Origin of the sequence: Brevibacillus sp. HB2.2 (genome assembly GCF_013284275.1) — a bacterium.
GTDB lineage: Bacteria > Bacillota > Bacilli > Brevibacillales > Brevibacillaceae > Brevibacillus > Brevibacillus brevis_D.
The window spans coordinates 57,672-115,342 of the sequence record NZ_JABSUV010000012.1 but is presented as its reverse complement, the minus strand read 5'-3'; the positions used below and the strand labels follow the sequence as shown (position 1 = coordinate 115,342).

52 protein-coding genes (2 of these 52 cut by a window edge) are annotated in these 57,671 nt (G+C 47.1%); 1 reads left to right on the top strand and 51 read right to left on the bottom strand.

Going from position 1 to position 57,671, the window contains the following annotated elements:
* A protein-coding gene (locus HP401_RS11215) for a YkvI family membrane protein (RefSeq protein WP_015891672.1) crosses the window boundary here: on the top strand, positions 1–975 show its 3' portion. It extends 60 nt beyond the left edge of the window; 975 of the gene's 1,035 nt are visible here — the last part of the coding sequence; its start codon lies beyond the left edge, outside the window; it ends in the stop codon at positions 973–975.
* Between the two features lie 46 nt (positions 976–1,021).
* Here the strand turns inward: HP401_RS11215 and HP401_RS11210 are convergent, their stop codons facing one another.
* From HP401_RS11210 to HP401_RS10960, 51 genes are all read right to left on the bottom strand, one after another.
* On the bottom strand, positions 1,022–1,888 hold the full coding sequence (locus tag HP401_RS11210; RefSeq protein ID WP_015891673.1) for a 2-oxoacid:ferredoxin oxidoreductase subunit beta: 867 nt from the start codon (positions 1,886–1,888) through the stop codon (positions 1,022–1,024).
* Positions 1,860–3,638: a 2-oxoacid:acceptor oxidoreductase subunit alpha gene (locus HP401_RS11205; protein WP_015891674.1), complete on the bottom strand. Its 1,779-nt coding sequence runs from the start codon at positions 3,636–3,638 to the stop codon at positions 1,860–1,862. Before HP401_RS11205 ends, HP401_RS11210 begins: the two co-directional genes overlap by 29 nt.
* Before the next feature lie 192 nt (positions 3,639–3,830).
* A complete protein-coding gene (locus tag HP401_RS11200) occupies positions 3,831–4,769 on the bottom strand; it encodes a dipeptidase (protein WP_173605031.1) in 939 nt (312 codons plus the stop codon).
* 108 nt (positions 4,770–4,877) lie between these two features.
* Entirely contained in the window at positions 4,878–5,138 is a 261-nt protein-coding gene (gene spoVS, locus HP401_RS11195) for a stage V sporulation protein SpoVS (protein ID WP_003385776.1), read from the bottom strand.
* Between the two features lie 118 nt (positions 5,139–5,256).
* Positions 5,257–6,051 (bottom strand): TIGR00282 family metallophosphoesterase, encoded by a 795-nt coding sequence (locus HP401_RS11190; RefSeq protein ID WP_173605030.1) that lies wholly within the window; start codon positions 6,049–6,051, stop codon positions 5,257–5,259.
* Positions 6,052–6,160: 109 nt separating this feature from the next.
* The gene (rny, locus tag HP401_RS11185) at positions 6,161–7,702 is read right to left on the bottom strand and encodes a ribonuclease Y (RefSeq protein ID WP_007719154.1); all 1,542 of its coding nucleotides are present in this window, start codon (positions 7,700–7,702) and stop codon (positions 6,161–6,163) included.
* Between the two features lie 271 nt (positions 7,703–7,973).
* On the bottom strand, positions 7,974–8,615 hold the full coding sequence (locus tag HP401_RS11180) for a RecX family transcriptional regulator (RefSeq protein ID WP_173605029.1): 642 nt from the start codon (positions 8,613–8,615) through the stop codon (positions 7,974–7,976).
* A gap of 69 nt (positions 8,616–8,684) precedes the next feature.
* Positions 8,685–9,743, bottom strand: coding sequence for a recombinase RecA (gene recA / locus HP401_RS11175; RefSeq protein ID WP_015891678.1), 1,059 nt, complete (start codon positions 9,741–9,743; stop codon positions 8,685–8,687).
* 166 nt (positions 9,744–9,909) lie between these two features.
* On the bottom strand, positions 9,910–11,499 hold the full coding sequence (locus tag HP401_RS11170; protein ID WP_015891679.1) for a DEAD/DEAH box helicase: 1,590 nt from the start codon (positions 11,497–11,499) through the stop codon (positions 9,910–9,912).
* An 8-nt stretch (positions 11,500–11,507) separates the two neighbouring features.
* Positions 11,508–12,752, bottom strand: coding sequence for a competence/damage-inducible protein A (locus HP401_RS11165; protein ID WP_173605028.1), 1,245 nt, complete (start codon positions 12,750–12,752; stop codon positions 11,508–11,510).
* 107 nt (positions 12,753–12,859) lie between these two features.
* Entirely contained in the window at positions 12,860–13,435 is a 576-nt protein-coding gene (gene pgsA, locus HP401_RS11160) for a CDP-diacylglycerol--glycerol-3-phosphate 3-phosphatidyltransferase (RefSeq protein ID WP_015891681.1), read from the bottom strand.
* A complete protein-coding gene (gene rimO, locus HP401_RS11155) occupies positions 13,436–14,782 on the bottom strand; it encodes a 30S ribosomal protein S12 methylthiotransferase RimO (protein ID WP_064202400.1) in 1,347 nt (448 codons plus the stop codon).
* 111 nt (positions 14,783–14,893) lie between these two features.
* Positions 14,894–15,793, bottom strand: a complete 900-nt coding sequence (locus tag HP401_RS11150; protein ID WP_173605027.1) for a helix-turn-helix domain-containing protein — start codon at positions 15,791–15,793, stop codon at positions 14,894–14,896.
* A 12-nt stretch (positions 15,794–15,805) separates the two neighbouring features.
* Entirely contained in the window at positions 15,806–16,585 is a 780-nt protein-coding gene (locus HP401_RS11145; protein ID WP_015891684.1) for a YmfK family protein, read from the bottom strand.
* 108 nt (positions 16,586–16,693) lie between these two features.
* Complete coding sequence (locus tag HP401_RS11140) at positions 16,694–16,963, bottom strand: DUF3243 domain-containing protein (protein ID WP_015891685.1); 270 nt, start codon at positions 16,961–16,963, stop codon at positions 16,694–16,696.
* Positions 16,964–17,063: 100 nt separating this feature from the next.
* Positions 17,064–17,801: an elongation factor P 5-aminopentanone reductase gene (ymfI, locus tag HP401_RS11135; protein ID WP_064202402.1), complete on the bottom strand. Its 738-nt coding sequence runs from the start codon at positions 17,799–17,801 to the stop codon at positions 17,064–17,066.
* Positions 17,802–17,808: 7 nt separating this feature from the next.
* Entirely contained in the window at positions 17,809–19,101 is a 1,293-nt protein-coding gene (gene yfmH, locus HP401_RS11130) for an EF-P 5-aminopentanol modification-associated protein YfmH (protein WP_172140566.1), read from the bottom strand.
* Between the two features lies 1 nt (position 19,102).
* Positions 19,103–20,398, bottom strand: a complete 1,296-nt coding sequence (gene yfmF / locus HP401_RS11125) for an EF-P 5-aminopentanol modification-associated protein YfmF (protein WP_173605026.1) — start codon at positions 20,396–20,398, stop codon at positions 19,103–19,105.
* Between the two features lie 211 nt (positions 20,399–20,609).
* Positions 20,610–20,765: a CpXC domain-containing protein gene (locus HP401_RS11120; protein ID WP_173605025.1), complete on the bottom strand. Its 156-nt coding sequence runs from the start codon at positions 20,763–20,765 to the stop codon at positions 20,610–20,612.
* Positions 20,766–20,818: 53 nt separating this feature from the next.
* On the bottom strand, positions 20,819–21,997 hold the full coding sequence (locus HP401_RS11115; protein WP_173605024.1) for a stalk domain-containing protein: 1,179 nt from the start codon (positions 21,995–21,997) through the stop codon (positions 20,819–20,821).
* Between the two features lie 125 nt (positions 21,998–22,122).
* Entirely contained in the window at positions 22,123–23,082 is a 960-nt protein-coding gene (locus HP401_RS11110; RefSeq protein WP_142496649.1) for an ABC transporter permease, read from the bottom strand.
* Positions 23,082–24,155, bottom strand: coding sequence for an ABC transporter permease (locus HP401_RS11105; protein ID WP_015891691.1), 1,074 nt, complete (start codon positions 24,153–24,155; stop codon positions 23,082–23,084). The genes HP401_RS11110 and HP401_RS11105 overlap by 1 nt, the downstream gene beginning before the upstream one ends.
* Positions 24,148–25,689 carry an ABC transporter ATP-binding protein gene (locus tag HP401_RS11100; RefSeq protein WP_015891692.1) on the bottom strand — a complete coding sequence of 514 codons (1,542 nt, stop codon included), beginning with the start codon at positions 25,687–25,689 and terminating at the stop codon, positions 24,148–24,150. The genes HP401_RS11105 and HP401_RS11100 overlap by 8 nt, the downstream gene beginning before the upstream one ends.
* Before the next feature lie 93 nt (positions 25,690–25,782).
* Positions 25,783–26,829, bottom strand: a complete 1,047-nt coding sequence (locus HP401_RS11095; protein WP_173605023.1) for a BMP family lipoprotein — start codon at positions 26,827–26,829, stop codon at positions 25,783–25,785.
* Positions 26,830–26,886: 57 nt separating this feature from the next.
* On the bottom strand, positions 26,887–27,612 hold the full coding sequence (locus HP401_RS11090) for a GntR family transcriptional regulator (protein ID WP_173605022.1): 726 nt from the start codon (positions 27,610–27,612) through the stop codon (positions 26,887–26,889).
* A gap of 239 nt (positions 27,613–27,851) precedes the next feature.
* Positions 27,852–30,230 (bottom strand): DNA translocase FtsK, encoded by a 2,379-nt coding sequence (locus HP401_RS11085; RefSeq protein ID WP_173605021.1) that lies wholly within the window; start codon positions 30,228–30,230, stop codon positions 27,852–27,854.
* 109 nt (positions 30,231–30,339) lie between these two features.
* Positions 30,340–30,570: a YlzJ-like family protein gene (locus tag HP401_RS11080; RefSeq protein ID WP_173605020.1), complete on the bottom strand. Its 231-nt coding sequence runs from the start codon at positions 30,568–30,570 to the stop codon at positions 30,340–30,342.
* Positions 30,567–31,391 (bottom strand): ClpP family protease, encoded by an 825-nt coding sequence (locus HP401_RS11075; RefSeq protein ID WP_064202409.1) that lies wholly within the window; start codon positions 31,389–31,391, stop codon positions 30,567–30,569. The genes HP401_RS11080 and HP401_RS11075 overlap by 4 nt, the downstream gene beginning before the upstream one ends.
* Positions 31,392–31,512: 121 nt before the next feature.
* Positions 31,513–33,219 carry a ribonuclease J gene (locus tag HP401_RS11070; RefSeq protein ID WP_217366041.1) on the bottom strand — a complete coding sequence of 569 codons (1,707 nt, stop codon included), beginning with the start codon at positions 33,217–33,219 and terminating at the stop codon, positions 31,513–31,515.
* A gap of 115 nt (positions 33,220–33,334) precedes the next feature.
* Positions 33,335–34,201 (bottom strand): 4-hydroxy-tetrahydrodipicolinate synthase, encoded by an 867-nt coding sequence (dapA, locus tag HP401_RS11065; RefSeq protein ID WP_142496647.1) that lies wholly within the window; start codon positions 34,199–34,201, stop codon positions 33,335–33,337.
* Positions 34,202–34,258: 57 nt separating this feature from the next.
* The gene (gene dapG, locus HP401_RS11060) at positions 34,259–35,485 is read right to left on the bottom strand and encodes an aspartate kinase (RefSeq protein ID WP_015891700.1); all 1,227 of its coding nucleotides are present in this window, start codon (positions 35,483–35,485) and stop codon (positions 34,259–34,261) included.
* An 11-nt stretch (positions 35,486–35,496) separates the two neighbouring features.
* The gene (locus HP401_RS11055; protein WP_173605018.1) at positions 35,497–36,537 is read right to left on the bottom strand and encodes an aspartate-semialdehyde dehydrogenase; all 1,041 of its coding nucleotides are present in this window, start codon (positions 36,535–36,537) and stop codon (positions 35,497–35,499) included.
* Positions 36,538–36,594: 57 nt separating this feature from the next.
* Positions 36,595–37,191 (bottom strand): dipicolinate synthase subunit B, encoded by a 597-nt coding sequence (locus HP401_RS11050; protein ID WP_007719213.1) that lies wholly within the window; start codon positions 37,189–37,191, stop codon positions 36,595–36,597.
* Positions 37,188–38,090 carry a dipicolinate synthase subunit DpsA gene (gene dpsA / locus HP401_RS11045; protein WP_015891702.1) on the bottom strand — a complete coding sequence of 301 codons (903 nt, stop codon included), beginning with the start codon at positions 38,088–38,090 and terminating at the stop codon, positions 37,188–37,190. Before dpsA ends, HP401_RS11050 begins: the two co-directional genes overlap by 4 nt.
* A gap of 137 nt (positions 38,091–38,227) precedes the next feature.
* A complete protein-coding gene (locus HP401_RS11040; RefSeq protein ID WP_015891703.1) occupies positions 38,228–38,488 on the bottom strand; it encodes a YlmC/YmxH family sporulation protein in 261 nt (86 codons plus the stop codon).
* A 72-nt stretch (positions 38,489–38,560) separates the two neighbouring features.
* Positions 38,561–39,814, bottom strand: coding sequence for a M16 family metallopeptidase (locus HP401_RS11035; protein ID WP_173605017.1), 1,254 nt, complete (start codon positions 39,812–39,814; stop codon positions 38,561–38,563).
* A 112-nt stretch (positions 39,815–39,926) separates the two neighbouring features.
* Positions 39,927–40,904 carry a polysaccharide deacetylase family protein gene (locus tag HP401_RS11030; protein ID WP_173605016.1) on the bottom strand — a complete coding sequence of 326 codons (978 nt, stop codon included), beginning with the start codon at positions 40,902–40,904 and terminating at the stop codon, positions 39,927–39,929.
* Positions 40,905–41,062: 158 nt separating this feature from the next.
* Complete coding sequence (pnp, locus tag HP401_RS11025; RefSeq protein WP_015891706.1) at positions 41,063–43,210, bottom strand: polyribonucleotide nucleotidyltransferase; 2,148 nt, start codon at positions 43,208–43,210, stop codon at positions 41,063–41,065.
* Positions 43,211–43,476: 266 nt separating this feature from the next.
* A complete protein-coding gene (gene rpsO / locus HP401_RS11020; protein WP_015891708.1) occupies positions 43,477–43,746 on the bottom strand; it encodes a 30S ribosomal protein S15 in 270 nt (89 codons plus the stop codon).
* A 133-nt stretch (positions 43,747–43,879) separates the two neighbouring features.
* Positions 43,880–44,821 (bottom strand): bifunctional riboflavin kinase/FAD synthetase, encoded by a 942-nt coding sequence (locus tag HP401_RS11015; protein WP_173605015.1) that lies wholly within the window; start codon positions 44,819–44,821, stop codon positions 43,880–43,882.
* Positions 44,822–44,824: 3 nt separating this feature from the next.
* Positions 44,825–45,751: a tRNA pseudouridine(55) synthase TruB gene (truB, locus tag HP401_RS11010; protein ID WP_087346763.1), complete on the bottom strand. Its 927-nt coding sequence runs from the start codon at positions 45,749–45,751 to the stop codon at positions 44,825–44,827.
* The gene (locus HP401_RS11005; RefSeq protein ID WP_173605014.1) at positions 45,744–46,739 is read right to left on the bottom strand and encodes a DHH family phosphoesterase; all 996 of its coding nucleotides are present in this window, start codon (positions 46,737–46,739) and stop codon (positions 45,744–45,746) included. Before HP401_RS11005 ends, truB begins: the two co-directional genes overlap by 8 nt.
* Positions 46,729–47,094 carry a 30S ribosome-binding factor RbfA gene (gene rbfA, locus HP401_RS11000; protein WP_007719226.1) on the bottom strand — a complete coding sequence of 122 codons (366 nt, stop codon included), beginning with the start codon at positions 47,092–47,094 and terminating at the stop codon, positions 46,729–46,731. Before rbfA ends, HP401_RS11005 begins: the two co-directional genes overlap by 11 nt.
* 27 nt (positions 47,095–47,121) lie before the next feature.
* The gene (locus HP401_RS10995; RefSeq protein WP_007719228.1) at positions 47,122–47,403 is read right to left on the bottom strand and encodes a DUF503 domain-containing protein; all 282 of its coding nucleotides are present in this window, start codon (positions 47,401–47,403) and stop codon (positions 47,122–47,124) included.
* On the bottom strand, positions 47,403–50,033 hold the full coding sequence (gene infB / locus HP401_RS10990; protein ID WP_173605013.1) for a translation initiation factor IF-2: 2,631 nt from the start codon (positions 50,031–50,033) through the stop codon (positions 47,403–47,405). Before infB ends, HP401_RS10995 begins: the two co-directional genes overlap by 1 nt.
* Before the next feature lie 21 nt (positions 50,034–50,054).
* Complete coding sequence (locus HP401_RS10985; RefSeq protein ID WP_015891713.1) at positions 50,055–50,354, bottom strand: YlxQ family RNA-binding protein; 300 nt, start codon at positions 50,352–50,354, stop codon at positions 50,055–50,057.
* Positions 50,351–50,641 (bottom strand): RNase P modulator RnpM, encoded by a 291-nt coding sequence (gene rnpM, locus HP401_RS10980; RefSeq protein ID WP_015891714.1) that lies wholly within the window; start codon positions 50,639–50,641, stop codon positions 50,351–50,353. Before rnpM ends, HP401_RS10985 begins: the two co-directional genes overlap by 4 nt.
* Before the next feature lie 2 nt (positions 50,642–50,643).
* The gene (gene nusA, locus HP401_RS10975) at positions 50,644–51,735 is read right to left on the bottom strand and encodes a transcription termination factor NusA (protein WP_015891715.1); all 1,092 of its coding nucleotides are present in this window, start codon (positions 51,733–51,735) and stop codon (positions 50,644–50,646) included.
* Positions 51,736–51,788: 53 nt separating this feature from the next.
* Positions 51,789–52,247, bottom strand: coding sequence for a ribosome maturation factor RimP (gene rimP / locus HP401_RS10970; protein WP_015891716.1), 459 nt, complete (start codon positions 52,245–52,247; stop codon positions 51,789–51,791).
* A gap of 167 nt (positions 52,248–52,414) precedes the next feature.
* Positions 52,415–56,719, bottom strand: a complete 4,305-nt coding sequence (locus HP401_RS10965) for a PolC-type DNA polymerase III (RefSeq protein WP_173605012.1) — start codon at positions 56,717–56,719, stop codon at positions 52,415–52,417.
* A 116-nt stretch (positions 56,720–56,835) separates the two neighbouring features.
* Positions 56,836–57,671: the end of a proline--tRNA ligase gene (locus tag HP401_RS10960; RefSeq protein ID WP_173605058.1), read on the bottom strand. It continues 910 nt past the right edge of the window; 836 of the gene's 1,746 nt are visible here — the last part of the coding sequence; its start codon lies off the right edge, out of view; the stop codon is at positions 56,836–56,838.

Sequence of the window (57,671 nt, the reverse complement as noted above, 5' to 3'; positions counted from 1 at the left end):
GGAGCTGGTTTTGCCTCAGGCAAAGAAATTGTAGAGTTCTTTGTTCAATATGGAACACAAGGCTTAGTTGGCATCATTCTGGCGACGATGCTGTTTATTTGGGCAGGTATCCGCGTCATGCTGATTGCCTATCGGATTCAGGCCGATTCCTATCAAGAAGTCAGCACCTATTTATTTGGGCATCCGTTTGGCACTGTATTTAATACCTTGCTTCTAACCGTATTGCTAGGCACTACCTCCGTCATGCTCGCTGCTACCGGTGCGATTTTTTGGGAGTCATTTCGATTATCTCCCCAAATCGGTATTTGGTTTAGCATGATCTTGATTTTTTTCGTGACGAAAAAAGGGCTATTTGCCATCCATCACGTGAACAGTATTTTTGTTCCGATGCTCATTGGTTTTACTGTACTTGTCTTTTTTTATACGAAGCCATGGTTAGATACGAGTGTCGTCGTTGAATCGTTACGGCCTTGGGCGTGGCTTAGCTCTCCCTTTTATTATGTTGCCTTAAATGTCACACTTACACAAGCAGTTTTGATTCCGATGGGCAGACAGAGTCCCAGCGAGAAACCTCTTCTCCTAGGGGGAATCATAGGAGGGCTGGGAATAGGCCTTCTGCTCTTGCTCGCTTACGCTTCCCTATCTGTAAAAATGCCGGGAATCCATCACGCGGAAATGCCCATGATCGCTGTGCTGCAAGGCTTGGGACCAACGATTCCCTTTTTGTTCTCCCTATTGGTATATGCCGAAATTTTCTCCACTCTTGTGGCAAATGTATTTGGTCTAGCCCAACAGATTAGACAAGTTATCCCCCTTCGAGGTCCGACAATTTTACTCGGGATTTTGCTCATTTGCTATTTGATCAGTTTTATCGGGTTTAGCTCACTTCTCCGTTACCTGTATCCACTCTTTGGTCAACTGGTCGTCTTTTTCCTTGTCATGCTCGTGTACAGGCAGTGGCGCGATCGCGTGTAATAAAAAAACCTCTCCCGTTAAGGAGAGGTTTTTCACTCTATCAAACTTAAGCAAATTCTTTAACCAATTTTTCGAAGTCTTCTTCAGACAAACGAATGTCTTGGTTAACCAAACCTTCTTCTTTGAAGCCATTTACGAGAGCTTCATAAGGTTTTTGCTCAGTGTTTTGGTAGATCAGACCTGTAATCAGGCCTTTGTATTGCATGGAAGTAGACATTGCTTTGATACGGTCATGTGCATCGTATCCTTCGATCGTTTCTACTGGTACGATGTTCTCTTTGAACCAGTCGTACGTATTTACCTTGTTGTACGTTACACAAGGGCTGAATACGTTGATCAAGGAGAAGCCTTCGTGTTGGATACCCTTTTCGATCAGTTCAGTCAAGCCTTTCAGATCGCTGGAGAAGGATTGAGCAACAAAAGTCGCACCTACAGACAGCGCCAGTTCCACTGGGGAAATGGAGGACTCGATGGAACCTGCCGGTGTAGACTTGGTCACGAAACCAGTCGCGGAACGCGGAGAGGTTTGACCTTTTGTCAGACCGTAGATTTGGTTATCCATTACGATGTACGTAACGTTCATGTTACGACGGATAGCGTGTACAGTATGACCCATACCGATCGCGAAACCATCTCCGTCACCACCAGCTGCGATAACTGTCAGCTCGCGGTTTGCCATTTTCACACCTTGTGCGATTGGCAGGGAACGTCCATGAATACCGTGGAAACCATAGCAGTTGATGTAGCCGGAAATACGACCAGAGCAACCGATACCGGAAACAACCGCCAGATTTTCAGGTTCCAGGCCTACGTTTGCTGCGGCGCGTTGAATAGCCGCTTGGATGGAGAAGTCTCCACAGCCTGGGCACCAGTTTGGCTTAACGTTATTTCGAAACTCTTTCATAGTCGCCATGTTTTACCAGCTCCTTCACTTCAGCATAGATTTCCTTCGGCAGGAATGGGTTACCGTCATATTTAAGCACGGATTCGATTTTTTCAGCGTTTCCAACGTGTTGTTTGAGCAAGCTTGTTACTTGCGCTTGAGCGTTGTGCTCAACAACAACAACTTTCTTCGCTTTATCTACGAGTGCTTTGATTTCTTCAGTTGGGAACGGATGCAGCAAACGGATTTGTGCATGGTTTACTTTGATTCCCTCTTGTTCCAGACGGCCTTTTGCTTCTTGAATCGTACCAATTGTAGAGTTGATACCCACAACCAGAACATCCGCATCAGCGTGAGGAGCATCTGCTGTTACAGCGCCTTTGAAGTTTTTCAGGACGCCTTCCATTTTGCGCATACGTTTATCCATTTGTTGAATACGGTTTGCAGCATTCTCAGATGGACGACCAGTTTGATCATGCTCAACACCAGTTACGTGGTGCAGACCGTATTTTTGACCAGGAATAACACGAGGAGAAACGCCGTCTTCTGTTACTTCATAACGTTTGAACAGGTCGTTTTGCTCTTTTTCTGGCAATTCTTGTCCAGCAAGCAGTTTTCCGCGACGGATTTCTACTTTGTTGTAGTCAAATGGAACAACGGTTTGTTTACCCAAGGACAGCGTCAAGTCAGTCATCAGGATTACAGGCAGTTGGTATTCTTCCGCAATGTTAAACGCTTCAACTGCATCGTAGAAGCACTCTTCTACTGTGCTTGGCGCGATAACTACTTTTGGAATATCACCATGTGTACCATAGATCATAGCATTCACATCGGATTGCTCGATTTTGGTAGGCATACCGGTAGATGGGCCACCACGCTGCGTGTTCACGATTACAACTGGTTGTTCCGTGATACCCGCCAGACCAATTGCTTCCATCATCAAGGACAGACCAGGACCTGCAGAAGCAGTCAAGGAACGAGCACCCGCGAAGTTAGCACCGATTGCCATCGTAATAGCAGCAATCTCGTCTTCTGTTTGGATAACCGTACCGCCCAATTTAGGCAGCTTTTTGATCAAGTATTCCATTACTTCGGAAGCAGGTGTGATCGGGTAAGCTGGCATGAAACGGCAGCCTGCTGCTACAGCACCCAGAGCGATCGCATCGTTACCGATGAGGAACAGTTGTTTTTGTGGATCAGCCTTTTCCATTTGGAACTCAGGCAGTTGACCACCAGTCAATTCATTTACAAAATCAAAACCGCGGCGAATGGCATCCATGTTCTTTTCAACCACTTTTTCGCCCTTGCGGAGGAACATATCTTCAACGATGGGACGGAAGCTTTCCACTGCAATGCCGAGGATGGCACTGGACGCACCAATCGACACCATGTTTTTCATCAGGGAAGTTCCCAGCTCATCAGCGATTTCAGTCAGTGGTACAGTGAAGAAGCGAACTGGCTTCAAGCCGTCCGGCAACTTTGGATTAAATTTCGCATCCGCGATAATGATACCGCCTTCACGGAGCTCATGCGCATTGAAATCGATCGTTTCTTGGTCAAACGCTACGAGAATGTCCAGATCGTCAGAGATCGCACGCATAGGCGTTGTGCTCACGCGAATTTTATTGTTCGTGTGTCCACCCTTAATACGGGAAGAGAAGTGACGGTAGCTATACAGATGGTACCCCATCCGGTTCATCGCCATCGAGAAAATCTCACCAGTACTCTCGATGCCCTCCCCTTGCTGTCCTCCAACTTTCCAGGAAAGTTGACTAATCATTCAGATTCCACCCTTTCAGTGACTGTGAGAAAAGCTGCTATCACACCTTGAAAAGACTGATAAGATGTGACATTTCTGTGCATAGACAGTAACAATTGTAGTCCTGTCCATGTCAAATTGCAAGTGCTTTTACTCAACTTACTTTTGACCTGAATTTTAATGTTGAACTTGGTACATTAATATCCTCATGCTTTATTGTAGCACGTTTCCGAAAACACGCAACCAATTTCCTTGCACAAATTTCAATACTTCCGCCTCTTTATAACGTTTTAACAAAGCTTCTAGTAACTGGGAGTAATCTGCCGCGGATACCATATCTCCAAACGTCTCGGTAATCCCATCGAAATCGGAACCAAAACCTACGTGGTCTACACCACCCAATGCGCAGATGTGATCCAAGTGGCGCAGCAAGTCATCGATCCAAACTGTGCGCTTCTCCGATACGGTAAAGAAGTCTACAAACGTCAAGCCGATCGCTCCATCTTTGGCGATTAACGCTCGAATTTGCTCGTCCGTCAAATTGCGAGAGTGATGGCATAGGCTTCTCACGTTCGAGTGCGAAGCGATCATTGGTGTTTTCGAGCATTCTAGTACATCCCAGAATCCTGGGTCGGCCAGATGCGAAACATCAATGATCATCCCCAGCCGATTCATTTCTTCTATGACTTCTCGTCCAAATGAAGTAAGTCCACCTGGATTCGGCTCCCCGTTTCCACTTGCTAGGGCATTGCCATGATTCCAGGTCAGTGTCATTCCTCGTACACCAAGTCGGAACCACGTACGTAGCTGAACGAGGCTCTCTTCTAATGCATGCGCGCCTTCTACAAACAGAATAGCCCCTTTCTGTCCCTTTAATACGCATTCAGCCAAATCTGCCTTTGTGAAAATGGGACGGAATAGTTCACTCGCCACCTTTTGATAAAAAATATCGATCATTTCTAGTACCGTATGAAAACGTCGTCCAAACGGCACCTGAGAAGGAACGAAGCAGGCAAGCACTTGTATGTCTACATTCCCTTTTTCAAGGGCGGTAAAACCAGCTTGCAGGAGCTTGTCTTCATTATAAAAGTCCAGCTCGGGATTCTGCCACAGCTTGCATAATACATCGCTATGCGCATCAAAGATTTTCATATGGAAACGCTCCTTCTCTTCGATAACGTCGAAGTTCATACTTCTGGACAAACGAAAAAACCTGTTCATTCTTCGAACAAACAGGCAGGTGAAGCATTTGCAGTTGTATCATCTGGGTTCTACGATTAATTTGATTGCAGTTCGCTCTTCTCCATCAATCACGATGTCGGTAAAGGCTGGAATACAAATGAGGTCAACTCCACTCGGCGCTACGAACCCTCGTGCGATTGCTACTGCTTTCACAGCTTGATTAAGCGCCCCAGCGCCAATGGCTTGGATCTCAGCCGCACCTCGTTCACGAAGAACTCCGGCAAGGGCACCAGCAACGGAATTGGGGTTAGACTTTGCTGAAACTTTTAATACTTCCATCCTTTTTGAACCTCCCGTCTGATAGGAATCCTGTCATCATTAGAATGATATTCGCATAACCCCTAAAAATTCCTGCTAACTTGCATGAAAGATTCAAAAAATTCTAATCTTATTCCCATTATTCCATAAACGGATGGTCAGAGTCAATTCTGATTCGCTCCATTTTTTTCGCATGCCCATTCGTTTTATCTAGGGTAATCAACACCGCATTCAACTGCGCAGGATCTGGTGCTACCTCAAATCGAACAGGGAGCTGCGTTAAAAACTTCTTAATGACAGCTTCGCGTTCCATCCCCAAAATGCCGTTACTTGGGCCACACATGCCTACATCACACAAAAAACCGGTTCCTTGAGGCAAAATACGTTCATCAGCGGTTTGCACATGGGTATGTGTCCCCACGACCGCCGTTACCTTTCCATCGAGGTACCATGACATTGCTTGCTTCTCCGATGTGGCTTCGGCATGAAAGTCTACAAAAATGAGCTTCGTGCGCTTCCGAGCTTGCTCTACTAGCTTGTCAGCCATTTGGAATGGACAGTCCAGCGGTGGCAAGAACGTACGCCCCATCAAATTAATGACGGCTAGTTCCCCTTCACGTTGTTTGATATATGTAATCCCTTTTCCAGGTGCCCCTTCTGGGAAGTTCGCGGGTCTAATCATCCGCGGCTCATCATCAATAAAATCGAAAATTTCTCTTTGATCCCACGTATGATTCCCGAGCGTAATCGCGTGAACCCCCCACTCGAAAAGCTCCTTGGTAATTTTCTCTGTGATCCCGCGACCATGCGCAGCGTTCTCTCCATTCGCTACGATAAAGGTAGGGTTGTATTTTCGTTTCAGTAACGGCAGATATGTTTTCACGATCTCTCTGCCAGGCAAGCCCATAATATCTCCAATGAATAACAACTTCATTACCAAATCACCTCATTGCTAGTATACACAATTCCTCTGCTCATTAGAAAACTTGACTTCGTCACGCATTTGGTGTGCGATAAAAAAAGTAAAGTGGCACGCAGCCACTTTACTTTGCATACTCAACTGCCCGTGTTTCACGGATAACCGTTACTTTAATATGACCTGGGTAGTCAAGTTCATTTTCAATTCGTTTCGTGATATCCCGTGCCAGACGGGTAGCTTCCGCATCGTCAATCTTATCAGGTTGAACCATCACGCGAATTTCGCGTCCTGCTTGAATCGCATAAGACTTTTCTACGCCATCGAACGACTCAGAGATTTCTTCCAGTTTCTCCAAACGTCTGATATATGTTTCCAATGTCTCACGGCGTGCACCTGGGCGTGCGGCAGACAGAGCGTCAGCAGCTCCCACGAGCATAGCAATGACGGAAGTTGGTTCGGTATCACCGTGATGAGACGCAATACTGTTCACTACAACGTGATGCTCATTGTACTTCTTAGCCAGTTCTACACCGATTTCAACGTGTGAACCTTCTACTTCATGGTCAATCGCTTTTCCGATATCATGCAGCAAACCTGCACGTTTGGCCAGCTTCACATCTTCTTTCAATTCCGCCGCCATTAAACCGGCGAGATGTGCCACTTCCATAGAGTGCTTCAGTACGTTTTGACCGTAGCTTGTACGATAACGCAAGCGTCCGAGAATCTTGATCAGATCTGGATGCAAGCCGTGAACGCCTGTTTCGAACGTTGCTTGCTCACCGTATTCACGGATTCGCTCGTCTACTTCGCGACGCGCTTTTTCCACCATTTCCTCGATGCGAGCTGGGTGAATGCGACCGTCTGCTACCAGTTTATCCAACGCTGTCTTGGCGATCTCCCGACGAATCGGGTCGAAGCCAGACAGGATGACTGCTTCTGGAGTATCGTCAATAATCAGATCGATACCAGTCAACGTCTCCAGGGCACGAATGTTACGTCCTTCGCGTCCGATAATACGTCCCTTCATCTCATCATTTGGCAGTGTAACCACAGAAACGGTTGTTTCTGCTACGTGGTCCGCTGCACAACGTTGAATGGAGGTCGTAATGATCTCACGAGCACGCTTGTCCGCTTCTTCTTTGGCCTGAGTCTCAATCTCCTTGATCATCACAGCCATTTCGTGACGGACGGTATTCTCCACATCAGTGAGAATAATCGTCTTCGCCTCATCCTGCGTCAAGCCGGAGATTCGTTCTAGCTCTGATACTTGTTCTTTATATAAGTGCTCTACCTTGCTTTGCAGTTCTGCGATGGCACGGTCACGCTCAGACAATTCTTCTTCTTTGCGCTCCAACTGTTCCATCTTACGGTCCAACGATTCTTCTTTTTGTAGAATTCGTCGTTCCTGACGCTGGATCTCATTGCGTCTCTCACGCAATTCGGTTTCCGCTTCGGATCGAAGCTTGAACACTTCATCCTTTGCCTCCAGCACCTTCTCCTTCTTAACAGCTTCGGCGTCCCGTTTGGCTTCCTCCACGATCTGTCGTGCAGCTTCTTCTGCACTGGAGATCTTCGCTTCCGCAATCGATTTACGAGTGAAGTAGCCAGCACCCAAGCCGATCAGCAGGGCAACGAGCACAATGACAACAGTAATTATAGGATCCATAGGCTTTTCGTTTCACCTCCTTATTGTAAGACATCTCCCCGCTTTCCAAGCATTTGTTTTTCATGGAGTGCTCTCACATTTGAACATTCGGCTATAAAACAAGACCGATTTTACTCGGTCCGCTGAATCCGTACTACTTTCGCACGGTTTTTCAGTTGTTTCATAGGCATCGAGTGAGCAAATCACAAAAGTTATGATACACCAAGTAAATACAAACCTATTTTATTATTTGTGAACAAGAATTGTCAAGATCATGCAAATAGAGTTGACCCTAACTATCGCTTCTACGACGCAATTCTTCACGTATTTGTTGAATGATCGCATGGGAGAATCCCTTGCGCATCAGCATGGACAGCAGCTTGCGCTCTTCATCGGGGTTCGGTGCACCTTCTATGCGTCGCACCTTCTTCTCTATCAATGCGCGAGCAGCATCTAGTTCAGCCTGCCTAGACACGCCACGTACTGCGTCCTCTACAATCGCTCTGTCCACTCCACGCTGGGTAAGCTCCATACGCAGCATATACGGGCTTCTCGGCTTCAAGCGTAATCGCTCGTCTACCCATTGCTTCGCAAAAGCTTCATCATCGATGTAGCCATGCTCCTTGCAGCGCTGACATATCTCTTCGGCAATTTGCGCAGAAAATCCCTTCTCTACCAAATAAGAATGTAGCTGACTGCTTGTCCGTGGGCGTATGCCGAGGTATCGCAAAGCTCCTAAATACGCTTTATGCTTTTCTTCTGCTATCAGGACTTCTCGACAAAAAGCTTCGTCTAATTCTGTTCCCTTAAATAGGTTGTACTTTACCAGTATGTATTCATGGACGGTAATGGCATACTCGCCTTCTACATCGATATGATAGCGTTGCTTTTGTTTGATATCTCGATGAACGGCAGTGATCAGGCCGCTCTTCATGATGAGTCACTCCTTCGCAAAGCTAAAATAACAGCCTGTCTCATCGACAGGCTGCTCTTCCACTCTTCATTACTCCAGATCAAATGTAGGCTCTTCATCTTGCTCTGGGTCATGTTCTGCCTCTGCTTCTGGAACAGAACTAGGGTTCAGGCTGAAGTATTCGCGCACCTTTGTTTCAATCTGTGATGCAATGTGCGGATTTTCTTTCAGGAAGACTTTTGAATTCTCTCTACCTTGACCGAGTCGCTCCTCATTGAAGGAGTACCATGCGCCACTCTTTTGTACTACATCGATCTCGGAACCGATGTCGAGAATGCTACCTTCTCTGGAAATACCTTCACCGTACATGATGTCCACTTCAGCAACCTTGAACGGTGGTGCTACTTTATTTTTCACGACCTTGATCTTCGTCTTGCTTCCCAAAATATCGTTACCGACTTTGATAGATTCAGCTTTACGAACGTCCAAACGAACACTCGCGTAGAACTTCAATGCACGTCCACCTGGAGTTGTTTCCGGGTTACCGAACATGACTCCCACTTTTTCACGAAGCTGGTTGATGAAGATGGCAATCGTTTTGGACTTGTTGATGGCGCCGGACAGCTTACGAAGTGCTTGGGACATCAAGCGTGCTTGCAAACCTACGTGGGAATCTCCCATCTCGCCTTCGATCTCTGCTTTTGGCACGAGTGCCGCAACGGAGTCGACTACGATAATGTCTACTGCACCAGAACGTACCAGTGCTTCCGCGATCTCCAAAGCTTGCTCACCCGTATCTGGTTGGGACAACAGCAATTCGTCGATGTTCACACCCAGCTTTGCAGCGTAAACCGGATCCAAGGCATGCTCTGCATCGATAAACGCAGCCTGACCACCCTGTCTTTGCACTTCTGCGATCGCATGAAGCGCTACCGTTGTTTTACCAGAAGACTCTGGGCCGTAAATCTCAACAATTCGTCCACGTGGGAAACCACCCACACCAAGTGCGATATCTAGAGCAAGCGCACCGCTAGAAGCCGTAGAAATCTGGATGTTGGATACTTCCCCCAACTTCATAATGGAACCTTTACCGAACTGCTTTTCTATCTGACGCAATGCACTCTCCAAAGCTGCGCGACGATCTGACAAATGGTACACACCCTTTCAACTTTTCGCTTCTGTTTTGCTTGTCTTCATCATACCTCGAGACAGAAGTGTTTGCCAAGTATTTTTTGCGAACAAATATTCGCATCGCAAAAAAGCAGCCATTTCCTGGTTATTCCCAGCGAAATGACTGCTTCTCATTTCTATTGAATTAGGAACGCTTCGCTCCGCGAGGCTTTGCAGGCTCCAGATTGATTCGTTTTCCGTTGATTCTGGTTTGACGCAGTGACTCATATACGAATGCCGCAACCTCTTCTGGAACCTCAACAAACGTGAAGCTCTCGAAAATGTCGATGCGACCTACTGATTTTCCTGGGATACCAACAGATTCAGAGATCTCTCGTACCAGATCCTGCGGCTTCATGTTCGCATTGCGACCTACGTTCAGGAAGAAGCGAACCATGCCTTTTGCTGCACCCGTCTCACCAAAGTTGTACGCTTCTGCTTCCTGCCCTTGTCCCGCTTCCGTATGGAATGCCAGGTGCAATGCAGCAGCTGCTACTTTTTCAGCTGGATATTGACCTACGAGAGCATCCGCTACTTTTTGATACATATCCGCGATTGCATCGCTTTCCAAAAGGCTAGTCAACTGTTCACGCAATTGTTCTTGTTTGCGCTCAGCTACTTCCTCCAAAGAAGGAACATTGCGAGAGAGCACTTGTGCTTTTGTCTGCTTTTGGATAAACATCATTTGTCTTACTTCACGAGGCGTAACCAACGTCATCGCAATTCCTTTGCGACCTGCACGACCAGTACGGCCAATACGGTGTACGTAGCTCTCAGAGTCTTGTGGAATATCGTAGTTGATTACGTGAGAGACGTTTCCTACGTCGATACCACGTGCTGCTACATCCGTCGCGATCAGGAATTCAATCGAGCCCTCACGGAACGCATTCATGACCTTATCGCGTTGTGCCTGTGACAAGTCGCCATGCAAGCCGTCCGCAAGGTATCCGCGGGATTGCAGCACTTCGGACAACTCATCTACACCGCGCTTAGTACGACAGAAAATGATACCCAGCTCAACATCCTCACTGTCCAAGATGCGGCAGAGGCTCTCCACTTTATTCCGGTCAAACACTTTGTAGTATACCTGTTCGATCAATGGCGCCGTTACTTCTTCACGGCTCACCGCAATCGTTTGCGGCTGTTTCATGTACCGGGTAGCCAAACGCTTGATTTCTGGCGGCATCGTCGCAGAGAACAGCAAGGTTTGACGCTCATCTGGCATATGATTGATGATTGTCTCGATATCTTCGATGAAGCCCATGTCCAGCATTTCATCCGCTTCATCCAAAACGAGTGTATGTACGTGATCCAGCTTCAATGTTTTGCGACGCAAGTGGTCCATGACACGGCCAGGAGTACCTACAACGATTTGTACACCTTGGCGCAGTGCACGAATTTGATGTCCGATCGATTGTCCGCCATAGATTGGCAACGTACGAACCTTGTTGTATTTGGAGATACGCAAGAGCTCTCCTGCTACCTGAATAGCCAACTCACGAGTTGGAGTCAACACGATCGCTTGTACACGATTGGCAGGCGTAATCTTTTCTACAAGTGGAATCCCGAAGGCAGCAGTCTTACCAGTACCTGTCTGTGCTTGACCAATCAGGTCTCCGCCATCCAAAACTTTTGGAATGCAAGCTGCCTGAATCGGTGATGGCTCCTCGAAGCCCATATCGTGAATCGCTTGCAGAATAGATTTATGTAAAGGAAAATCAGAAAAAATCGTCATGAAAAAAATCACCTTTCTTTTTGCATTTGCAACGCATAAAACAACGCGTATTTAGCGGCACGCCCAACGATTGCATGCCTTCTTCCGGCAAGGCGCAGTTCTTTTACAACTGTGGGCATTCCTTCTGCCGCGATCCCCACGTAAACAAGGCCAACAGGCTTGCCCTCGGAAGGATCGGGTCCAGCCACTCCCGTAACGGAAATCCCGTAAGTAGCTCCCAGCTTTTCTCGTACATGTTCAGCCAGCAATTGAGCTGTTTTTTCACTGACTGCCCCATCTGTTTGCAAAATGGAATCAGGTAATTCGAGCAGCTGATTTTTCACTTCATTGGTGTAGCAGACTACCCCGCCACGAAACACTTGTGAGCTTCCTGGCACAGCGGTAATCAACGAGGCAATCGCTCCACCTGTACAGCTTTCTGCACAAGCAATTGTCTCATTTCTCTTTTTCAACTCAGAAACTAGCACATCATGCAGTGACGAGTTCTCGCCCATCCCGTACATGTACTGACCAACACGGCTGAGAATTTCTTTTTCTACAGGTAAAATTAAGGTTTCTCCTTCTTCGACTGTAGCAGCTCTTGCCGTAATTCGCAGTGTTACTTCGAATTCTTTGGCGTATGGAGCGATCGTTGGATTGTCCTGCTTTTCGATCAGATCAAGCAGTTTTTCCTCCAAAGCGGATTCGCCTATTCCGTAGAACCGGAGTACATGAGAATGAAACACTTGTTTATCGGGGAGCAAATCGGTCAAGTAAGGCATCACGTAATTCTCCACCATTGGATACATCTCACTAGGTGGTCCAGGCAATAGCACGAACGTACTACTGTCATGACGGATCGCCATCCCCGGCGCCATCCCGAAATCGTTGGAGAATACATGGCTGCCAGAAAGCACCAGCGCCTGCTTACGATTGTTCTCCGTCATGACAATCCCACGTTGCGAAAAGAATTTTTCAATTCTCTCCATGGCCTCTGAATTCGTTTCCAATCCAATGCCTACATGCCCCGCCACGGTTTCTTTCGTCAAATCATCTTGAGTCGGCCCTAGCCCACCCGTGAAAATGACGAGATCAGATCGTCCTGATGCCAATCGAATCACTTGTAGCAATCGCTCCGTGTTGTCTCCCACAACCGTATGAAAGTAAACTCCCACGCCAATTTCCGCCAGCTTCTGAGAAAGAAACTGTGCGTTGGTGTTAGCGATCTGGCCTAACAAAAGTTCGGTACCTACCGCGATAATCTCCGCTCTCATCTTCCTCATCCATTCTCTTTGAGAGTAGAAAAGCCTCTAAACTAACAGTTTATCACTTGCAAACGCTCAAGAGAAGAGTCTTGTGAAAAAAGAGACCAATACCCGCATTACGAGTATTGGATCACGTTACGATTTTTCGCAAAGTAGTCGTACCCGGAGTAAATCGTGATGATCACCATCGCCCATGTAGCTAATTCGTCGAACGGAATGCCGAAGAAACCAAATGGGAAGTTGCGAATCATGACAGCCGTAATCGCTACGATCTGCACCCATGTTTTCAGTTTGCCCAATGCACTCGCAGCAATTACCTGTCCTTCTGCCGCAGCAACTAGTCGTAAACCCGTTACCGCAAACTCCCGGCTGATAATGACAATCGCAATCCACGCTTCCAAACGTTGCATCTCTACCAGCGAAATGAGTGCGGCAGAAACCAACAGCTTATCAGCAAGCGGATCCAGAAACTTCCCCAAGTTTGTCACGATTTTTTTCTTCCGTGCAATATAACCGTCGAGACCGTCCGTACTGGCTGCTAGGATAAACACCAAAGCCGCAATCAGCTCATTATACGTCATCGTCAGGCTACCAATCGAAAATGTCCCGATGTTGTAACGCACCAGCAGAAAAAACATAACTACCGGCACCAGAAAAATCCTGGCGAGGGTGATGCGGTTGGCGAGATTCACCTAGACTACCTCCCCGGCTAAATCATATTCATAGGAGTGTGTTATTTTTACTTTTACAATGGTGCCCAGTTCGCCTTTAAAACCAGTGACGAATACTTCACCATCGATTTCCGGAGCGTCATACTGTGTTCGACCTACATAAATATCGTTACGTCCTTCGTAACGTTCAATCAATACATCCAAGACTTGACCAACAAAGCGTCCATTGCGATCTCCGGCTACTTCACGCTGAATTTCCATCAGCATGTTCGCACGTTTTTCTTTAACCTCTTCGTCTACGTGGTCAGGCAGACGGGAAGCTGGAGTGTCATCTTCGTTGGAGTAAGTAAACACACCCAGTCGATCAAAGCGGATATCCTTGACAAACTCGCTCAGACGCTCGAAGTCTTCCTCTGTTTCCCCAGGGAACCCTACGATCAAAGAGGTACGCAGTGCAACATCTGGGACCTGTGCGCGAATTTTTGCTACCAGCGCACGAATATCCGTCTGTCTTCCTGGGCGGCGCATTCTTTTCAGAATATGGTCTTCCGAATGCTGCAAAGGCATGTCTACGTATTTGCATACTTTTGGATTGGTAGCAAAGGTGTGGATCAGTTCATCCGTGAAAAATCCAGGGTATGCATAGTGAAGACGAATCCACTCGATGCCCTCGACTTCTGCCAGACGGTTTAAAAGTTCAGGAAGCATCAATTTTCCATCGTAAATATCTGTTCCGTAGTTCGTAGAATCTTGTGCGATCAGACTCACTTCTACGACCCCTTGTGCCGCCAAATGACGAGCTTCTTCCACGATGGATTCGATTGTACGACTGCGGAATCCTCCACGCATCAAAGGAATCGAGCAAAACGTACAGGCGTTGTCGCAGCCCTCGGCAATTTTAATATATGCGGTGTACGTGCCTTGCTTTACTTTCCGTTTCACTACATCTTCGTACGTAAAAATGGGATTTCCTACAAAGATCGGTCGCTTGCCCTCTAGAGATTCTTCGATAATACCTGTAATCGACATAAAATCGCCTGTTCCGACAATGCCATCCACCTCAGGAATCTCATTCAAGATATCCTCTTTGTAACGTTGTGTGAGACAGCCTGCCACCACAAGCGATTTCAGTTTGCCGGATTCCTTCAATTCACCCATTTCCAGAATCTTATTTACGGATTCTTCCTTGGCTGCATCGATGAAACCGCAGGTATTGACGATAACCACAGTTGCTTCTTCAGGGTTATCAACCAGTTCATAACCTTTTTCATCTATCAGATGGGCCATCATGTCCGAATCAACGAGATTTTTTTCACAGCCCAGCGTAACAATCGCTACTTTTTCACGCGTGCCTACCTTCTCTGTCATCTTTTTTCCTCCAATTGGTCACACCAACCCATATTACACCTAACCAGTATAATATAAGCCTAAAGGAAGTGTCAAAAAAGAGAAAAGAACAAAAGGCAAGCATATGCTTGCCTACTGGGTGACCGCCTCTTTTACTTTCATCGTAATATTTGACGGCATTGACTTCATTTTAGACGTGTCTACCAAGACTCCGTTCACCTTTAATTCCAATACAGTCGGTTTGCCCAAACGAATATAAGCGGATTTCCCAAGCTCAATCGTTTTTTCCTGATCTTTCTTGAGCGTGCCCTGCTCAACATACTTTTTTCCTTTTCCTTCCGATATACCAAACCAGCTTGTTTCTTCTTTCACCTTCAGATAAACCGTGATTTTTTCTCCACCCTGCAAGGAATAGTTATACATGGATCCTTGCTGCGATTCAAATGTGATGGTTGCCTGAGGAGTTTCCGTAACGGTCTCAGGTGGGTTTGTTCCTGTTTGAGGGTTCGGTGTGGTAATAGAAGGAGGCTTCGGTTGTTGAGCAATCGGGGATGTTTCCACTCCACCACCATTGCCAGGCGTGACAATTTCCGCACCAGGGTTAACAGTTCCCCCCGGCACTGGTTGAGTAAACTGACCTCCGTTGTTGTTGACGACAGCGAAATAAATAACCCCGATAATCAAGGCAATAAACAATACGAGCAAGGTTTTGGTCACCCATCGCCCCGCTTGTAATGGATTGTTCGCTGAAGCAACTCGTCTGCGACGCAGTCTCTCTACTTGCTCTGTAGGTGGCTGGGCCGGCAAATCGGACTGAAAGTGATTCAGGATGTGGTTCGGGTCTAGACCGACAGCTTCCGCATAACTCTTTATAAATGCACGCGCGTAAAAGTGGCCAGGAAGTACGTGAAAATGACCCCTTTCAATTGCTTCCAAATATCGCCGCTGTATCTTGGTGATACGTTGGATGTCGTCGAGCGTGATTCCTTTTTCTTCGCGGGCCCTTTGCAGGACTTGACCTAGCTCAGACACAGCTGCCCCTCCTTAATTCATTTCGAAATTATCAAAGCCGCGATTGTTGATAAGCTCATAGGTAATCTCTTCATCCGGATGATGGCGCAGCTCAATTATGTAATGGAAATCATCAAGTTGATACTCTGATTCCCTTACGAATATATCCGGATGCTCAATGATTTTTGCGGCAGGAAAGTTCATAATCTCCCGAAGCAAGGTGAAGTGCTTTTCTGTCGATCGCAGCGTTGAGACAATTCCATCTATCAAATATACATGATCAGTAGACATTTCATCAATGGCTAAGGAACTACGCACCGTCTGGCGCAACAAAGTGGAGGAAATAAATGTCCAACGTTTATTGGCGGATACGCTGGCAGCAATCATTGATTCAGTCTTCCCTACGCGAGGCATTCCACGAATCCCGATGAGCTGATGACCTTCCCTCTTCAGGATTTCTGCCATGAAATCGACCAGCAAGCCCAGCTCTTCACGAACAAAGCGAAACGTTTTTTTGTCCTCGCTATCCCGTTCAATATAGCGACCGTGGCGAACAGCCAAGCGATCCAGCATTGTCGGGGGACGTAACCTCGTTATGGTTATGTTGTCCATTTTTTGCACAACGTTGCGCAAAACCTCCATTTTCTCATCATCATCGGTCAAAAGCAGCATACCTCGGCGCATGGTATCCACACCATTGATCGTCACGATATTGATGTTCAACATCCCCAGAATAGAAGATACGTCCCCTAAGAGACCGGGACGGTTACGGGCAATCTCATACTCCATGTACCATTCTTTCTTCGCTTCCATATGCAATCCTCTCCGCCAACCAGAATTCTCTTCTTATGTAGTATATCACGTTCGTTTCATTCGACAATCGCGAAAAGAAAAATCCCCAAAAGTAGGGGATTTGAATGGCTAGCTGCCAGCGTTCGCGTCATTGCGATTCTGAACAAGCTTCACCATGAGTGTTGCCAAAGCTTGTTGCTGCTGTTGATCACCTGCGTCCCACAGTTGTTTCAACAGACGCTCCTGATCGTTTTTCGGGTCTACTTGCTCAGATAGATAGCTACCGATTTGATAAGCTACATTTTGAAGCGTTTCGCTTTCCATCCCGGCTTGTTTCGCTTGTTCTACCCGATCTCCGAGAAACGCTTTCCAGTCGCTGAAATTGTCAAGAATCGACATAGGGAAATTCCCTCCTTTTGTACGTTGCGAACAGATTTGCTGCCCACACAAAAGGTAGAATTCCATCATTTCTCGTATTTTATTCATGCATACTTCGCTTCTAGGTGTACCATCCACCGTTTGGACTAATCACTTGCCCTGTCACATAACTGGAATCCGACGAAAGCAAGAAACGCACGACTGCGGCTACCTCATACGGTTGTCCGAGACGGTTCGCAGGTATTTCTTCCGCGATCATTTCCATTTCATCCGGAGCAAAGCGCTCCATCATTCCACCAGCAATCGCTCCTGGAGCGACTGCATTTACCGTGATTCCGTTTGGTGCCATTTCCTTTGCTAAGGCTTTGGTGAACGTATTGATTGCTCCTTTGGTCATGGAGTACAGTACTTCACACGAACCGCCAGTAAGCCCCCATATGGAAGAAATATTGACGATGCGCCCATACCTTGCACGCAGCATGGCCGGAACAGCAGCTTGGCAGACCAAAAAAGCGGATCGAACATTGAGGGCAAGGAGCTCATCGAATTTCTCGACAGTCACATCCGTAAATAATCCGACATCGTCCACTGAGGCGTTGTTTACGATCAACAGTGGTGCAGCCTGCATCTGAGCAAACATCGCCGCAATTTGCTGTGGATCCCGCAGATCAGCTTGGAGGATGCCAAAGGGAACGCCCCGCTCTTGGCATTTTTGCACCAATGGCTCTAATTTTTCTTTATTTCGATTGTAATGCAGATAAAGGGGAACCCCCGCATCAATCAGGTAGGCACCAATCGCCTGCCCGATCTCTCCGGAAGCTCCCGTAATTAACGCCCATGGCGTCTCTTGCTTGAACATGAATACATTACTCCTGTGGCGAAGCGGAACGAACGATGGAAACAGCCATCTGCTCGGTTAAAAAATGCTCCTTCAAACGTTTTTCCACATCTTCGCGTGTGATCGACTCCAAGGTCGGCACTACGGAAAACAGATCGTTCCCGTTAAATTTGAAGCTGGTAAACTGGTTTGCGATAAACTCCACGGAGTTTAGAGAACGTAGGAAGTTTCCGATTTTTTTACGCTTCGCACGTTCAAAATCTTCCTGGGCTATACCAGTTTGCTTCAACTGTTCGATTTCTGCTTTGATCGTTTCCACCAAACGCTCTGGATCAGGTGTATCTCCACCGATGATCGTATACGCATAATCCTGCTCACTGCTGTAGTCAAAATCAAAGCTTTCCGTAATCAGCTCGCTGTCATACAAACGCTCATAGACAGCGGAGCTTGTGCCGAACGCGATGTCCAATACCAGTTTAGTAGTCAACTCGCGTTTTAACAAGGCCTCCTTGGTTAGACCGTTTTCCTTTTCCTTGATTCCAATCATGCATTTGGGCAGACCCACTGTTAAAAACGCTTCTACTTTCGCTTCCGCTGGCGCTGATGGCTCTTCTGGAAAAACGCGCGTGATTTGTGGCGCAGGAGGGAACTCCTTTGCTCCCTGATTTTCACGAATGAGCTTCATAATCGCTTCTGGTTCAAAGGAGCCCACGACCAACAGAAGCATATTGGCAGGATGATAAAACGTTTCATAGCACTGATACAAATTTTCTTTTGTAATATGAGAGATCGTCTCGATCGTACCCGCAATTTCAATGTTAATCGGATACTTCTGGTACATGGCCTTTAGAAGGTTCATGTACACCTTCCAGTCCGGATTGTCCTCGTACATGGTGATTTCCTGACCGATGATTCCTTTTTCCTTTTCTACACTGGCATCTGTGAAATACGGGTCCTGCACATAATCAAGCAGCAGATTCAGATTGTCATCTAACTTATCTGTGCATGAGAACAAATAAGCCGTACGATTGAAACTCGTGAACGCATTGCAGCTCGCCCCGTTTTTACTGAATTCGTGCATGACATCCCGATCTTTTTTCTCAAACATTTTGTGCTCTAGAAAATGCGCAATGCCGTCGGGAACATTGATTTCTTCCCCACTTCGGGTGCGGAAATGGCTATCAATGGAGCCGTAGCGCGTTGTGAACACAGCGTATGTTTTGCTGAAGCCCTGTTTGGGAACCAAATAGACTTGCAATCCATTTTGGAGAGCTTCATGATATACCGTTTCATTTACTTGTTCAAAATCAGTGGTCTGCATCTTATGCCTCTCCCTTCTTGTCCCGTAGCAGATAAATCGTATCGATCGTCACCTTGCTTGCTACTTTCTTGATATCCTCAATGGTCGCTTGGTTGATCCCCGCCAAAAGCTCTTCGATTTTCCGAGAACGTCCGCTAATCACACCGTTGTACGTAAATTCAATCATGCCGCGTGCGCTGTCCAATAGTTCGCGGAACTGGTTAGACAATGTCGCACGTGTCTGGCTCATTTCCTCTTCCGATATGGTTCCTTGTCGCATCAAATCAAGCTGCTGCTTAATGATCTCAACCGCACGCTGATATTTGCTTACATCAATCCCGGACATAATCATGAGAATCCCTTTGTGGCTCTCTAGCCTGGATACGGCATAGTAAGCGAGACTCTCTTTTTCACGGACATTGACAAACAACTTGGAGTGAGGAAAACCGCCTAAAATCCCGTTATATAGCAACAGGGTCGGGTAGTCCTCATCCTTATAAGTGATCTGCGTACGGCAGCCAATATTGAGCTTTGCTTGGTTGACATCGAGTCGATCGATCACTTCGCTTTCAGCAGATACGTCCTTCGCGGTCGATTCGATCTGTGGTTCTCCTACTTGGGAGCGTTCCAAGGGAATGTGCTTGCGAATAGCCTCGCTCACTTCCTGCTGCTCGACATCGCCCACCACGAACATATGGATTGGATTCGTCGTCGTTATTTCTTTAAAATATTGATACAGCTCCTGACCAGTGATCTTCGGCAAATCCGCCACACGACCTTGGACGAGAAGAGAGAATGGTTCCCCTTTACACATTTCTTCTGTCACGCGCTGGTTCGCATACTTCATTTTATCGTCGATCAAACTCTCTATCCGTTTACGAAGCGTCTCTTTTTCCTGTGCCATGTACTTTTCAGAAAAAGCGTTGTTTTGTACATATGGTCTGACGAGCATATCTCCTACGAATTCGATGGCCTTCTCCAAAAGTGAGGCTTCATTGGACAAATATTTTTCATTCGGTACTTCCATGTAAATTTGCAGGATTTGCCGTTCGCCCTTTTTCATCACATCGACATCAAAAATGGCACCGTACAGGAAATCCAAATGTGCTCGCAATAGCTTCGTTTCCGGAAAACGAGCGCTGGCACGTTTCATGACCATTGCAAGCAAAGCTGTTTTTGTTACGTGCTCCTCCGATAGCGCCTGTTCAATCATCGTCACGATCGTCGTGGTCTTGAACTTTTTGGTTGGAAGGATATGTACGTTCATCCCATTGACTTGGGAGCTTTGAAATGCAATTTCGTTTGTAGTAGCAGTCATAGTTCAATCTCCCTTCTCCATCAGCTTACTTCATATTCTTCTCTATTGTAACCAATTGTCAGGGCATCAAGCATCAGAATCTTCCATTATATATCCCAGTGCTTCATCCTATGCGCTCACGCAAGTCCCGTAATACGTAAATCACAGCGCTTCCATTGAATAAAAAAAGAGCGAACGGTGCCTTTTTATCAAAGGGCGTTCACTCTTTTCCTTACATATCCATTGCATCCCAGTCCCCGGAATCATCCGATGTGCTATGCTCTTCAACAAATCGACCGCAATCAGACGAGAGACAGAGCATGCCATCCAGTTGCTCATCGTGAAAGGGTAAGCCGTGGCTTCCCCCACAGTACGGACAAGTCCACATACGAAGGGCCTCCTTTTATTCGTGAAGGTACTCCGTAGTAGTTTGTCCCAATTTTAAAGGGGACTTTCCACTTTGTTTTGCTCCCAAACCCGCAAGTAATCATACGGATCAATTGCCTTCCCCGTGCTGTTACGATAGAGGCCAAAATGTAGGTGAGGTTCAAACATTCCCACTGTCCCCGTTCCACCGTAGCCTGTATCTCCAACAAAACCGATCAACTGCCCAGCTTTTATCGTTTTCCCAACATATAATCCTGGTGTATACGCCTGCAAATGAGCGTAATACATCCGATATTGGCCATTCTCATCCGTAACGTTTACTCTCCAGCCACCATACGTATTCCAGCCCACTTTGTTGATCGTCCCATCGGATACCGAGTAAATCGGAGTTCCTTTCGGTGCCATAATGTCGATGCCCTCGTGACTACGGACACTGCCGCTATTCGTCTCCGTCCACTCTCGATCAGATCCGAAGCTATCCCCATATGGCTCATACCAACTATTATCGTGGAAAGGAAACCGAAATTGTTTCCCAATCAATTGATCATCCGCAACTTTTGTGGCAATAGGGTGCTCAGTTCTTTGTGCCCCTTCTGGCAAAAATAAAACTTGCCCCACCAGTAACTCATCAGAAGAGAGAGGGTTATTTTTCTGAATGGCACTCATGTTCGTGTCGTGGCGAGCTGCAATTTTTGATAAGGTATCACCCTGTTGAACGACATAAGGATTCGACGAGTATTTGACACTCGTTGTCTTGTCTTCCACTGGTTTGGATTGTATGTATGCAACGGTCGTATTCTCATCCCATTGGACTTGATAACCAAATGCCTCGGAGATAAATCGGATCGGAACAAGCGTCCGCTTATTCACAATGGTTGGAGAGACATCCATCTTCAAGCGTTTTCCATCTACATACGCTGTCTGGCTACCAATCGTAAGGGATATATGCTTGCTTTTTTTGTTGAGTGATACTTTTTGAGTGGCGGCCTCGTAGCTTACTTCTGAGCCTGTTCCCTCGGCTACTACCCTTATCGGAACGAGCATTCGCCCATTTCGATGGATGGGCGCTACATCAGATTGGACACCCATTCCATCGACAACAACAGAAATAACAGGTCCTGGCTCTTTTGCAAAAACCATTCCACCGGGTATTGCTATCATCAGGCAAAAAACAAAAGCGCCTAGAATCCTGTTCCATCGATAACTGCTGTACTCACGTAGACAGCGGTTCATCTTTTTCCCTCCCCACACAATTTGCTAAAACGGATAGGACCGTTTTTGCGGACCGCAAGCAGTCACAAAAATTATCGCATAGGGGAAGTGACAGGTTCTAGACGCTAAATTTTGTCAACGAATGATTAACGCGATCCCGTATCGTAAGGTTTGCCGAGGGCAGCTGGAGCACTGGATCGTCCTACCAGACCAGCCATTACGAGAATCGTCAGTACGTACGGAAGCATGAAGATAAATTCAGTAGGAATGTAATTGGTCAATCCGAAGATTTGCACCAAAGACTTGATCGCTTGAGCGACACCAAAGAACAATGCTGCTCCCATCGCACCCATTGGATGCCATTTACCGAAGATCAAGGCCGCAATTGCGATGAAACCTTGTCCAGAAACTGTGTTATGGGAGAAGTTACTGGTTGTCGTCAAGGAAATCGTAGCTCCACCCAATGCAGCCAACAGCCCACTGATCATAACAGCCGTGTAGCGCATTCTCTTCACATTGATCCCGACTGTATCAGCCGCACGCGGATGCTCACCAACGGAACGCAAGCGCAATCCGAATGGTGTCTTAAAAATAACATACCAAGTAACGAATACAGCAATGAAAGCCAAATAGCTAGTCGGATACGCCTCAAAAACGGCATGTCCGATATAAGGAATTTCACTCAATCCAGGAATACTGAATTTGTTAAATACAGAGGTCAATGTTGTTGTTTGACCTGCTCCGTTGAAAATAATTTTGGTCAGGTAAATGGAAAGCCCCGCTGCCAAGAAGTTCAGGGCCACACCACTGACAGTCTGGTCCGCTTTAAATGTAACCGAAGCAACCGCATGCGGTAGGGCAAAAATAGCACCGGCAATCCCAGCTGCAATAAATCCGACCCACGGTGCCCAAGCTCCAAATGAATCTTGGAAAGCATAGGTCATTACGGCACCAGTAAAAGCACCGATAATCATCATACCTTCTAGCGCAATGTTCACGACACCAGAACGCTCCGAGTACAATCCACCCAATGCGGCAAAAATCAAGGCAGTGGAAAACACGATGGTATCATGAACGAGGTTGCTAAGAATTAATCCCCAATCCATCAGTTTCCACCTTCCTTTTTCTTCATCAAGATCGGCTTAACGAAAATTTTCACGATGCCATGTGCGGCAACAAAGAAAATAACAGAAGCAATCACGACGCGAATCAACTCAAACGGTACACCCGCACTAAACTGCATGCCGCTCGCACCGAATGTAAGAACCCCAAACAAGATGGCAGCAAGGATAACCCCGAACGGCGTATTTCCGCCAATCAATGCTACCGCGATTCCATCGAATCCATAGCCTGTATGCTGCGTCATAATCGCTTGATAGTGGAAAACGCCCAAAATCTCAGTAGCTCCACCAATTCCTGCAAACATACCACCAATGAACATGGCCTTTACAACATTACGATTCACGTTCATACCAGCATACTCAGAAGCATGCGGGTTCAAACCAACGGAACGCAATTCAAAACCAGACTTTGTTTTCCAAAGGATGATATAGAAGAAAATAGCTGCAAGTACAGCAATCAGTGTACCCCAGTGCAAACGAGCATTGTCAAACATTTCAGCGAGCCATCCAATGGTAATGATCGCAGAATCCTTTACCTCTTCAGATGTTTGCTTGCCCGCTGGAATAAAGAAAGCATTCATGATCCAGTTTGCAAAGTACAGCGCTACCCAGTTCAACATGATGCTGGTAATAACCTCATTGACACCTCGTGCTGCTTTCAAATAACCAGCAATGGCACCCCACAAACCGCCTGCTAAAGCACCTGCAAGGATAGCAAGTGGAGCATGAATGATAGCTGGAAGGTCAAAAGAAACACCTACGACAGTAGAAGCAATCATCCCTACGATAAATTGACCTTCTGCCCCGATGTTAAAAAGACCGGTACGGAAAGCAAAAGCTACAGCCAAACCTGTAAAGATCAAAGGGGTAATTTGGCGAATCGTTTCACCAAAGTTATACGCGCTTCCAAATACTTTTTTAATCAAAGCCGTATAGGCAGCGATTGGATCAAATCCACCTGCCAGCATTGCGATTGCTCCGGTCAAAAGACCAAGAATGATCGCAACGGCAGGAACGAGAAACGATTCTTTCGTGAAGACCGCAATAACTTTATTCATCGTTTCCCCCTCCTTGCATTACTTTTCCGCCGGACATCATCAAGCCGAGCTCTTGCTCCGTTGTTGATTTTGCATCGACAATCCCCACAATAGCTCCCTCATAAATAACCGCAATCCGGTCGGACACATTGATAACCTCATCCAGCTCCAAGGAAAGCAAGAGGACCGCTTTTCCTTGATCGCGTTGATCAATTAGCCTACGATGAATAAATTCGATAGCCCCTACGTCCAAGCCACGAGTAGGTTGAGCCGCAATCAGCAAATCCGGGTTCTTGTCCACTTCGCGGGCAATAATCGCCTTCTGTTGGTTTCCTCCCGAAAGCGCTCGTGCTGGCGTGTAAATACTCGGAGTCCGAACGTCGAATTCTTCGATAAGCTTAGCCGCATGCTTGTCAATAGCGCCATAATCAAGAAAACCGTTTTTGCAAAACGTTGGATGGAAGTACGTTTCCAATACCATATTTTCACTCATGGTGAAATCAAGAACCAATCCTCGTTTATGTCGGTCTTCAGGAATGTGCGACAATCCTGATTCTGAGATGTTGCGTGGATTTTGATTCGTAATTTCTTTGCCATTAAGAAGGACACGCCCACTTGTTGCCTTACGCAAGCCAGTTAATACTTCAATCAGTTCACTTTGGCCATTGCCGTCGACTCCGGCAATTCCGAGGATTTCTCCAGCGCGAACCTCTAGGCTGAGATTGTTCAGCGCATTCACACCACGGTTACCCATTGCAGTCACATTCTCTACGGCCAAGATGGTTTCTTTTGGTTTTGCTTCCGTTTTATCGACGCGGAAGTTCACTTCACGACCAACCATTTTCGCAGCCAAGTCGTCCGGATTCGTATTTTTTACCAATACGGAGTCAATAACCTTTCCTCGACGAATAATCGTAACCGCGTCACATACAGCCATAATTTCTTTCAGCTTGTGTGTGATCAGGATAATCGTCTTACCTTCTTTTACCAAGTTATGCATGATCTCGATAAGTTCATGGATTTCCTGCGGCGTCAATACAGCCGTAGGCTCATCAAAAATCAAGATGTCGGCACCGCGATAAAGCGTTTTCAAAATCTCTACACGCTGCTGCATCCCAACTGAGATATCCTGAATTTTTGCTCTCGGATCAACTTTGAGCCCGTATTGATTCGACAGTTTTTCTACCGCTTTCTCAGCGCTTTGAATATCTATCTTCAACCCGTTTTTCGGTTCATTTCCTAGCACAATGTTTTCCGTGACTGTAAATGTTTCTACGAGCATAAAATGTTGGTGAACCATTCCGATACCAAGTTCGTTTGCAATCCTTGGACTTGTGATCTGTACAACTTTCTCGTTAATCAGAATTTCGCCTTCATCCGGCTGATATAGACCAAACAAGATATTCATGAGTGTGGACTTGCCCGCGCCATTCTCTCCGAGCAGCGCATGAATTTCACCTTTACCTACAGACAGTGTAATACTGTCATTCGCAACAATGCCTGGGAACCGTTTTGTGATCCCTCTCATTTCAACCACTTTTTTTACCGAGTTCATGCATGCTCACCCCATTTTTCGGGTCTAGTGTGAAGGTAAAGGACAAGGCCAGTAGCTCAAACCAGCCTTGTCCATTTGCAGCTTCCTTGGTTTTTACTTATCAGGAACTGTGATTTCGCCTTTAACGATTTTTTGCTTGTATTCTTCAACCAGCTTCAGTACGTCTTCAGGAACATTCTTCGTAGAAGTGTCAGCCAGACCTACACCGTTTTCAGCCAGTCCGAGCCATTGTACTCCGCCTTTGAATTTACCCTCAGAAAGCTCTTTTGATACACGAATAACTGCTTCGTCAACACGTTTTACCATGGAAGTCAATGTAACTTCGTCGCCGAAAGTCAGGGATTGGTCTTTGTCAACACCGATTACCCATACGTTCTCGCCTTTAGCTTTACGGTCTTTTGCTTCGTTGAACACACCGTCACCTGTACCGCCGGAAGCGTGGAAGATGATGTCCACACCTTGACCGTACATGGAGGAAGCAGTAGATTTGCCCATGTCTGGTTTGTCAAAAGCACCCGTGTAAACTTTCACTACTTGAATGCTTGGATCTACAGCTTTTACGCCCGCTTCGAAACCAAGGTCAAAACGCTTGATTACCGGGATGTCAACGCCACCCACGAATCCAACCTTTTTCGTTTTGGTCATCTTCGCTGCAACTACCCCAGCAAGGAAGGAGCCTTCATGCTCTTTAAAGAGTACAGATGCTACGTTAGGAGCATCTACTTCAGCGTCGATAATCGCCAATTTTGCGTTTTTGTTTTCTTCTGCTACTTTTTTCAGGTGGTCACCCATCAAGAAGCCGATACCCCAAGTCAGATCCCAACCGTCTTTTACGAATTGAGTCAGGTTTGGTACATAGTCAGCATCTGATTTTGATTGCAGATAGTTTACGTTTTCTTTCGGGAGATTCATTTCGGTTTGGAGTTTTTGCAGCCCTTCCCAAGCACTCTGGTTAAAGGAGTTGTCGTTTACACCGCCAACGTCTGTAACCATACCTACTTTGATAGCATTAGCGGCTGGAGCGCCTCCATTGCTACCAGTTTGGCCTTGAGGCTGTGCTTCTTGTTTGCTTCCGCAGCCAGCAAGAACGAGCGACAGGCTGAGTGTTGCCACAGAAAGCACGGATAGAACTTTCTTCATCTGAGATTACCCCCTGTTTTTAGTTGATGAAATTGTTGAGTGAGGTTGCCCCCACTGTTACAACCGTCTCCGTACGACATGAAAGTGAATTTTGTCAGCTCTGAAGTAATTATGGGAGTATAGCACTGGCTTTTCACTTTCGTCGTAATGAATCTGTTTGAGCAAGAGCATGGGAGCAGATTTATCACAATGCAGCAGGTTGGAAACCTTTTCATTGTAGCCCACGGGTTCAATATCTGCTACAGCGTATGCGATCCTTACTCCTGTTACGCTCTCCAGCCATTTGAAGATAGACTCTCCACTTGCCGCATAGCCCTCAGGCACCAGATGTGCAGGAATGCGGTCCACACAATAAACCACAGGCTCACCGTCAGCCGTTCGAATTCGCTCTACTATGAGAACGCCTTCACCCGGATTTAAGGCCAGCCGCTTCCTCTCTTCTTCAGCAGATTCGCCAAAGGATGTTTTCAGGATCAAGGTTCCTGCCGTATATCCTTGACGCTCGATTGCATCCGTCACACTAAAGAGTTCCCCAATCCCACCTGAAAAAACAGGCTTTGAATTAATAAAGGTACCTACACCGTGTCTACGAATGACAATCTTCTCTTCCTCAAGAAGTCGGAGTGCCTCGCGAAGCGTCGCCCTGCTTACACCAAGCTGTTTGGATAGTTCGGCTTCAGAAGGGAGGCGTTCACCAGGATGAAGAAGTCCGGTTTCGATATCACTCTTGATCTTGTCCATTACCAAGAGAAACAGTGATCGAACATTCCCTTTGATGCTCATCATCATTCACTCCTGCTGTCCGCAAGCCATCCCAACAGGTAGGACGTCAGACCTCTGATTCGTATGAGACTTAATAACAACAATTTCCGTCAATCTCTTAGAAATTTTACATGAGGGGCGGGTATCATGCAAGCCAAATATTTATGAATAATAATGCAAAATGATTAATTTCAACAGGGATTTTTCTACTAAAATAGGAAAAAAGACCCTGCCAGTACAAATGTTGGCAAGGTCTCTCTTTATGAAATATTACTTTCTATGGACGGGCGTGGAAGACGAACCTCACGAGGCTTGCTTCCCTCATAAGGACCGACTACTCCTTGGGCTTCCATCATATCAATCAATCGTGCCGCCCGCGTATAACCGACACGGAGACGACGCTGCAACAAGGATGCCGATGCCGTTTGGGCTTCTGAAACGATTTGGACGGCTTGATCGTACAGTTCATCATCCACAACTGGCTGTTGCTCCTCCTGCACGTCACCCGGGATCATCTCTTCATTGTAGCGAACCTCTTGCTGTTCTTTTACAAAACGAACGACCTCTTCTACTTCCTTGTCAGATACAAAAGCTCCTTGAACACGGGTCGGCTTGGATGCCCCCATCGGCAGTGATAGCATGTCCCCTCTACCGAGAAGCTTTTCTGCTCCTCCCATATCGAGAATCGTTCTAGAGTCAGCCATGGAAGATACGCCAAAGGCAATGCGGGATGGAATATTTGCCTTGATCACACCCGTAATGACATCTACGGAAGGACGCTGGGTCGCGATGATGAGATGAATTCCGGAAGCACGAGCCATTTGCGCGAGTCGACAAATCGCATCCTCCACTTCTCCCGGAGCTACCATCATCAAGTCCGCAAGCTCATCGACGATAACGACGATATAGGGAAGTGGGGTGCCTTCCACTTGTGCATTGTACATTTCAATATTTCGGCTACCTGTTTTGGCAAACAAATTATAGCGCCGTTCCATCTCTGCCACGACTTTTTTCAATGCAACAGAAGCCCTTCTCGGGTCAGTCACAACTGGAGCCAACAAATGCGGAATTCCGTTGTACACATTCAGTTCCACCATTTTCGGGTCAACCATCATCAGCTTGACTTCTTCTGGTTTGGCCTTGAACAAAATACTCATGATTAATCCGTTAATACAGACTGATTTACCGCTTCCAGTCGCACCCGCTACGAGCAAATGGGGCATTTTGGTCAAATCGGCTACAATCGGCTCTCCGGAAATATCCCGGCCAAGAGCAACGGTAAGCTTCCCTGCTGCATCTTGATACTCGGGAGCTTCCAACACTTCTCGTAGTGATACGACCGCTACCTCCGAGTTCGGAACCTCGATACCGATGGCTGATTTCCCTGGAATTGGTGCCTCAATGCGGATATCTTTTGCTGCCAATGCCAATGCAAGATCATCCGTCAAGCTGACAATCCTGCTTACTTTTACCCCTGTAGCAGGCTGAACTTCGTAACGTGTAACAGCCGGTCCTCGATGTACCTCGGAAACAGTTGCATTGACGCCAAAGCTCTTCAGTGTCTGCACTAATTTTGCCGCATTTGAAGTATGATCGACGTCTTTACCTGTCGCACTCGCTTTGGGCCTTGCGAGCATTTGCAGACTTGGCAGCTCATACGGTATGGTATTTTTTTCTTCTCCGGTATCTATTGTACCGAAGATTTCTGCTTCTCCTTCAAGTGCAAACGTAATTTCCTGATTCGGTTTCGGTTGTGCAGCTCTCGCTTGATGACCAGGATTACTCGGTTCTTCATCCTCTTCCAGCGCAATGCGATCCGTAAAATCACGAATTAATGGGGCATTCAGTTGCTGGACTGCTTCCTCCTGATTAGCAGGCTGTGAATGAGGTTTTTGCTCTTTCAACGCCGTGACAGCAATGGCCTCGTTCTCTTCCGCCGATTGCTTTTGCTTGCGAGTCTCTTCGGCTTCCTTAGCTTCTTTCTTTCTCTTCTCGCTCTCTTCCTGCAAAAGCTGTACAGAGTCCTTCACTGTATGCTTGGCCTTTCCGTAAAACAAAGCGAGCTTGTCCTTGGCAAACATCAAAATGTTTACATAAGAAAGATTGAACAGAAACATCAGTCCCACGAGGAAAAGAAACACAATCACCAGACCAGTACCAATTGTTCCAACAAGACCATTTGTCACCGCAAAAAACAGAGCACCGATCATTCCTCCACCTACCCCGGTGGTGGACACTTTCTGACCATGATCCAGCCAAATCCTGTCCCATGTAACCTTAATAATGCTTTGCTCTGCAAATTTTCCATCTGCGGTAATTTGTTTGTACAAAATCATGTGATCCCAGGTCAAAATCGCCACACCAATGAGCGCTATCCCTAAGACGCGGTAAGTAAGCTTCGGTGACTTTCTCGTAAACATCATATGTATGGCCATACCGATCAGCAGAACAGGAATGATAAAATCCCATGAGCCCGCAATAAACCGAAATAGAAGTGCCAGTACATTTTTGCCCAGCCATCCACTCTCCAATAGCCCGATCAAGGACAGCACAATGATGAGAAGTCCCAGCAGCTCTATTTTGACAACTGAGGCCAATGCCGCTTGTGAACGCTCTTTTTTTCTCCTACTCAATGGCATGCCTCCTCCTCGTTATGTACCTAATGGAAAAAAGGCAGCCGTCGCGTGTTCGGCTGCTGTTCGTACTTCTCTAGTATAACACAGGAAATTCATAGAAATACAGGACTTCTTAGGCGAGCCACTCAGGTTGAAACTGAATTTTTTGTCCGGGTGCGTATTGCTCCTTCAGGTAGTCTTGCGGATCTGGACTAATCAGCCTGACGATTTTTCCTTCAAACGGTCCGGTTTGCTCAATGAGCATCGTGGCATGACCCATCGTTATCTCTTTTAGCTCTTGCTTCTCCACTTGCTCCATGTTCTCAAAAACCGTTTCCATCGGAATGATGGAGTATAAGATCATTGGAGTACACTCTCCTCGCCTTTTTGCGCTTTGATCAGTTCGTTCAGTTTTTTCAGCGCGCTACCAAGACCGCCAACTTCATCTATCAATCCATATTTCACCGCATCTACGCCAATCACATTGGTTCCAATATCTCGTGTCAATTCACCTGTTCGGGTCATTAGCTCACGGAACTTTTCTTCTGAAACTTTGGAGTGACGGGCAATAAAGCTTACTACACGATCCTGCATTTTGTCCAAGTACTCAAACGTTTGGGGCACACCAATGACAAGACCAGTCAAACGGATCGGGTGAATCGTCATCGTGGCTGTTTCTGCAATAAACGAGTACGAACCAGCAACGGCAATTGGAACACCAATGCTATGGCCACCGCCGAGTACAAGTGTGACTACCGGTTTGGACAAGGATGCTACCATCTCCGCAATTGCCAAGCCCGCTTCTACGTCCCCGCCAACTGTGTTCAAAATAACGAGAACGCCCTCTATTTTATTGTTTTGTTCTGCCGCAACCAATTGAGGAATGAGGTGCTCGTATTTGGTCGTCTTATTTTGTGGGGGCAACTGAATATGCCCTTCTACTTGTCCGATGATGGTCATACAATAAATATTGCTTTCGAGTTGTGGGACGTTTGTCTGACCCAGTTGCGTAATCGAATCGAGCAGTTTTTTCTTCGGATCTTCTTGCCCAGGTGCTTCTGATGGCGGCGAGGCAGCAGGCTCCTGATCATCAGTTGGTGATTGTGGCTGGGATTCCTTACTCGTTACCGCTGTGCTTGCAAACGGCGGCTTATTTAAAAAATCGCTAAATTGTTGATTCGACATGGATGATCCTCCCTCACTTTCCTCTGTAGTATGGATAAGGGGAGGAAAAATCATGCGCCCACAAAGGCAAAAAAAGCCAGAAACCCTTTTTCCAAAGGATTTCCAGCTCTTTATCGTGATCCTACACTTCCATGATAATCGGCAAGATCATCGGACGTCTGCGCGTTTGCTCGTACAGATAACGGCCTAATGACTCTTTTACGTTATTTTTCAGTGAAGACCATTCATTCACATTTTCTTCCATGCATTTGACAAGTGTTTGGGTCACTATGCGATTTGCCTCATCCAGCAGCTCTTCGGATTCACGCACGTAGACGAAACCGCGAGAAATGATGTCTGGACCTGACAAAATCGTGCCATTTTGTTTGCTGAGTGTAACGACAACTACCAGTATGCCATCTTGTGACAGTAATTTGCGATCTCTAAGGACGATGTTTCCTACATCACCAACACCCAAGCCGTCAATCAAAACGTTGCCAGCATGGACTTTTCCACCGTAACGGGCTTTGCCCCCTGAGAATTCAACTGTATCGCCGTTATCCAGCAAGAATGTGTTTTCTTCAGGAATGCCAACCTGGTCAGCAAGTAAGGCATGTGTTTTCAGCATGCGATATTCACCATGAACGGGAATAAAGTACTTCGGCTTCATTAGGTTAAGCATCAGGCGCAATTCCTCTTGGCTACCATGACCGGAGACGTGGACGGTTCCGTTAGGTCCATGGCCGCCATAGATGACATCTGCACCAATACGCGATAATTGATCGATCGTACGAGCCACATATTTTTCATTCCCTGGAATGGGAGTGGCTGCAATAATAACGGTATCCCCTGGAAGGATGTCAATTTTCCGATGGGCGGATCGGGCCATCCGAGTGAGCGCGGACATAGGCTCTCCTTGGCTTCCAGTTGATAAGATAACAACTTGTTCAGCAGGCAATTTGTTGATTTCATCGATCTCAACAATCAAGCCCTCTGGGACCAATAAGTACCCTAAGTCTCTGCTGATATTAATAACATTTTGCATGCTCCGGCCGACAACCGTCAATTTACGGTTGAACTGTGCTGCAGCGTCCACCACTTGTTGAATGCGGTGAACATTTGAAGCAAACGTAGAAACAACAATACGTCCAGATGCTTTGCTGAACACATCCATGAGTGCTTTTCCCACGGAGCGTTCCGATCCGGTAAATCCAGGCCGTTCTGCATTCGTACTGTCAGAGAGCAAGCACAAAACGCCTCTATCACCGATCATCGCCATTTTTGCCAGATCAGCAACCTGATTGTTAACAGGTGTTTGATCAAACTTGAAGTCTCCTGTATGAACGATGTAACCTTCCGGCGTATCCAAGCATACCCCTACACAATCCGGGATGCTGTGGTTTACACGGAAAAAGGTTGCCTTCATCTTACCGAGAACGACTTCCGAGTCGCTGTTGATCAATACGCGTTTTGTTTCGTTTAGGATGCCCGCTTCTTTTAACTTTGCATCAATTAAACCAAGGGTAAGTTTTGTCGCATAAACCGGGACTTTCAAATGCTTCAGCACATAGCTGAGGCCGCCGATGTGGTCTTCATGTCCATGCGTAATAATAATACCCCGAACCTTGTCGCGATGTTCCTCCAAGTAGGTGATATCCGGAATAACCATATCAATCCCCAGCATTTCCTCTTCTGGGAACTTCAATCCGGCATCAATCACCACGATGTCGTCACCGCTTTGTACCACGTACATATTCTTCCCAATTTCGCCGACTCCGCCCAGGGCGAAAACGAGAACAGAGTGATTCGTCTTTGCCAAAACGTGTAACCTCCTATATTTAGTTGTCATGTCCACTCAAAAAAACCGCCCCAAATCACTTGTTCTTATTATACCCGAAGTGAAATCATGAACACAAGGAAAAAGAGCCATCCCGGGAAGGAATGGCTCTTGAACTTCTATGGAGTTAAACAAGCAGAGAATGCACGAAGTCTTTTTCCTGTTCGTTCAGCTCGACTAAAGGCAGCCGAACGCCTCCCACTTGAACGCCGAGCTTTTCTAAAGCGACCTTGGTCGGTCCAGGGCTCGGGTACGCAAAGAGGCCTTCAAAAATCGGCAACAGCTTGCGATGGAGTCTTGCTGCCTCTGTATAGTTACCGGCAAAATAAGCGTCCATCATATCTGTCATTGGGCGGCCAACTACGTGACTTGCCACACTGACAATGCCCACTCCTCCGATAGACAAGATCGGCAAAGTTAAGCCATCATCGCCACTGTACAGCTCAAAGCCTTCCGGGGCATGCTCAATAATTTGCGCCATTTGCGACAAATTCCCGGAGGCTTCCTTGATGCATACCACATTAGGCAGCTCTGCCAAACGAAGTGTCGTTTCGGCAGTCATATTGACCACGGATCTTCCCGGCACATTATATAGCATCACGGGCAACTCAGTCGCTTCCGATAATGCCTTGAAGTGTGCGTAAAGCCCTTCCTGCGATGGCTTGCTGTAATAAGGAGCAACGACCATGACAGCGTCTACGCCAATCGATTGTACAGCTTGGGTGAACTCAATACTTGAGGCTGTATCATTGCTGCCTGTTCCTGCAATGATGTGGCATCTTCCTTTTGCGTAGGAAACCACATGGCGGAAAAGATCGAGTTTCTCCGTACGGGATAAAGTAGGTGATTCACCCGTGGTACCACTCAATACGATTCCAGTTGTTCCATTTGCAATCAAATGGTCAATCAGTCGCTCTGTTTTATCGTAATCGACTTGTAGCTGCTCATTAAAAGGCGTTACCATTGCGGTAACCAGTCGACCAAAACGTGCCACTACCTCTCCAACTCCTCTTTATCGTGATCAGTAGGTATTTAAAGTCAGGATATGCTCTTACTTATGTTGAACATGCAGGTTGAACTGCTGATGAAGTGCGCGAACCGCCTTCACCATATCCATTTCATGCACGAGTACCCAGATGGTTGTATGAGAGTCTGCCGATTGAAGAATTTGAATATCTTCTTGTGTAAGTGCCTCCACGATTCTTGCCATCACGCCGGGCACGCCCGTCATCCCTGCACCAATCACGGACACTTTCGCGCAATGCGGCAAAAGCTGCGGCTCGTATCCCATTTCCGTTAACAAACGAGCAGCTTTTTCTCCCATTTCATCATGGACTGTGTAAGCGACACCCATTGGGTTCACATTGATGAAATCTACACTGATGTTATTGGTTGCCATCGTTTTGAAGACTTGCAGCTGTGTATCGTAAGACCCTTCTTTGTTCGCGACCTTAATTTGAGTAATGTTCGGTACATGAGCAATTCCCATAACGACTCTGTCGTTTACTGTGTAGCCCATTTTCCCAATCTCCAGCATAGTCGTAACAAGTGTACCGGGGTCGTCCGAAAACGTAGAGCGAACACGAATCGGCACGTTTGCGTGCATCGCGATCTCCACCGCTCTAGGATGAATAACTTTTGCACCCAGGTGAGCCATGTTGCAAATTTCCGTGTAAGTCACCATACCGAGCCGCTGCGCTTCCTCAACGATCCGCGGGTCTGCGGTCATGATGCCTTCCACGTCGGTGAAAATATCCACCGTTTCAGCCTTCAAGGCGACACCGAGAGCGGTTGCAGTCGTATCGCTTCCGCCCCGTCCCAGTGTCGTAATTTCCCACTCGGCTGTACGTCCCTGAAATCCTGGGACGATCACAACTTGACTTTCCTGCAAGTCCTGCAAAATGCGAGCTGGATCGATCGACATAATTTGTGCATTCGTAAAGTCGTCGCTCGTCACTATATTTGCCTGACCGCCTGTCAAAATTGTTGCTTTTATTCCCCGTGCATTTAGCATGCTGCACATGACTGTAGCAGAGATGATTTCTCCGGTATGCATCAGCATATCCATTTCTCTACTCGGCAGTTGGTTCCCATTCGCACGAACCAACTGCAAAAGTGTATCGGTCGCATATGGATCGCCCTTGCGCCCCATCGCCGATACGACAACGACGAGGGCATAACCCTCATCAATTGCTTTTTCCATATGGTAGATTGCCCGCATCCGGCAATCCTCCGTCGTCAAGGAAGAACCACCGAACTTCTGGACGAGAATCTTCACTAACCTCTCCCCTATACTCTTGCTTTTATGAGTTCTTCAGCGATTTGTACTGTATTCCATGCTGCACCCTTGAGAAGATTGTCAGAAACGATCCACATATGCAGTCCACGAGGATGATGGAGATCACGACGCACCCGGCCCACGAATACTTCCAGTTTGCCTGTTGCATCAGTAGCGAGTGGATACTGCTGTTCCTCCGGCGCATCTACTAACGCGATACCCGGAGCGTTTTTCAGCAGGGCTTTTACTTCTGCCAGATCGTAATCCTGTTTCAGCTCTACATATACCGACTCGCTGTGGCCGTAGACCACTGGAATACGTACGCAAGTAGCTGAAACAAGTACAGTGTCATCACCGAAGATTTTTTTGGTTTCATTGACCATTTTCATTTCTTCATAAGTAAAACCATTGTCGGTGAACACATCAATCTGCGGAATCGCGTTGTACGCAATCTGATGATGTACAGGCAATTTGCCTACGGGAAGTACGTTACACTGCGGTTCTTTACCATCCAAAATGTCTCGACTCTGGTCGAGCAATTCATTGATCGCAGATTGACCTGCACCAGATACTGCCTGGTAAGTAGAAACGATAATTCTGTCTATACCAAAACGATCATACAGGGGTTTTAGAGCGGCAACCATCTGAATCGTGGAGCAATTCGGATTCGCAATGATTCCATTATGAGCGAGCGCAGCATCCATGTTTACTTCTGGCACAACGAGAGGAACATCTGGGTCCATCCGGAATGCGCTGGTATTGTCAATGACAACTGCTCCATGACGCACTGCGTGATGAGCCAGTTCCTTGCTGACAGATCCACCAGCACTAAACAGGGCAAAATCAACCCCTGCAAAACTGTCTGGAGTCGCCTCTTCCAGTACAATTTCTTGCCCCTTGAAGGTGACTGTTTTTCCTGCAGAACGTCCAGAAGCAAGCAGCTTAAGCTGTTTGATTGGGAAGTTGCGCTTTTCTAATAGTTGAATCATCTGCTGTCCGACTGCACCAGTCGCACCGACTACAGCAACATTGAAAGTCAGTTGGTTTGCCATCTCTTACTCTCCTCCTAATCGCGAAAAAGCAGGTTTATTGGTTTTTCTGTAGTCTTATTAGTAGTTAAATCTCTCGATGAGCAAGGGTTGCAATTGTCGACCTTCCAAAGCTGCTTCGCATGTTTCCAATAGGAGATCCATACGAGCTACAAGCGAATTCGGTTTTTTATCCGGGGCATCCTGCCCGAATGGCACGAAATACATATTCTTCGCAGCCAACAGCTTGGCAATATTGGCTGCATTTAATCCCAGACCATCATTGGTGGATATGGCAATCACAATAGGTCGCAAATTACGCATGGTCGCTTTAGCTGCCATCAGTACGGCACTATCCGTAATGGCATTCGCTAGTCGACTCGTCGTACTGCCTGTGCAAGGCGCAATCAGCATGACATCCAACAACTTGGAAGGTCCCAACGGCTCAGCCTGAGGAATCGTCGAAATAAGTTCCTCCCCTGTCAGTTCCTTGATTTGTTGCTGCCAGCTTTGCGAAGTACCGAAGCGTGTATCCGTGGTCATAATCGTATTCGATACAATCGGAACCACTCTTGCTCCAGCATCCACAAATCGCTTAATTTGCGGCATCGTTTCCTCAAAGGTACAATGCGATCCAGACAAACCAAATCCAATGGTCTTTCCCTGAAGTTTACTCATGTTGCATCCCCTCCTGGCGCTTTCCTTTGATCCGCAATCAGACGAGACAATGTTTGGGCCAAAATTTGTCCAGCGGTTTTAGGTGCAACGATTCCAGGTAATCCGGGAGCAAGAAGAGCTTTGATCCCTCGTCTTTCAGCGTAACGAAAATCTGTTCCTCCTGGCTTGGAGGCAAGATCAAGAATAAACGCCGATTGAGGCATTTGAGCAATCACTTCTGCCGTGAGTAATAATTGCGGGATGGTATTAAAAATGAAATCAGCATTCGTAACCTGTTGCCTTACTTCGCTTATATGGAAGGGAGTCAATCCCATCTCATAAATGCGTGCCAAGTGTTCTTGACGTCTGGCCCCAACTCTTACGCGGGCCCCTAACGCATGCAATGCTCGAGCCATGGACAAACCTGTTCGGCCCAATCCCAGAACAATTGACTGTGATCCATGAATCGTAATATCCGTATGCTGAATCGCCATCATTAACGCTCCCTCTACAGTAGGGATAGAGTTATAGATAGCTACGTCATCACGATCCAAGAGCTCCACGAGAGGAAGCCGTGTGGAAGCCAATAGTTTTTTCAGATAAGGCTTTGCCATTCCCGTGTAAACCACGCAATGACTCGGCAGACTTGCCACATGTTCATCTAGCAATTGCAGTTGTTTGGAGCAGAAAATACTTTCCACGTATCCTTGATCATCGGTCCCTACGATGGGTAGGATGAGGGCGTCCACGTCTTTCAACACATCGCATGTTAATGGTTTCTTCGTTGCCCCTGTAAAATTACTTTCCAGGTTGTCGAAGCCAACTAACGTGACGCTAGCATCCAGTTGTATGCATCGCTTAATGACTTCCAACTGGCGAGCGTCTCCGCCGATGAAGGCAACATGTATGCCCGTTAGCATGCTGCGTTCCCCTTTCCACACATTTTACTGCATTAAATGATCGGAACGCAAAGGTTTTCCTTTTGGAAAAGTTGACGGAAATCCATGCGGTCTACCCCCATCCTATTCCGCTCCTGCTACTTCGGTGACAGTAGCGCCTACTTTTGAGAAGCTTGTGCCTCAGGCGCTTTAAGCTGGATGATGACCATATCTGGCCCAATTTTTACGATGGAACTCCACGGGATCACGAGGTCCTCTCGTTTCTTTCCGAACCCAAAGAAACTACCTCCTGGCAAGATGATGGATTGAATCGTACCGTTTTCGGGATGGATGACTAAATCGGAATCACTGATAACCCCCATTTTCTCTCCGTTGTCCAGTCCGATAATCTCCTTCCCACCCAACTCGCTCAAGCGCATGGAGAAGCCCCCTTTGTCCTTTCATTTACTGTTGATATACGCAAAAAAATCCGGGCTATGCCGGATTTTTCCCTACAACAGAATATCGTTTTTCACATTTTCAGGGAAGCCATCGAGTGGACTCACCATCGCCATAGACATCTTGGAACGGAACAGCTGCTGCGCCACAGCCAAAACAGAATCATGAGAAACGCGGTCAATTTTGGCGATGATCTCATCTAGACTAAGGTGACGGCCCAGTAAGAGTTCATTTTTGCCAAGGCGACTCATACGGCTATTCGTGCTTTCCAAGCTGAGCATCAGGCTGCCTTTCAGCTGCTCTTTTCCTTTGTTCAGCTCTTTGTCCGTAATTCCATGATCAGCGACATCGCGCAGGACACGCGAGACAATGTCAAATACCTGTCCTACTTGCTCTGGTGCCGTTCCTGTATACACATGGAACGTACCCGCTTCTTTATAGGAAGAGTGATAGGAATAAACAGAGTATGCCAATCCGCGTTCTTCTCGAATTTCTTGGAATAGACGCGAGCTCATACTACCACCCAGCACATTGTTCAGCAAAATCAAGGAGTATACTTCAGGATGTCCTACCTTAAACCCAGGTAAAGACAGGCACAAATGCGCTTGCTCTGTTGCCTTATGATGCGCGATTACATTTCCAGCAAAATCTGGGGTAGACAAGGTCGGCATAATGCCTGGACGCGAGAAAGCTTGAAAGCGCTTTTGGATATCTTCAATCAAACTGTCTTCAAAATTACCCGCTACCGTAATCACCGTATTCGTCGGCAGATAGTGCTGATCAATATAAGCGAGCAAATCGTCACGCTTCAAGCTGCGCAGGACATCTTCCGTACCTAAAATCGAATAGCCTAGCGGGTGTGTGCTGTATGAAGCGCGTGCAATCAAATCATGCACCAAATCATCTGGCGTGTCTTCATACATGCTAATCTCTTCAATGACGACGTTCTTTTCCTTTTCCAACTCATCTGCATCAAATACCGAGTTGAAATACATATCGGAAAGAACATCGAGAGCAATAGGAGCATGTTGGTCGAGCACCCTTGCGTAATAGCAGGTATACTCCTTCGAAGTAAAGGCGTTCACGTTCCCACCAATCTCATCAAAGGTTTCCGCAATTTCCTTTGCAGAACGAGTTTTTGTACCTTTAAAAAACATATGCTCGAGAAAATGGGAGATCCCGTTGTTTTTCTCATTTTCATATTTCGAACCAGTCCCTACCCAGATGCCTAAGGCAACGGAGCGAACGGACGGAATCCGTTCCGTCACGATTCGAAGACCGTTATCACACGTATGACGTTGTATCACGTAAATCCTCCTCGGTTGTTCATCTGTCTCTACCCGAAACCTCGGGGAATTTCTTGTAAACACGTCTAACTATAGCAAACTTCCTTTGTCTCCACAATAAATGAACATGTAATTACGGTGACGGGAGTCTACGACTCGATATAACCTCCGAAACAGTCGTCGGCTGTAGCCCCTTCTTTTTGGCGATCGTCAGAAGTTCATCTAAACTCGCCTCGGAGGTAGACGTAGGGTGCATGAGCACGAGGACACCCTTCTCCATTTTTCGGCTTATTTTATTGATCACATAAGCTGGCGATGGTTTCTGCCAGTCAATTGTATCTGCCGTCCATAGAATCGTCTTCATTTGAAAAGACGAGTCCGCGATTTGTACAACGCGTTGGTTAAAAGCACCAGATGGCGGCGCAAAAAGGGTAGGCTTCACTTCCAGCGTTTTAAAAATAACATCTTGCGTACGACTTATCTCTTGATGAATCCTCTGTGTTCCCAGTCTGTTCATATCGGGATGGGAATACGCATGATTACCAATCTCATGGCCACGTGCCAAGATCTTTTTTGCTTCTTCGGGGTAACGTTTTACCCAAGAGCCATCCAGAAAGAACGTTGTCTTTACCTTATGTTTATCGAGTGTATTGAGCATCGAGTCGAGATACTCATTTCCCCAAGCCACGTTGATCATGAAAGAAATTGCTGGTTTATTTGGATTTCCTCGATAGATGGGTTGTGCTCCCAATTGCTCAAGCGAAACCGCTGGGGGTACTTCCTTGTATACGAGCAAATCCGGGCTGGATACACCCGCAGCCAGCATTTTATTGAGCGATTCTTCTACATCGACTACACGTCCATTATAGCCGGGAATCGCCTTCCACGTCTGATCAACGACGGCATCGATCGGCTCTTCCTCTCGGCCCTCTCGCCACTTTTCAATCTGCGCCCGTAAACGCGCTTTTTCATTTTCGTTTCGATCCCCAGTCACTACGTGGACATTTTTGATCGTGCTAATGTAATGATGAATAGGCTGATAATTCAAGAGAACAATCAGCGCTGCTCCATATATAAATATGAACAAAAGTCTCCTGGTCCTATTCGTCATTAGGGCGTCGCCCTCCTCTATCGATCGTACGAGTCTCTCTTGTCCAATGTATGAGAGGATGGGACGACTTAGACATACGAAACGGGAGCATTCTGGCATAGAAAGAAAAAAGCTTCCGTACACGAATTTCTTCGAGTGACGAAGCCTTTTGTTTTTCTTTATTCTGCTTTTGTTGGTGTTTCAGCAGCTTGTTCCGCAGCAGCTTGTTCTTTCAAAACTGCTTTGCGAGAGAGATTCACACGACCTTGGTCGTCGATCTCGGTCACTTTCACTTGTACTTTATCACCAACCGCGACAACATCTTCTGTTTTGGCTACACGCTCTTCAGCCAGTTGAGAGATGTGGCACAAGCCCTCTTTACCTGCGAACAACTCGATGAACGCCCCGTACTTCTCTACACGTTTTACTGTTCCCAGGTACACCTGACCAACAGCTACTTCACGAACCAGATCTTCAATGATTTGTTTCGCGCGCAGATTTGCTTCGTGGTTGATGGATGCGATGAAGACACGTCCATCTTGTTCAATGTCGATTTTTACGCCGGTTTCTTCGATAATCTTATTAATGACACGACCTTGTGGACCGATTACATCGCGAATTTTCTCCGGATTGATCGTCATAGTCATGATTTTTGGTGCATAAGGAGACAGTTCTTTGCGTGGTTCGGAAATCGTGCTCATCATATGGTTCAGAATGTGCAAACGACCTACACGCGCTTGTTCCAAAGCCAACTCTAAAATCTCACGGTTGATACCGGAAATTTTGATGTCCATTTGGATAGCTGTTACACCAGCCTCTGTACCCGCTACTTTGAAATCCATATCTCCCAAATGATCTTCCATACCTTGAATATCAGTCAGGATCGAGAAAGATTTCTCATCTTTGCTCATGATCAAGCCCATCGCAATACCTGCTACTGGTGCTTTGATCGGTACACCTGCATCCATCAAGGCGAGTACGCTCGCGCAAATCGACGCTTGGGATGTGGAACCGTTGGATTCAATTACTTCTGATACGAGACGAATGGTGTATGGGAACTCAACCTCAGATGGAATGATCGGCTCGATTGCACGCTCACCCAACGCTCCGTGTCCGATTTCACGACGACCCGGAGGACGCAACGGACGTGCTTCACCCACGCTATACGGCGGGAAGTTGTAGTGGTGCATGAAGCGCTTCGATTCTTCCAGACCGAGTCCATCGAGAATTTGAACATCTCCCAGCGCGCCCAATGTACAAACGCTCAGTGCTTGCGTCTGACCGCGGGTAAACATAGCAGAGCCATGTGTACGGGAAAGAATGGTTGTCTCACTGGACAGTGGACGGATTTCGTTCAGAGCTCGTCCATCAGGGCGAACTTTCTCGTCAGTAATCAGACGGCGAACCTCGTCCTTGACAATATTGCCAAGTACTTCGCTAATCATCTTTTCCTGCTCTGGATATGCCTCAGCATCCTTGGCTGCAAAATGCTCTTTGGTTTCTGCCTTGATATCGTCAATGGCATCGTAGCGTGCTTGTTTTTCTTCGATGCGAACAGCTTCTTTCAAGCGAGCTTCCGCATATGCACGTACAGCTTGATCGATTTCAGGATCAACCTCATGCAAGATGACTTCCATCTTTTGCTTGCCAATTTCGGACACGATCATGTTCTGGAATTCTACCAGTTGCTTAATCACGTCATGACCAGCCATGATCGCTTCGAGCATGATTGCTTCCGGTACTTGGTTCGCAGCTGCTTCCACCATGTTAATCGCTTTATGCGTACCTGCGACAGTCAGGTGAATATCGCTTTTCTCTGCTTGAGCTACTGTAGGGTTAATGACGAACTCTCCGTCAATTCGTCCTACGATTACTCCTGCAATCGGGCCTTCAAAAGGAATCTCCGAGACGCATAGCGCTGCGGAAGTACCGATCATCGCAGCGATTTCAGGTGAGCAGTCTTGATCCACAGACAGAACAGTATTTACGATTTGTACATCGTTACGGAATCCTTCTGCAAAAAGAGGGCGGACAGGGCGGTCAATCAAGCGGCTGGCCAAAATGGCCTTTTCGCTTGGGCGTCCTTCTCTTTTAATAAAGCCGCCAGGAATTTTCCCAACCGCGTAGAGACGCTCCTCATAGTTGACAGTCAATGGAAAGAAATCAAGTGGTTTTGGTTCCTTCGAGACTGTAACTGCGGACAGGATTGCTGTATCGCCGTAACGAACCAAGACCGAACCATGCGCCTGTTTAGCCATTTTGCCAAATTCCAGGGTCAGTTTTCGGCCTGCCAGTTCGAAGTCATATGTACGGTATTGTTGCTCCATGATGCTAGCAGTCCTCCTTCACAACAATGTGCGTTTACACACTTTGTTTTCTACCTATATGTATTATTTCCTGCCAAGATAAAAATTAAATGGCTACCTTTGGCAGTCTTTCTAGATAATAAAAAAAGCTTCTTTTGAAGCTAATTGAAACTAACAGATACGGCACAAGCCTTTTACTCGTTTCGGATGGGCTTAGCGCATTTCTACGCTAAGCCCTCCTACACGATAGAAAAAGCGGGTAGAACCCGCTTTTTACAAGACGCTGATTAGCGGCGCAGACCCAGGCGGTCTACAACCGAACGATAGCGTTGAACATCTGCTTCACGCAGGTATGTCAACAGGTTACGACGTTGACCAACCATTTTCAAGAGACCACGACGGCTGTGGTGATCTTTCTTGTGCGTACGCAAGTGTCCGTTCAGATTGTTAATGTTTTCGGTCAAGATAGCGATTTGCACTTCCGGTGAACCGGTGTCGTTCTCATGAGTACGGAACTCTTGAATCAGTTGAGTTTTACGTTCTTGAGTCAATGCCATCATGACTCACCTCCTCATTTTTTATACCGTTCGCCGAGTCTGCCGTCGGTGAGAATCGGACAGCCAAGCTACGGTTATCTGTACAACGTTTTGAATTATAGCATACCATTTTGTGAAAAGCAAAGAGAATCCTTTACGAGATTCCTTCCGCGAATTTTTGCTTCGCCGTTTGAACATCTCGTCCTATTTGCGCGATGAGTGCATCGACTCCAGCAAATTTCTGTTCTTCCCGGATGTAGAACAAGAACTCTACCTCTACTGCTTTGTCATAGATTTCACCAGAGAACTCAAAAATGTGCACTTCTAGTGACTTTTCTTTTTTCTCCAGTTCGAATGTTGGCTTGATCCCAACGTTCATGACACCATAGTAGCTCTGTTCATCCACGGTAAAGCGAACGCCGTAGACCCCATTCTTTCCGATCAAGTACGGCTGATTCACTTGGACGTTCGCTGTAGGAAAGCCAATGGTTCGACCGCGTTTGTCACCATGCACAACTGTTCCGCGCACTTTGTAGGAGCGGCCTAGCAAATGGCGAACCTGCTCGACATCCCCATGATGGAGGTATTCACGGATGATTGTACTGCTCACTTTTTCACCCAAGCGATTTACCGGACCCACGATGTCGAGCCCGTAGCGACCTTTGCTCATTTCTTGCAAGGTATGGGCAGTCCCCATCCCGCGATAACCAAAGGTGTAGTCGAAACCAACGACAATATGGCGGCATTCCAATGGAAGAAGGCACTCTGTGATGAAATCTTCTGGATAAATTGCCGCAAAGCTAATATCGAACTTCATCACATATGTAGTGTCTACGCCCATCTTTTCGAACTGCTCGAGCTTGTCTGCAAGTGGTGTCAAATAGCGGGTATAACCGCTTTGCCCCAATACTTCTCGTGGATGCGGATCAAAGGTCACTACCGTACTTTGCCATCCGTTTGCTTTCGCTGTATCAATCGCCTTTTGGATTACACGGCGATGCCCAATATGTACACCATCAAAGTACCCCAGTGCAATCGCACAAGGATTCGCTTGCAGGTCAGACGGAAACGGGTATGTTAGGTAGATCGTTTTCACGGATTACACCTCGGCTGGAAAGACTTTTTCTGGTTTGGCGAAAAGTCCTTTGTCTCCGCGGCATACACGATGAATGCCAAGTAAATCTTCCCCCGCAAACAAGCAAATCAAACTTCCTTCCTCCGCAGTGACGCCCGGAAGTGCAGTCGCAAGTCCATTACGTACTGCTTTGATCCGTTCTGGCTTGACCTGAAACGATGGTAAGAATGAGATTGCCTGGGGGATGGAGACCAAGTGACGGGAAATATCTTCCCCGCTTGCTGCCTGTTCCTCGATTTGCTGGAGGGGGATTGCCTCTTGCTCCTGGAACGGGCCACTTTTAATTCGCCGCAACAGCTTCATATGGGCAGGATAACCCAGAGCGCGTCCGAGGTCAACACATAAGGTGCGCATGTATGTGCCTTTGGAACACGTGCACGTAAATGCCACATCGACAGTGTCCCCATCCACGCTAATCTTATGAAGCGTCAGCTCATAGAGCGTCACTTTCCGTGCCTGCCGCTCGATCACCGTGCCTTCACGAGCCAGGTCGTACAGCCGCTTGCCGTTTACCTTTACCGCAGAGAACATCGGAGGTACCTGCTCCATTTCACCCAAAAAGGATTCGAACAGCGCTTGAATACGCTCCGTCGTAATCGATGCTGCATCTACTCCAGCTTGCTCCACCACTTCTCCAGAAGCATCTTCCGTTGTGGTCGTAGAGCCTAGGCGCATGACTACATCATAACGCTTAGGCAGCTCTTGCAAATATTCAACGAGCCTCGTTGCGTGTCCCACACAAATGGGGAGTACACCCGTTACATCTGGATCAAGTGTACCCGTATGCCCCACTTTTTTCGTTCCATACAATCGACGAATACGTGCTACACAATCATGGGAAGTCATTCCAGCTGGTTTGTCGATAACCAGCACGCCGTTCACGTTACTCATCGAATTTCACTCCTACTGCATCGTCCAGCACAGTCCATACTTTTTTCTGTACTTCTAAAAGTGGTCCTTTGATCGTACATCCTGCTGCTTTTGCGTGTCCACCGCCACCGAGCTGCTTCGCAATGACAGCTACGTCAACCCGATCGCGAGCGCGCATACTCACCTTGACTACTCCCAGTTCTGCTTCCACAAAAGAAACGCCTACCTCGACTCCCTCAATGTTGCGGCAGTAATTCACCAATCCACCAGCATCTTCTCGCTCTGCACCCACTTCGGCAAAATCTGCTGCTGAAACAGTGATAGAGGCGACCAAATTTTGATGGGACAGTTGCAAGGTTTGCAGAGCCCGTCGCAGTACTTTCACATGGGCAAAAGTAATTTCCTCCAGACAACGCTCTGCTACGTCTCCTGGCTTCACACCGTAACCAAGTAATTGAGCAGCAATTTCCATGACGCGCGGTGATGTATTCGAATAGCGGAAACCACCTGTATCTGTCAGAAGGCCGGTATAGATGCACAGCGCAAGCTCTTCGTCGAAAGAAACCCCTGCTGCTTCTGCAACATCAAACAAAATTTCTGCTGTTGCGGCTGCATCCGGACGAATCAGATTGACCGTTCCAAAATGATCGTTGGTCGGGTGGTGATCGATATTCAGCAAAGCAGCGCCAGACGCAAATAAAGACCGTACATCGCCCATCCGCGACTCATCCGCGCAGTCTACAGCGATTACGGCCCCGAACGTCTCGTTCAGTGGTTGTTTGCGCAGGTTATAAAGACGGTCAAACCGCGGCAAGAAGTTAAACTTGATCGGTGTTTCCCCTTCGTTTACAACCACATACTCTTTTCCCAATTGCTCTAGCATGAGCACGACTCCCAAAGCAGATCCTGTAGCATCTCCGTCAGGACTTACATGAGAAAGAACCAGGAAGCGGTCGTGCTCCTGCATAAACCGCGCCGCTTCCTGTACTGCTACTTGATTAGGATTCATCCTGTTTCTCTCCCTCTGTGGAGATTTCCCGCAGGATTGATTCAATTTTGCTGCCGTAGTCAATGGACTCGTCCAGCTTGAATACAAAATCAGGAATGTGACGCAGCTTTACGCGTTTCCCGATCTCCGTACGCAAATAACCTTTTGCTTTTGTCAAACCAGCAAGAGAAGCTTTACGCTCTTCCTCACTGCCAAAAATGCTGACAAAAACCTTCGCCAATTGCAGGTCACTGCTTACCTCTACATCTGTTACTGTTACAAAACCGACACGAGGATCTTTGAGTCCACGCTGCAATACGAGGCTCAGCTCTTTTTTGATTTCTTCGCCTACGCGGCTAATCCGTGTTTTATTCATCGATTTTTCACCTCCGCTGACTGTTCATTAATCGTAGTATTCCGTATCCACACGAATCAACTCTACATCTGGATGGTTCTCTACAAATCGAACGACAGTCTGCATTTCTTGTTGTAAAAAAGAGATCTCATTAGCAACGGCAGCGATACCCAACACGGTACGCTGCCATTGCTCGAGATAAGCCACCTCTGCTGCGGAGACGTTAAATCGGCTCCGCAGCTTGCCGATCAGACTTTTGACGATGGCTCGTTTTTCTTTCAGGTTTTGGCTAGCGGGCAGAAACAGTTCAATCTGCACACCTGCTATCATTATTGTTTCACTTCAACCATGACAAATGCTTCGATTACGTCGCCGATTTTGAGGTCATTGAAGCGTTCCAAAGTCAGACCACACTCATAGCCTGCTGCAACGTCTTTCGCATCATCTTTGAAGCGCTTGAGGGTATCAAGCTTACCTTCATAAATCACAATGCCTTCACGGATCAAACGCGCACCAGCATCGCGGCTCAATTTACCTTCAGTCACATAGCAACCAGCAATGTTTCCGACTTTGGATACTTTGAACACTTCACGAATCTCAGCTTGGCCGATAATGTTTTCTTTGAAGACTGGATCAAGCATACCTTTGAGAGCAGACTCGATCTCTTCGATTACAGTGTAGATGACACGGTGCAGGCGAATGTCGATCTTCTCTTGTTCAGCCATGCTGCGTGCATTCGGTTCAGGACGCACGTTGAAGCCAATGATGATCGCATTTGATGCATTTGCCAACGTAACATCGGACTCCGTAATCGCCCCAGCACCTGTATGAATGATTTTCACACGTGTACCGTTGACATCGATTTTTTCCAAAGAACCGCGCAGAGCTTCTACAGAACCTTGTACGTCACCTTTTACAATCAGGTTCAGCTCTTTGATGTCGCCTTCTTGGATGTGCTGGAACAAGTCATCCAAAGAAACGCGGGAGCTTTCACGACGCTCGGATTCACGCTGCTTGGATGCACGTGCTTCCCCGATGGCGCGCGCCTTTTTCTCGTCTTCAAAGACACGGAATTGGTCACCAGCTTGTGGTACATCATTCAGACCAGTGATTTCTACTGGCGTAGATGGACCCGCTTCCTTCAGACGACGTCCTTTGTCGTTCACCATTGCACGTACACGTCCGAATGCGGAACCTACTACAATCGGGTCACCAACGCGCAGGGTACCTTGTTGAACCAGAATGGTTGCAACTGGACCGCGTCCCTTGTCAAGCTCAGCTTCTACAACAGTACCGCGAGCGCGCTTGTCTGGGTTTGCTTTCAGTTCTTGTACTTCGGATACGAGCAAGATGTACTCAAGCAGTTCTTCGATACCTGTACGCTGTTTCGCGGACAATGGGGAGAAAATCGTCTCGCCGCCCCACTCTTCGGCAACCAGCTCGTATTCGGTCAGTTCTTGCTTGATACGATCCATATTGGCTTCTGGTTTATCAATCTTGTTTACCGCTACGATGATAGGAACATTTGCTGCTTTTGCATGGCTGATTGCCTCTACGGTTTGCGGCATAACACCATCATCTGCTGCAACTACCAGAATGGTAATGTCTGTAATTTGAGCACCACGAGCACGCATAGTTGTGAAGGCCGCGTGACCTGGAGTATCCAGGAAAGTAATTTTCTTTCCTTTGATCTCGACTTGGTAGGCACCAATGTGCTGGGTAATTCCACCTGCTTCTCCTGCTACCACGTTGGTAGAGCGGATTGCATCGAGCAATGTTGTTTTCCCGTGGTCAACGTGACCCATGATCGTAACAACTGGCGGGCGCTCCATCAGGCTTTCTGGTGCATCTACTTCTTCCAATGTTTCGAAGTTGGTTTCATCAATGATGATTTTTTCTTCGACTTCAATGCCATAATCTGCGCAAATGAGTTCGATGGCTTCACGGTCAAGGTACTGGTTAATCGTTGCCATGATCCCCAAATTAAACAGCTTTTTGATGACTTCTGCTGGTTCTTTGCGTAGTTTTACAGCCAATTCGTTTACGGTCAAAGACTCCGTAAAGGTAATTTTTGTAGGTGGGTCAAAAACTGGACGTGGAGCTTTTTGACCACCACGATTGTTATTGCCACGGCGATTATTTTGGTTATAGCGGTTATTACCACCGCCACGGAAAGGCTGACTCTTCTTGTTATCTTCAAAAGTCTTTTGAGTCTGTGGACCTTTTTTGATTTTCTCGCGTTTTTCTGTACCAACATTGGATGGAAGATTTACTTTATCTTCAAATTCTTGTCCCTCTGTTTGATTAGCAACAGGTTGTTGTGCAGGACGCTGTTGGTTTTGTGGTCGTTGCTGATTGTTCTGTGGTCTTTGTTGTCCTTGACCCTGTGGTCTTTGTTGTCCTTGGCCTTGTGGTCTTTGTTGTCCTTGGCCTTGTGGTCTTTGTTGTCCTTGGCCTTGTGGTCTTTGCTGATTACCTTGTGGCTTGCGGTCATTCGGCTTTGCGGGTTGACTTCTCATATTGTTTGGTTTTCTCTCCTGATTCTTCCCCTGATTTTTTCCATGCTGAGGACTTTGCTGATCGGAATTGGCACTCGCACTGTTGTTAGCTGGACGATTGATGTTTGATGTGCTTCCTCCACGATCGCTGTTTGGTCTGTCATTTCTAACCGTTTGAGTTTGCCCCGCTTGTTGCTGGGGCTTGTTCAGTTGTCCTCTGGAGTCGTTGGGGCGTTGTTGATCTTCCGTTTGCTTGGGTCTTGCATCACTTGGCGTATTACGCTGCTCCGGTTTGGCACCAGAACGCAATTTGGCCATGTGATCCTCGATCCGCTTGATCGTCCCTTCTTCCATGATACTCATATGATTTGCTACTTCTATATTCAATCGTTTTAGCAAATTGAGGATTTCCTTACTGCTCATGTTGTGCTGTTTGGCATACTCATACACACGTGTCTTCAAATATACTTCACCCTTTCTAAGTTAGGTGAGCAGACGCTGAATGCTTTCGGCCAATTTCCCATCGGTTACCGCCACGGTAACGCGCCCATCTTTTCCGATTGCGTGTCCCAATGAATGTCGGTCGCCAGTGGTTACACATGAGACACCGTAATAGGAACATTTATCCTTTACTTTCTTGGCGGTATTGTCTGATGCATCTGATGCGAGCAATACCAGGCGAGCCTGCCCATTACGAACAGCAGTAATGACCAGCCCCTCCCCACTAACGATCTTTCTCGCACGCATCGCTAATCCGAGTAATTGTGCTGCTTTTGGGGTCATTTTCCCACCATCTCCAGCCATTTCTCACGGAAAGCATCATACTTTTCTTGGGAGATGGACATATTGAGGGCACGTTCCAGCACTTTTTTCCATTTTCCCGATGCGAACGCATCCGGCTTCAGACAGCTTTCCTGCCGACACACATAGGTACCGCGTCCCGCCGCCCTTCCAGTAAGATCAATGACGATCTCTTCTTCTGGCGTCCGGACAACGCGGATTAATTCCTTTTTCGGAAACATTCCTTGGCAAACAATGCACTTACGCAACGGGATCTTTTTTTGCTTCATGATTATTCGTTGTCCGTCCCTTCATCGCTCTCTACTTCTTTTGGATAAGCGATGCCTTCTTGGTCGGCTTGGGACTCGCTCTTGATATCGATCTTCCAGCCAGTCAGCTTGGCTGCCAGTCGTGCGTTTTGACCGCGCTTACCAATCGCCAGAGACAATTGATAATCAGGAACGATCACACGTGTAACCTTCTCCGCTACGTTAACCTCTACATGCAGCACTTTTGCTGGGCTGAGTGCATTGGCTACGTACTCGGCTGGATCTTCAGACCAACGAACAATGTCGATCTTTTCGCCTTTCAGTTCTGTAACGATCGTTTGGACGCGCATGCCCTTTGGACCGACACAAGCCCCTACTGGATCAACATCTGCGTTGATGGAATGCACAGCGATCTTTGAGCGATCACCCGCTTCACGTGCAACAGATTTGATTTCAACCACACCGTCATATATTTCTGGCACTTCTAATTCGAAGAGACGCTTCAAAAGCCCCGGGTGAGTACGGGAAACGACGATTTGCGGTCCTTTAGTGGTTTTCTCTACTTTGATGATGTATGCCTTCACGCGATCTTGTGATTTAAAATCTTCGGATGGCATTTTTTCGGTGATCGGCATAACGGCTTCCGCCTTACCCAAATCAATGTAATAATTGCGAGCGTCCATACGCTGAACGACGCCTGTTACGATATCGTCTTCACGCTCGATAAACTCGCTGTAGATCAAACCGCGCTCCGCTTCGCGAATGCGCTGTGTAACCACTTGCTTCGCTGTCTGAGCAGCAATACGACCGAAATCACGAGGCGTTACCTCGATTTCGACGATGTCCTCCAGACGGAAGTTAGGATCGATTTCTTGTGCTGCTTCTTGAGAGATCTCTAGGCGCGGATCTAAAACCTCTTCGACTACGCTCTTCCGCGCATACACACGCACCATACCTGAATGACGATTTACATCCACCCGCACATTTTGGGCCGAGTTGAAGTTACGTTTGTATCCAGAGATAAGAGCCGCTTCGATGGCCTCAATCAGTACGTCTTTGGTGATGCCTTTCTCTCTCTCAATGGCTTCTAAAGCCTCGATAAAATCGCCGTTCATGACTTTCGTTGCCTCCTCCTTTACTAACCACGGGCTAACACAGACCGCGACAACTAAAAAATAATTGCCATTCTAGCTGTGTCAATTTGCTCTTGGGAAATTACATACGTTTTCTTTGCTTCTTTTACTGTCAGCTTGCCATCCTCATAGGATACCAGTTCGCCTTCGAACGTGGTTGCACCTTCTATTGGCTCTTTTGTTGTGATATGCACATTTCTGCCGACAGCTTTCGTGAAATCCTTATCCTTGCGTAATGGGCGCTCAGCACCCGGCGAAGATACTTCTAAAAAGTATGCCGTAGGGATGGGATCTACTTCGTCAAGTTTTTCGCTCAGCTTCTCGCTGACAAGGCGGCAGTCATCAATGTCGATGTTGCCAGTTTCATTGTCGATAAACACGCGCAGAAACCAGTTGCTGCCTTCCTTTTTGTACTCGATGTCAACTAGCTCCAGGCCCACTTCTTCAACAATGGGCGTGATGAGTTCAGTGACGATGCCTGTTACCTTGCTCAAGCAAGTACCTCCTTCTCATTTGAACCATGAGGTGTAGCCAGAAAGAAAGAGTGGGTTTCCCCACTCTCGATCAGCCATGCGTATAAAACCAGTATTTCCAAAAAAATTATAGCATAACAGCCCTTCGCTGACAACCTTTGGATGACTGTGAGCCTTGACTGCACGCCTTAGAACAAGGATAGCTGGTTGGATTCTGGCAATCCTTGCAACGCACCTTGCTCGTCCAAGAACTCCAAAATAGTCTTGGAGATGCGGGATCGGGATAGGAGGTCCTCCTTGGACAAAAACTCCCCTTGCTCTCTCGCTTGCACGATACTGATCGCTGCGTTCGTCCCTAAACCAGGCAGGGCGTTGAATGGAGCGATGAGAGAATCACCTTCGATCAAGAAGCGAGTAGCGTCCGATTTGTACAAATCAACATTGACAAAGCGGAAGCCCCGCTCTATCATTTCCAACGCCATCTCCAAAACAGTTAGCAATGCCTTTTCTTTTGGCTGTGCATCATGTCCCTTGCCCTCGATCTCTTCAATCTTTTGCTTGATCGCCGCTGAGCCTTTGACCATCAGTGGGATGTCAAAGTCATCCGCACGAACTGTGAAGTACGTCGCGTAAAACTCCAGTGGTCGATGAACCTTGAAATAGGCGATCCGTACAGCCATCATGACGTAGGCAGTCGCATGCGCCTTCGGGAACATGTACTTGATCCGCTGGCATGACTGTATATACCATTCCGGCACATTGTTATTACGCATTTCTTCCTGATCGTCCTCAGGAACCCCTTTACCTTTACGCACGGACTCCATGATCTTAAAGGCACGAGATGGCTCTAGCCCTTTATAGATCAAATACACCATAATATCGTCACGACAACCAATTACGTCTGGCAGCTTGCAAGTACCATTGCGGATCAAGTCCTGCGCATTGTTCAACCAAACGTCCGTACCGTGAGAAAGTCCGGAAATCTGTACGAGCTCGGCAAACGTAGTCGGTTTAGTGTCCTCTAGCATCTGTCGTACGAATTTGGTTCCGAACTCTGGAATCCCCAATGTTCCCATGTTCGTACCGATTTGCTCCGGTGAGACCCCCAAGGCTTCCGTCGAACTGAAGATGGACATTGTCTTTTTATCATCCAGTGGAATCGTCTTCGGGTCCATTCCTGTCAAGTCTTGCAGCATACGAATGACGGTTGGATCGTCGTGTCCCAGAATATCGAGTTTTAGCAAGTTGTCATGGATGGAGTGGAAGTCAAAATGGGTTGTGCGCCATTCAGACTCATTATCATCAGCCGGGAACTGAATCGGACAAAAGTCTTCGATTTCCATGTAGTCAGGAACTACGATAATACCGCCCGGATGCTGCCCTGTCGTCCTTTTTACACCTGTGCAGCCGTTGACGATTCGGGATATCTCCGCATTGCGCAACGTCATACCTCGTTCGTCGGCATACTTGCGCACGTAGCCATATGCTGTTTTTTCCGCAACCGTACCAATCGTTCCAGCACGATATACGTAGTCTGCTCCGAACAGCTCTTGTGTGTACTTGTGTGCACGCGGCTGATAATCACCAGAGAAGTTCAAGTCAATATCCGGTACCTTGTCTCCTTTAAAGCCGAGGAATGTCTCGAACGGGATGTCCTGTCCATCCTTGGCATACATGGTTCCACATTGTGTACATGCTTTATCCTCCAAGTCAAAGCCAGAGGCGATTGAACCATCTGTAATAAACTCGCTGTGCTTGCAATTTGGGCAGCGATAATGAGGAGGCAATGGGTTTACCTCTGTAATCTCAGACATCGTTGCAACAAAAGACGAGCCTACAGATCCACGTGAACCTACCAGATAGCCATCATTCAACGATTTCGTTACCAAACGCTGTGAAATCAAATAAATCACACCGAAACCGTGCTTGATGATACTGTTCAATTCTTTTTCCAAGCGATGCTCGACCAGTTCGGGCAAGGGGTCACCATACAACAACCTTGCTTTGTCATAACACATTTGACGCAGCTCATCGTCCGCCCCTTCAATGATCGGCGTGTACAGCTTGTCTGGAATCGGACTGATATCCTCAATCATATCCGCGATGGCATTTGTGTTCGTCACGACAATTTCTTTTGCGGTCTCTTCTCCCAAAAAGGAGAACGCCTCCAGCATCTCATCCGTTGTATGAAAGTACAGTGGCGGCTGATTGCCAGCGGTTGGATCCCCTTTTGACAGTAAGAAAACATCGCGGAAGATCTCATCCTGGGGATTCAGGAAGTGCACATCCCCTGTAGCTACGACCAGCTTACCGAGCTCTTTCCCCATTTGGACGATCTTTTCATGGTAGCCTTTCATCGTCTCCAGCGAAGGAATTTCTTCATTACGCAACAGTGGTGAGTAATGGGCGATCGGCTGTACCTCTATAAAGTCGTAAAAAGCCGCAACTTCCTTCAACTCTTCAGGTGATTTACCACGGAGAATCGATTGCATGAGTTCTCCGTCTTTGCACGCCGTACCAATTAACAAGCCTTCGCGGTATTTGGTCAGCTGGCTTCGCTGAATTCGTGGCCAACGGAAGAATGTTTCCACGTGGGAGCGACTTACGAGCTTGTACAGGTTTTTGAGGCCCTCTTTATTTTGCACGAGAATGGTCGCATGGAATGGGCGTCCACTTTTATAGTCGGCCTCTTCGTTACTTTTTTCATTCAGCTCTGCTAGCGATTTGATTTCCGCTTCTTTTATGTCCTTCAACATTTGCTGGAACACGTGAGCCAAGGCTACGGTATCGTCCAACGCACGGTGGGCATTGATGAGCTCGACGTTAAACTTTTTCGCTAATGATCCCAATCGATAATTGCGCATCCCTTTGTACATCAAGCGCGCCAAAGGTAGCGTATCTAAAAATGGATTGGTCCATGGCTCCATGCCAATCCGTTTGGCGCAGGCGTTAATAAACGCTTTGTCAAACTCTGCATTATGTGCGACCAGAATGGCGTCACCAGTAAAATCCTTGAACTTGCGGAGTACCACATCAAGTGTCTCTTGCCCGCGGAGCATTTCGTTGGTAATCCCCGTAATCTCGGTTGTCTTTGGCCCAATTTGCAATTGCGGGTCAATCAGCTCCGTCCATTGGTCGATAATTTCTGCGCCTTTCATTTTGACAGCAGCGATCTCGATGATGGTATGCTCTGACGCGTTTAAACCCGTCGTCTCCGTATCAAACACGACGTATTCCGTATTTTCATCAATGGAAATGTTATTGTCTGCTTGCAGGTTGTAAACGATGTCGATACCATCCTCGACTACGTACGCTTCCATACCGAGAATGCATTTGATGTTGTTCTTTTTGGCGATGGAATACGCCTCTGGAAAAGCCTGTACGACACCATGGTCTGTGACAGCAATGGCTTTATGACCCCACTTGGCTGCCGTCGAGATCAATGATTTTACAGATGCAACAGCATCTAGCGCACTCATCGGCGTATGGCAATGAAGCTCGACACGTTTTTCTTCCGCTTGATCTTTCCGAATAACCTGCTCAATCTGATTCAAATCATTGGCATTCATAACGAGATCGCGTACAAATGTGTCATGCTGCACACTTCCCCGCACTTTCACCCACATGCCGTCTTTCAGCAATTCGAGCATTTTCACATCTTCTTTATCGCGAGAGAACATCTTCACCGTGAGAGAATCCGTATAGTCAGAAATGTTGAACGTGAGCAAATGACGCCCACTACGGAGCTCTTTTACCTCTACGTTAAACACGGTTCCTTGGATGACAATACGGCGTTCCTCATCTTGAATCTCGCAAATCGGGATCGGCGCATCTTTGATTTCATAACCCATCATGAGCGTAGTGACAGCCTCAGCTTTATCAGACGATTTGCTCTCTTGTTGGACAGCCGTCATCACAACTTCGACGAGAGCACGTTCTTCTTCTTTACGTTGCTCCTCGAAGGCTTTATACGCGTCATCGCTTTCTTCCCCATGGAAAGAAAAACGCATCGAACAATCGGTAGCTTTCTGGAAAGCAGCCAAAAGCTCATTATCCGCTCGTTTTCGCTTGGCAACCTCAACGGACATCTCCGTTGGCAAGTACACCTTGACTTCCTGTTGGTCGACTTGTTTACGCGCTTGACGCATCGTAACTGCCAAGGAGTTCAGCGTTGGCTCCAACCCAGCCAGCAAGACATCCCAATACTCTTCAACTACGTGATCGAGAGAGGGCTTTTGGTGATAGCGAAATCGAGTATCTACTTTGGCTAGATGTGAAAATGTATGCGTTAATCGCTTGGTAAAAGCAGCATAAACATCCGCTGGTATCATTCTCGGGAGGGCAAAGTGAAAAACCCATTCTTTGTTTTGCTTATACAGCTCTAGCTTTTCAATCTGAGCATCAAGAAAAAATCGCTCCACCCATTCGTCAGGAACTTCCATTTGCTTGACCAATAGGGAGAAGCGATGTTTTTGCTCTTGTAAACGGTCCACGGTTTTCCCACCTTCCCCATAAGTGAGCGTTCAAACAAGAAAAAGAGGCACTCCCCTTTAATCTAGGGGAGCACCCCGTAAAAATTCGACAAAATCCTTCTTATTCCTGCATGCAACTAGTTCCCGAACAACGCAGCTCCGGTTTGGTCAACACGAGATAGGATACCTTTCACTTCATCGACCAATTGATCCAGCTTCACATCATGTGTTTCACCGTTTTTGCGGATACGCACTTCCACTGTTCCTTCTTGTGCCGCTTTATCGGAAACCGTAATACGCAGAGGCAATCCGATCAAATCGGCGTCTTTAAACTTCACACCAGCACGCTCAGGACGATCGTCAAACAATACTTCGATGCCAGCCTTACGCAGTGCTTCTGTAATTTGTTCACTAACTTGACGTTGCTCTTCTACTTTAACATTGACCGGAATCACATGCACATGGAAAGGTGCAACAGACACTGGCCAAATGATACCATTTTCATCATTGTTCTGCTCGATCACTGCCGCAATTGTACGAGATACACCGATTCCGTAGCAACCCATGATCATCGGTTGACTGCGTCCGTTTTCATCCAAGTACGTAGCACCCATCGCTGTAGAGTATTTCGTACCCAGCTTGAATACGTGACCGACTTCAACACCACGTGCAAACTTGATAACACCACCTGTACGAGGGCACTCGTCACCTTCCGTAATGTTGCGCAAGTCAGCGTACTTCGAAACCGTGAAATCACGGCCAGCAACTACGTGAGTCAGATGATAGTCTGTTTCATTGGCACCGACAACACCATCATAAACATCTTGAACAAAATTGTCCGCGATGATATCCACTTTTTCAGGATCAATACCAACTGGGCCAACAAATCCTGCAGACGCTCCTGTTACTGAAACGATATCCGCTTCAGAAGCCAGTCCAACGATCGTCGCATCATACAAGTTTTTCAGCTTCA

Excerpts from the sequence above, each read along its gene's own strand:
- HP401_RS11005 (WP_173605014.1), bottom strand. The coding sequence starts at position 46,739 with ATGAATCCTAATCAAGTAGCAGTACAGGAAGCGGCGCGGTTTATGCAG.
- HP401_RS11070 (WP_217366041.1), bottom strand. The coding sequence starts at position 33,219 with ATGACAACTAAATATAGGAGGTTACACGTTTTGGCAAAGACGAATCAC.
- HP401_RS11205 (WP_015891674.1), bottom strand. The coding sequence starts at position 3,638 with ATGATTAGTCAACTTTCCTGGAAAGTTGGAGGACAGCAAGGGGAGGGC.
- HP401_RS11170 (WP_015891679.1), bottom strand. The coding sequence starts at position 11,499 with ATGACGATTTTTTCTGATTTTCCTTTACATAAATCTATTCTGCAAGCG.
- HP401_RS10985 (WP_015891713.1), bottom strand. The coding sequence starts at position 50,354 with ATGACCCCAAAAGCAGCACAATTACTCGGATTAGCGATGCGTGCGAGA.
- HP401_RS11140 (WP_015891685.1), bottom strand. The coding sequence starts at position 16,963 with ATGTCGATTCTTGACAATTTCAGCGACTGGAAAGCGTTTCTCGGAGAT.
- HP401_RS11165 (WP_173605028.1), bottom strand. The coding sequence starts at position 12,752 with ATGAGAGCGGAGATTATCGCGGTAGGTACCGAACTTTTGTTAGGCCAG.
- rnpM (WP_015891714.1), bottom strand. The coding sequence starts at position 50,641 with ATGAAGCAAAAAAAGATCCCGTTGCGTAAGTGCATTGTTTGCCAAGGA.
- HP401_RS11095 (WP_173605023.1), bottom strand. The coding sequence starts at position 26,829 with ATGAAGAAAGTTCTATCCGTGCTTTCTGTGGCAACACTCAGCCTGTCG.
- dpsA (WP_015891702.1), bottom strand. The coding sequence starts at position 38,090 with ATGCTAACGGGCATACATGTTGCCTTCATCGGCGGAGACGCTCGCCAG.
- pnp (WP_015891706.1), bottom strand. The coding sequence starts at position 43,210 with ATGGAGCAACAATACCGTACATATGACTTCGAACTGGCAGGCCGAAAA.
- spoVS (WP_003385776.1), bottom strand. The coding sequence starts at position 5,138 with ATGGAAGTATTAAAAGTTTCAGCAAAGTCTAACCCCAATTCCGTTGCT.
- HP401_RS11085 (WP_173605021.1), bottom strand. The coding sequence starts at position 30,230 with ATGCCATTGAGTAGGAGAAAAAAAGAGCGTTCACAAGCGGCATTGGCC.
- HP401_RS11080 (WP_173605020.1), bottom strand. The coding sequence starts at position 30,570 with ATGATCTTATACTCCATCATTCCGATGGAAACGGTTTTTGAGAACATG.
- rbfA (WP_007719226.1), bottom strand. The coding sequence starts at position 47,094 with ATGAATAAAACACGGATTAGCCGCGTAGGCGAAGAAATCAAAAAAGAG.
- nusA (WP_015891715.1), bottom strand. The coding sequence starts at position 51,735 with ATGAACGGCGATTTTATCGAGGCTTTAGAAGCCATTGAGAGAGAGAAA.
- HP401_RS11190 (WP_173605030.1), bottom strand. The coding sequence starts at position 6,051 with ATGAAGTTGTTATTCATTGGAGATATTATGGGCTTGCCTGGCAGAGAG.
- ymfI (WP_064202402.1), bottom strand. The coding sequence starts at position 17,801 with ATGTTCAAGCAAGAGACGCCATGGGCGTTAATTACGGGAGCTTCCGGA.
- HP401_RS11030 (WP_173605016.1), bottom strand. The coding sequence starts at position 40,904 with ATGACGAATAGGACCAGGAGACTTTTGTTCATATTTATATATGGAGCA.
- HP401_RS11105 (WP_015891691.1), bottom strand. The coding sequence starts at position 24,155 with ATGAATAAAGTTATTGCGGTCTTCACGAAAGAATCGTTTCTCGTTCCT.
- HP401_RS11075 (WP_064202409.1), bottom strand. The coding sequence starts at position 31,391 with ATGTCGAATCAACAATTTAGCGATTTTTTAAATAAGCCGCCGTTTGCA.
- HP401_RS10995 (WP_007719228.1), bottom strand. The coding sequence starts at position 47,403 with ATGATAGCAGGTGTGCAGATTGAACTGTTTCTGCCCGCTAGCCAAAAC.
- HP401_RS11055 (WP_173605018.1), bottom strand. The coding sequence starts at position 36,537 with ATGGCAAACCAACTGACTTTCAATGTTGCTGTAGTCGGTGCGACTGGT.
- HP401_RS11090 (WP_173605022.1), bottom strand. The coding sequence starts at position 27,612 with ATGAGCATCAAAGGGAATGTTCGATCACTGTTTCTCTTGGTAATGGAC.
- rny (WP_007719154.1), bottom strand. The coding sequence starts at position 7,702 with ATGGATCCTATAATTACTGTTGTCATTGTGCTCGTTGCCCTGCTGATC.
- HP401_RS11050 (WP_007719213.1), bottom strand. The coding sequence starts at position 37,191 with ATGAGTAAACTTCAGGGAAAGACCATTGGATTTGGTTTGTCTGGATCG.
- HP401_RS11115 (WP_173605024.1), bottom strand. The coding sequence starts at position 21,997 with ATGAACCGCTGTCTACGTGAGTACAGCAGTTATCGATGGAACAGGATT.
- yfmH (WP_172140566.1), bottom strand. The coding sequence starts at position 19,101 with ATGCAGACCACTGATTTTGAACAAGTAAATGAAACGGTATATCATGAA.
- HP401_RS11180 (WP_173605029.1), bottom strand. The coding sequence starts at position 8,615 with ATGAAGAGCGGCCTGATCACTGCCGTTCATCGAGATATCAAACAAAAG.
- HP401_RS11120 (WP_173605025.1), bottom strand. The coding sequence starts at position 20,765 with ATGTGGACTTGTCCGTACTGTGGGGGAAGCCACGGCTTACCCTTTCAC.
- HP401_RS11110 (WP_142496649.1), bottom strand. The coding sequence starts at position 23,082 with ATGGATTGGGGATTAATTCTTAGCAACCTCGTTCATGATACCATCGTG.
- HP401_RS11210 (WP_015891673.1), bottom strand. The coding sequence starts at position 1,888 with ATGGCGACTATGAAAGAGTTTCGAAATAACGTTAAGCCAAACTGGTGC.
- truB (WP_087346763.1), bottom strand. The coding sequence starts at position 45,751 with ATGAGTAACGTGAACGGCGTGCTGGTTATCGACAAACCAGCTGGAATG.
- HP401_RS11100 (WP_015891692.1), bottom strand. The coding sequence starts at position 25,689 with ATGAACTCGGTAAAAAAAGTGGTTGAAATGAGAGGGATCACAAAACGG.
- rpsO (WP_015891708.1), bottom strand. The coding sequence starts at position 43,746 with ATGGCATTGACTCAAGAACGTAAAACTCAACTGATTCAAGAGTTCCGT.
- HP401_RS11200 (WP_173605031.1), bottom strand. The coding sequence starts at position 4,769 with ATGAAAATCTTTGATGCGCATAGCGATGTATTATGCAAGCTGTGGCAG.
- HP401_RS11145 (WP_015891684.1), bottom strand. The coding sequence starts at position 16,585 with ATGGAAGCGAAGAAAGAATGGTACATGGAGTATGAGATTGCCCGTAAC.
- HP401_RS11040 (WP_015891703.1), bottom strand. The coding sequence starts at position 38,488 with ATGCGCTTGAGCGAGTTGGGTGGGAAGGAGATTATCGGACTGGACAAC.
- yfmF (WP_173605026.1), bottom strand. The coding sequence starts at position 20,398 with ATGACTGCTACTACAAACGAAATTGCATTTCAAAGCTCCCAAGTCAAT.
- rimO (WP_064202400.1), bottom strand. The coding sequence starts at position 14,782 with ATGACAGAGAAGGTAGGCACGCGTGAAAAAGTAGCGATTGTTACGCTG.